Below are 56,343 nucleotides of genomic sequence, written 5' to 3'. Positions count from 1 at the left end.
GTGGTCGGCGATCCACGCCTTGTCGTGGGTGCGGAAGCCGGTGCCTGTGACGATATAGAATTTTTCCTCGCCAAGCCGCGCAACGGTGAGGTCGGCCTCGATGCCGCCGCGCGTGTTGAGAAGCTGGGTATAGGTCAGGCGGCCGACGGGCTTGTTGACGTCGTTGGCGCAGATCCAATCAAGCGCCTTCAGCGCATCCGGTCCCGACAGCTCGTATTTGGAGAAGGACGACTGGTCGAAGACGCCGACCTTCTCGCGCACGTGCCGGTGCTCCTCGCCGACCGGGCCGAACCAGTTCTGGCGGCCCATCGAATAGACGTCCTGCGGCTCCATGCCGGCCGGCGCGAACCAGTTCGGCCGCTCCCAGCCAAGCTTGGAGCCGAACACGCCGCGATGCTTTTTCAGCCGCTTGTAGAGCGGCGAGACGATGCGCGGCCGGCCGGAGGTATATTCCTCATGTGGAAAGCCGACCGTGTAGTGCTTGCCATAGGCCTCCAGCGTGCGGTCGCAGACCCATTTGCGGTCACGATGCATGTCGGAGAAGCGGCGGATATCGACCACCCACAGGTCGAGCGGCGCTTCCCCGTCCACTACCCACTGCGCCAGCACCCAGCCGGCGCCACCGCCGGACGCGATGCCGAAGGCATTGAAGCCGGCGCCGACGAACATGTTGGCGCATTCCGGCGCCGAGCCGAGGATGAAATTGCCGTCCGGGGTAAAGCTTTCAGGCCCGTTGATCATCTGCTTGACGCCGACATTGGCCAGCGCCGGCACGCGCTCGACAGCCTGCATCATGTGCTGTTCGAAATGATCGTAGTCGTCGTCGAACAGGCGGAACTCCCATTCGTCCGGGACGTCGCCGCCCGGCAGGCCCGTCTCCCACGCCTGCGGGTTCGGCTCGTAGCCGCCCATCACCAGCCCGCCGACCTCTTCCTTGAAATAGGTGCAGCGGTCGGGGTCGCGGATCGTCGGTGCATCGTTAGCGAGGCCGTCGATCTTCTCGGTGATGATGTACTGGTGCTTGACCGGCTGCAGCGGCACCTCGATACCGGCCATCGCCCCCACCTGCCGCGCCCATTGGCCGGCGCAGTTCACCACCTTCTCGCAGCGAACCGTGCCCTGGTCGGTGCGCACGGCGACGATGCGGCCGTCTTTCATGTCGAAGCCGGTGACGCGCACCTTCTCGAACAGCTTGGCGCCGTGCATGCGCGCGCCCTTGGCGAGCGACTGGGTGATGTCGGACGGGCTTGCCTGCCCGTCCGTCGGCAGCCAGGAGGCGCCGACGAGGTCGCCGGTTTCCATCAGCGGCCACATCTTCTTCACTTCGGCCGGCGACAGCAGGCCCATGTCCATGCCGAAGCTCTTTGCCGTCGTCGCGAGCCGCTTGAACTCGGTCCAGCGGTCCTCGTTGGTGGCGAGCCTGAGGCACCCGGTCATCTTCCAGCCGGTGGCAAGTCCGGTCTCAGCCTCCAGCCCCTTGTAGAGGTCGACGGAATATTTGAGCACGCGGGTGATCGAGGCCGACGAGCGCAACTGGCCGACCAGGCCCGCCGCGTGCCAGGTCGAGCCGGAGGTGATGCTGCCCTGTTCCAGCAGCACCACGTCGGCCTTGTGGTCGCGCGCCAGGTGGTAAGCGGTCGAGCAACCGATGATGCCGCCGCCGATGACGACGATCGCGGCGTGGGTAGGCAGTGTCATGATCGACGCATCCCATATTGAGTTCTGTAGCGGTCGAGAGCGGCTTCGAGCCGCTCCAGATTGTCGTGCGTGTAAGCCACGTAATCGGCGCCCGGTGCGTCGAGATAAAGCTCGGAGATCATGCTCCAGGTGGCTTCGCGCAGCAGCGAGGCGCATTGCATGGCGGCATGCGCCCGGCGGATCGCCGCAACCGGCTCATGACCGAAATAGGCGGCCAGCAACTGCCCCGCCTGTCCGTCGGACATGCCGGAATTGGAGGAAAGCCCGGCAAGGTCGAACATCGCCGTGTTGAAGCCGGCATATTCGAAATCGATCAGCCACAGCCTGTCGCCATCGTCGATGATATTGGCGGGCAGAAGGTCGTTGTGGCCGAAGACGATCGGCAGCGGCGCCTGCGCCGCCTCCAGTTCGTCGGCCAGCGCGAGGTAGCGCGGCAATTCGGCTCTCATGCGGCTGCCGCCCGCTTCGAGCAGGCGTGCATAGTCGCGAATGACGTGGAAGACCCAGAACATGAAGCCCGCGCCGGAAACATGGTGCGGCATCTCGCGATGGAAAGTGCGGATTAGCGCGGCGATGCGTTCGGCATTGGCGCGCACGTCGTCGCCGGTGAACGTCCTGCCGTCGATGTGCTGGAAAACCATCGCGCCGTTTCCGGCATATTCGACCGCCGGCGCGAAGCCGCAGGCGTGTGCCGCCCGTGCGCTCATCAGTTCGCGGTCGCGAAAGACGTGGTGGAAGGGAAAGTCGCGGCCAAGCCGCACCACGTGCTTGCCATTGGCGTCGCGCACCAGGAAATTGGCGTTGCTGAGGCCGCCGCCCAAGGGCTCGATCTCGACGCCGCCGTTCCAGCAAGGCAGCGCGCGCACCCTTTCCTCGATCGGCGGAACCGAGGCCTCCATCACGCGATCCCCAGCCGGACCTTGGCGCGGGCGGCACCGGCGGCGATCAGCCGGTCGGCGATGATGGCGATGAAGGCGACAGCGAGGCCCGCGACGAGGCCGCGTCCGGTGTCGGCCTTGGTCAGCGCGATGTAGACTTCCTGGCCGAGGTCGCGCGTGCCGACCAGCGCGGTGATGACCAGCATCGACAGCGCGAACATGATGGTCTGGTTGAGGCCGAGCATGATTTCCGGCAGCGCCAGCTTCAGCTTCACCTTGGTGAGAAGCTGCCAGCGCGTGCAGCCCATGGCGCGGCTGGCCTCGATCAGCCGGGGATCGACCTTGTGCAGGCCAAGTACGGTGTAGCGGATGGCCGGCGCCACCGCATAGGCGACGATGGCGATGAGCGCGGTGAAGTCGCCGACGCGAAACAGCATCACCACCGGCATCAGGTAGACGAAGGAGGGCAGCGTCTGCAGCGTGTCGATGACGACCTGCACCCAGCGCCACAGTTTTTCGCGCTCGGCTGCGAGGATGCCGACGGGGATGCCGATCAGCGAGGCGATCACCACCGAGATGCCGCACAGGTAGACGGTGATCATCGCCTTTTCCCACTGCCCGGTGGCGGCGACGAGGAAGGCGAGGGCTGCGACGGTGAAGGCCAGCCGCCAGCCGGCCAGCCGCCAGCCGGCAAAGGCCAGCAACGCGATCACCCCGAGCCATGGGAAGCTGCCCAGCAGCCGCTTGAACGGCACCAGCACGTTGAGGAGCAGCGCGTTCTTCACGGTTTCCAGAACGTCGAAGAAATTGACGTTGATCCAGCGCACCAGTTCGGAAAAAAAGCCGCCCGTCGAAATCTGCAGAGCCTCGGGATATCGCTGGAGGGCGGGCGAGACCAGGCCTAAAACGCCGGTGACGAGAACGATGGCGAGCGCCGCCAGCGAATAGGGATGGCGCTGGACGAAGCCGGTTCCCGGCCGCGCCGTTTCCGTCTTGCCGGCCTTGACCGCGTAGGCCTGCGAGAGGCGGTCGAGGGCGACGGCCAGCGCGACGATGGCGATGCCGGCCTCGAGGCCCGCGCCGATGTCGAGCCGCCGCAGGGCCGCGAGCACGTCGAAGCCGAGGCCGCCGGCACCGATCATCGAGGCAATGATGACCATGTTGAGCGACAGCATGATGACCTGGTTGACGCCCACCATCAGGCTGTCCTTGGCGGCGGGTACCAGCACGCGCCAGGTGAGTTGCCTGCGGGTGCAGCCGATCATCTTGCCGAGGTCGAGATATTCGGAGGGCACGGAGCGCAGCGCCAGCGTGGTGACGCGCGTCATCGGCGGCATGGCGTAGATCAGCGTCGCCACCACCGCCGCCGTCGGCCCGAAGCCGAACAGGAACAGGATCGGCACCAGGTAGGCGAAGACGGGGATCGTCTGCATCAGGTCGAGCACCGGCGTCAGCGTCCGCTCGAAGGCCGGCGAGCGATAGGCGGCGATGCCGAGCAGGACGCCGCCGACCACGCCGACCGGTGCGGCGATGAGGATCGAGGCCAGCGTCACCATGGAACTGGTCCACTGGCCGAAGACGGCGAGGAAGCCGAAGCAGGCGACCACGATGAGGGCAAGCTTGCGCCCGCCGGCGTGGTAGCCCATCAGTCCGACGATCGCGATCACGGCCAGCCAGGACAGCGGCGGCAGGATTTCCACCGCGGTCGAGCCCTGGCCCGACAGGAAGCCGGTGGAAAGCAGGCTGAGCGCCAGCTCGTAGGGCTTGTTGAGCACCCAGGCGATGAAGCGCGTCATGTCGGTGAAGGTGAAGAGTCCGAAGCTGGCGCTGTTGACCAGCCATTTCATGGCGTTGCCGATCCAGCGCTGGGCCGGAATCTGCCACGCCTTCGGGTAATCGAACGCCCATTTGAACTGGTCGCCGAACTGCCAAAACAGCACGAAGGCGACGATGGCCAGTGCCCACAGCACCTTGCCACGGTTCGACGCCGCCTGCTCCCGGTGCCTCGCCGGAACGTTGACCTCGAAGGGCGGCGCCTGCGTGCTCATTTCAGCCGCGCATCATCAGTTCGACCACGTCGGCGCGGTGCAGCACGCCGATGGTCCTGTCTTCGGCATCGACGACGCGAAGTTTTTCCTTGGCCTCGCCGAAGAGAGCGGCCGAGCCGGCGACCGTCGTGCGCGCCGGCACCGCGATCTCGCCGCCGATCGACGAGGCGTCGCCATCGACCGGCCGCATGACCGACGCGACCCGGATCACCTTGGCCTTGGAGACGTTGCGCGTGAATTCCGTCACGTAATCGGTGGCCGGGTTGAGCACGATGTCTTCCGGCGTCCCCGCCTGCACGACCTCGCCGTCCTTCATGATGGCGATGCGGTCGGCCAGCCGGATCGCCTCGTCGAAATCGTGCGTGATGAAGATGATGGTCTTTTGCAGTACCGATTGCAGGCGCATGAACTCGTCCTGCATCTCCCGCCGGATCAGCGGGTCAAGCGCCGAGAACGGCTCGTCGAGGAACCACAATTCCGGCTCGCCGGCGAGCGAACGGGCGATGCCGACGCGCTGCTGCTGGCCGCCGGACAGTTCGCGCGGGAAGAAGCGCTCCTTGTCGGAAAGGCCGACCAGCTCGATCATCTTGCGGGCGCGGGCCTCGCGCGTCGCCCGGTCGATGCCCTGGATCTCCAGTGGAAAGGCGACGTTGGCCAGCACCGTCATGTGCGGCAGCAGCGCGAAATGCTGGAACACCATACCCATCCGATGCCGCCGCAGTTCGATCATGCGCGCATCGTCGGCCGTCAGCAGGTTTTCGCCGTTGAACAGGATTTCGCCCGCAGTCGGCTCGACCAGCCGCGACAGGCAGCGCACCAGCGTCGACTTGCCCGACCCCGAAAGCCCCATGATGACGAAGATCTCGCCGGTGCGAACTTCCAGGTTGACCGCGCGCACGGCCCCGACGAGACCGTTGCGGGACAGTTCCTCGCTGCTGGCGACCGCTCCCGCCTTGTCGAGGAATTCCTTCGCTCCCGCGCCGAAGACCTTCCAGACATTGCGGCAAACGAGTTTCGGTTGCAGTTCGGCCATTGTCGCCCGCGCATCATCGTCCAGCGACCTCGCGGCCGCCGGCTTTCAGGAAAAACTGAGGAGGGCGGAGGCGACGGAGCGCCGCGGCCCGTCCCGGATTACTTCTTGATCCACTCAGACCAGCGCGCCTCGTTGGCGCCGATCCATTCGGCCACGACGTCGTCCAGCTTCTGCCCGTCGACGTCGACCTTGGAGATCATCTGGCCCATCTCCTCATTGTCGATGGTGAAGGCCTTGATGGCCTTGTAGGCATCGGGCCACTTGTCCTTCACGCCGGCCCAGCCGACCTTCCAGATATTGCCGTAGGGCTTGCCGCAGTCATAGGCGGCATCGGTGTTGATGCCCCAGCTCGGGTCTTCGTAGCATTCCTTGGTGTATTCGGGGAACTGGACCCATTCGCCCTTGTACTTGATCGGCGCCCAGTGCGGCGCATAGACCCACATGATGATCGGCGCCTTGCGCTGATAGGCGCTTTCCAGCTCGGCGAAGAGCGCGGCGTCGGTGCCGGCGTGAATGACTTCGAACGGCAGGTCGAGCGCTTCCACGCGCTCCTCGTCGAAGCCGCCCCAGGTCACGGCGCCGCCGAGATAGCGGCCCTTCGGCGCGGTTTCGGGCGTCGAGAACGCTTCCGCACAAGCTGGGTCCTTCAGCGCTTCCCAGTTCGGCAGGCCGGGACACTTTTCCTTCATGTATTCAGGGAACCACCATTCTTCCTTGGCCTGCAGGCCGCTCGGCCCGAAATTCTCGACCTTGCCGGTGGCGGTGGCCGCATCCATGGCCTCGCGCCCGGTGGTTTCCCACATCTCCATCGCCACATCGAGGTCGCCGGTTTCGAGGCCCGCGAACTGCGCCAGATAGTCGGCCTGCACATATTCCACGTTGTTGCCGGCCTTCTTCAGGATCTCGCCCATGAGATGGGTGGTGATGAGCTGGCCGGTCCAGTCATGTAGGGTGAGCTTGATCGGGTCGCTGGAATCCTCCGCCGAGGCGGGGGACAGCATAAGGGCGGTGCTCAGGGCCAATGCCCCAAGCGCGGCCTTGGTCACGTGGTTGCGCGAAAACATCTCTGGAGCCTCCCTGCTCGCTTACTGGCGTATCGGGGCCGTGCTGTCTTGCGCAGCATCGACCTCACCATCACCAGGCAGTGTCACCTTGGTTTCGTCGGCTGTCAACGCAATCCTGTGGTTTTTTTTGGGATTTTGACCGACCCACGCGAACAACCTTGCATCAGCGGGCAAATTCGCCCTAGAAACGGTCATGAACGCTCGTCGCCACAAGGCATGAAGCCGATGATCCACTCCAAGAGACACGGTGAAATCCTGCGGCTCCTGGGGGAGCAGGGTACCGTCACCATCACCGAACTGGCCGACCGGCTCGGCGTGTCGCCGGAAACGGTGCGCCGGGACGTCAAGCCGCTTACCGACGACGGCGTCGTGGTGAAGATGCATGGCGCCATCGGCCTGCCTTCGATGACCGGCGAAGCGCCGTTCGAGCGGCGCATGCGCGAAAATGCCGAAGCCAAGAAGGCGATCGCGCACATGGTGGCCGCGACCATCCGCGACGGCGAATCGATCATGCTCGACACCGGGACCACCACGAGTTTCCTCGCGCGCGAACTGCTCGGCCACCGGCGGCTCACCGTGGTCACCAACTCGTCGGATGTCGCCCGTACGCTGGCGACGGTCAACGACAACAAGGTCTACATGGCCGGCGGGGAGCTACGCAGCGATTCCGGGGCGGCCTTCGGCATTTCGGCCATCGAGTTCGTCAGCAATTTCAGCGTCACGCACGCGATCATCTCCACCGGCGGCGTCGACGCCAGTGTCGGGGTCATGGATCACGACCTCGCCGAAGCGGAATTCGCCCGCATGGTGCTGTCGCGCGGGCAGCGCTCCGTGGTCGTCACCGACCACACCAAGTTCGGCCGCCTCGGGCTGGTGCGGGTATGCGGCCTCGACGGCATTTCCGAACTGGCCACCGACCGGCCGCCGCCGGCCGACATCGTCGAAGCCCTCGCCGTCAGCGGCACGCGGCTGGCCGTCGCCGACCTGCCGGCATCGCCGGCCTCCAGCTAGGCCGGCGTTTCAGGCGGAGCGGATGGCGTTTCCGTCTGCCGCGAACCGGTAGATCTTATCTTCCTGCGGGGTGGCGTAGACGGCCTGGTCGGCAGCCAGATCATCGGCGGCCCCGACCTTGAGCGTTACCGTCTCCTCCGTATCGAGGATGACGTAGACGACCGCTTCGGCGCCGAGATGTTCGACCCGCTCGATCTTGCCCTGCCACTTGCCGGCGCTGTGCGAAAGGGCGACGGTCTCCGGCCGGATGCCGATCGTATGCGCCCCGTATTCGCCGGCCTTGACCCCCTTGATGAAATTCATCTTCGGCGAGCCGATGAAACCGGCCACGAACAGGTTCGCGGGGTTCCTGTAGAGCTCGAGCGGCGTATCGAACTGCTCGACACGGCCCGCGTTCATCACCGCGATGCGGTCGGCCATCGTCATGGCCTCGACTTGGTCGTGGGTGACATAGATCATGGTGCTGCGCAGACGGCCGTGCAGGTCCAGTATCTCCTTGCGCATGCTTACCCTGAGCGCGGCGTCCAGGTTGGACAGCGGCTCGTCGAACAGGAAACCCGTCGGCTGGCGGATGATTGCCCGGCCGATGGCTACCCGCTGGCGCTGGCCGCCCGAAAGGGCGCGTGGCCGCCGTTCCAGGTAGGGCAGGAGATCGAGGCTCTTGGCCACTTCATGCACGCGCGTCTTGATCAGGTCGGCCGAAGCACCCGCCATCTTGAGCGGAAAGGCGATGTTCTGCTGGACGGTCATATGCGGATAGAGCGCATAGGACTGGAACACCATCGCCAGCTTGCGCCGGGCCGGAGCGGCGTGGGTGACGTCCTGCCCGTCGATCAGGATCCGCCCTGCCGTCGGCTCCTCCAGGCCCGCGACCACGCGAAGCAGCGTGGACTTGCCGCAGCCCGAAGGGCCGACGAAGACTACGAACTCGCCGTTCTCGATCTCGAGGTCGGCGCCGGGAATGACGACCTGGTTGCCAAACGATTTCTTCAGGCCTTCGATCTTGATCGAACCCATGACAATGTCTCCTACTTCACGGCGCCGAAGGTCAGGCCGCGAACAAGCTGCTTCTGGCTGATCCAGCCGATAATGAGGATGGGGGCGATGGCCAGCGTCGAGGCGGCGGAAAGCTTGGCCCAGAAAAGCCCCTGCGGACTGGAATAGGAAGCGATGAAGGCCGTCAGCGGGGCAGCCTTCACGGCGGTCAGGCTCAGCGTCCAGAACGCCTCGTTCCATGCCAGGATGATGTTGAGCAGCATCGTCGAGGCGACGCCGGGCAGGCTCATCGGCAACAAGACGTAGACCAGTTCACCCAAGGTCGTCGCCCCGTCGATCCTGGCGGCCTCAAGGATATCGGAGGGAATCTCCTTGAAGTAGGTGTAGAGCATCCACACCATGATCGGCAGGTTGGCGGTAAGGATGACGAGCGTGATCCCCGGCAGCGTGTCCAGGAGCCCGACGCTCTTGAAGATGAGGAAGATCGGCACCAGCGCGCCGACCGCCGGCATCATCTTGGTGGAAAGCATCCACATCAGGATATGGCGGGTCCAGCTCGTCGGCTGGAACGCCATCGACCACGCCGCCGGAATGGCCAGCACCATGCCGATCACCGTCGAGCCCAGCGAGATGACGACCGAGTTCAGAAAGTGGGAAAAATACTCGGAACGCGCATGCACCTCGAAATAATTCTCGAGCGTCCACTGCGCGGGCAGGAAGACCGGCGGGAAGGCGATGGCCTCGACCTCGGTCTTGAAGCTGGTCAGCACGGTCCACAGGATCGGGAAGAACATCAGCATCGCCACCGTCCATCCGAGACAGGTGATGGCGGCCTTGAAGAGAATGGGGCGTAGCGATCTCATCGCGGGTTCCTCACGCTGTCAGGTTCTTGCCAGCAAGGCGGATGGCGAAAACGGCGACGATATTGGCCAGGATCACGGCGATGATCGCCCCGGCGGAGGCGGCGCCGACATCGAACTGCATCAGCGCCTGCACGTAGATCAGATACGGCAGGTTGGTCGAGGCGTAGCCCGGGCCGCCGCTGGTGGTCACGAAAATCTCGGCGAAGATGGCAAGGATGAAGATCGTCTCCATCAGGATCACCACGGCGATGGCGCGGCCGAGATGGGGCAGGATGAGATAGATGAAACGATCGATCGGCCCGGCGCCGTCCATCCGCGCCGCCTCCTGCTGCTCGTTGTCGAGCGACTGGAGCGCGGTGAGGAAGATCAGCGTGGCGAACGGAAGCCACTGCCAGGAAACGATGATGACGATGGAAAGCAGCGGATAGTTGCTCAGCCATTCCACCTGCGGGAGGCCGAGCTTCATCGAGATCCATGCGAATATCCCGTAGGCGGGATGCATGAACATGTTTTTCCAGACCAGCGCGGACACGGTCGGCATCACGAAGAAGGGCGCGATCACCAGCAGGCGGGTGAAGCCTCGCCCCCACATCGGCTGGTCGAATAGCAGGCCGAACAGGATACCGCCGACGACCGTGATCGCCAGCACGCCCCCCACCATCAGCAACGTGTTGACGATCGCCGGGAGGAAGGCCGGGTCCGTCAGGAAGAAGGCGTAGTTGCTCCAGCCGGCAAAGCCGTCGAGAGCCGGATTCATCAGGTTGTAGAGGCGGAAGGAAAGCCACAGCGTCGTCGCCAGGGGAACGATCATGCCGATGACGAGCAGCAACACTGACGGCGCGAGCGCGAGCCGATTCACTGTTTTCATCCGATGGCCAGACATTGCTTGTCCCGTCCTGTGTTCCTGTCCCCGCGGTTCCGGGAGGCCTTGCGGCCGCGAGCCATGGCTGGCTTGCGGCCGCAATTCCCGAACCCGTCGTTACTTCTTGTAGTAACCCGCGCGCTCCATAGTACGCTCGACATAGGTTTGCGACTCTTCGAGCGCCTGGTCCCCGGTCTTGGCTCCGGTCAGGGCGGCGGCGATGTTCTGGCCTACCGTCGTGCCGAGCGCCTGGAACTCGGGAATGTCGATGAAGCCGGCGCCCGTGTAGGGCACTTCATTGACGGTCGGCTTGGTCGGGTTGACCGCCGAGATCGCGGCAAGGACCTTGTCCGCGAACGGCTTTGCGACTTCCTGGTATTCCGGCAGCGCGTAGGTGGACTTACGCGTTCCCGGAGGGGCCAAGAGCCAGCCCTCGCTTTCGCCGACGAGGCGCGCATATTCCTTCGAGGTCGCCCATTCGACGAACTTCTTGGCAGCCGGCGCGTTGCTGGTGACGCTTGCCGGGATGGCGAGCGCCCAGGCGCCGCTCCAGCCGGCCGCCTGCGGGTTCTTGTCGGTGATCGGGAACGGCGCGAAGCCGGTGGTGTCGGAAACCTTCGATTCCTTCGGGTCGAGCAGGTAGCCGGCGGTGACCGTCGCGTCGATCCACATGCCGCACTTGCCGCTGCTGAACAGGACGCGGTTCTCGTTGTAGCCGTTGGTGGACGCACCCGCCGGGCCCGCCTTCTTCATCACGTCGAGGTACCAGTTCAGGCCCTGGCGCCACGGCTCGCTGGTCAGGCGCGGCTTCCACTCCATGTCGAACCATTCGCCGCCCAGCGCCGCCACGACGGTGGTGATCAGCGGCGTGTTCTCGCCCCAGCCCGGCTTGCCGCGCAGGCAGATGCCGCTGATGCCGTTTTCCCTGTCGGTGATCTTCTCGGCGAAGCTGGCGATATCGTCGAGCGTGGGCTTCTCCGGCATCTCGATGCCGGCCTTCTCGAACAGGTCCTTGCGGTAGAAGGTGATCAGGCTTTCGCCGTAGAACGGCGCGCCGTACATGACGCCGTCGACGCTGAGGCTCTGGCGTGTCGCCGGGATGAAGTCGTCATAATCGTAGCTGGTGCTGAAATCGTCGAGCTTGGTCAGCCAGCCCATCTTGGCCCAGAGCTGCGTCTGGTAGGAGTTGACCGAGATCACGTCGAACTGGCCGGCCTTGGTGGCGATGTCGGCCGCCAGGCGCTCGCGCAGCACGTTCTCTTCGAGCACGACCCAGCGCAATTTGATGCCGGTCTTGTCCTCGAATTCCTTCGACAGCTTCTGCATGATGATCATGTCGCCGTTGTTGACGGTCGCAATGACGATCTCTTCGGCGGAAGCCATCGATACGGCACTTCCCAAAGCCAGCGCGGTACCGAGCGCCGTCAGGATCTTACGCATTCCATTCCCTCCTCATTGTCCGGCCCTTCGAGCCGGTTCCGGTGAACGATGCCGCCGGTACAGCACCGGTGGCTTCTGAAAGCGGCCCACTTCGGTCCGCAACTCGGGTGGCCTTCTCAGCGATCGTCACCGATCGCCGAGAAAACCGGGTCCATGGGTTTCAACAGGCCGACACGCCTTTCGATCGCTTCGGCCGCGACAAGCAGGCGCTCTTCCTCGAACTGCGAAGCCATGAGCTGGACGCCCATCGGCACGCCGGCGACCGGGCCCGTCGGGACGGCCATCGACGGCAGGCCGAGCAGCGGCGGCACATGCAGCGGCGAAAGCTCCAGCACCATGGCCTCGGTCAGGGCGACAGGATCACGGTAGAAGTCGACCGGCTGCGGCTTGCGCCAGGCCGTGGGCGTCAGCACGAGCGGATAGTCGCGCATGAACAGGAGCCATTCGCGGATGATGGTCGTGCGTCGCGCCAGGCCTTCCCGGAACTGGTCGAAGTCCACCGGCGGCACCGCCCCGAGCAGGGCGCGGGCCTCGTTGATCTCTTCGGGCGGCGCATGCGCCTCGATCATTTCCAGCATGCCCTGCCGGATTTCGTGGATCAGCAGGCGATCGCGCAGGGCCGACGCCTCGGCAAAGCGCGGCGGCGTCACTTCCTCGACCTGGTAGCCGGCATCCGCCAGCCATGCGGCGGCCTGGCGAACGGCGGCGACCGTCTCAGGGTCCCGTTCCACGCCGGGCAGGTCCGCCAGCATGGCGACCTTGCTCGGACCCGGAGCCGGACCCCGCACCACCGGCTCGTGCACGGACCACGGATCGCGCGGGTCGTGCCCAGCCATGGCCCAAAGCGCCAGGCGCAGGTCGGCGACTGAGCGCGCGAACGGGCCGTTGACCACGGCAAGCTGCGACATGATCGGCAGGTCGGCCGGGGAGGTGCCGCTGTAATGGGCGACGCGCCCGAAGGTGGGGCGGATGCCGAATATGCCGCAGCAATAGGCCGGGTAGCGGATGGAGCCGCCGCTGTCGTTGCCGTGGGCGAGCGGAACCATGCCGGTGGCGACCGACACCGCCGCGCCGCCGCTCGACCCGCCGGGGGAAAGCTCGGCGTTCCACGGGTTCAGCGTGCGTCCGTAAAGGTTGTTGTTGGTGAACAGGCCGAACGACATCGCCGGTGTGTTGGTCCTGCCGACGACGATGGCGCCGGCGTCGCGCCACTTGCCCACCAGCGGCGAATCCTCCGTCGCGATACGGTCGGAGAAGGCGGCCACGCCATTGGTCGTCGCCCGGCCGGCGACGTCGATATTCACCTTGATGGTGACCGGCACTCCATGCAGCGGCCCAACGTCTTCTTGGCGCGCGAGGGCGGCGTCGGCTTCCAGCGCCGCTGCCCTGCCCTCGGCCTCCATCGTATCGACGATGGCGTTGACCGCCGGATTGACCTGCGAAACCCGCCGCTGGCAGCTTTCGAAAACCTCGAGGCAGGAAACGTCCTTCTTGCGAATGGCGGAGGCGATCTCCCCCGCGCCCCAGCGCCAGATTTCTTCACTCATGGAGGTCACCCCTCGCCATGCCCGATTCGCCGCGCGCACCGACGCCGCCATGGCCGGCATTGAGCAGCCGCAAGGCCTTCGACAGCACGCCGGCCTCGCTGTCGTCGATCGACAGGCTGCCGCCCTCCTCGTCCGCGCCGGGCGGCTGCAGGATAGCCAACTGGCTGCCGAGCAGTTCGATCGGCATGAAATGGCCGCGCCTGCCTTCCAGCCTGGCCCGGATGGTTTCCACCGAACCGGACAGGTGGACGATCGACAGCGGCCCCAGCGCTTGGCGCAGGACATCGCGGTAGCTTCGCTTCAGCGCGGAACAGGCGATGACGACGGGCCGGCCGTGCCGCTGCCTTTCGCGGCGCGCCGCTTCTGCAACCGTTTGCAGCCATGGCCACCGATGCGTGTCGCTCAAAGGCTCGCCGTTCGACATCAGGCGAATGTTTTCTGCCGGGTGATAATCGTCGGCCTCGATGAAGCCGGCCCCAATCCTGCCGGCCAAAGCCTTGCCGATCGTGGATTTTCCGGCTCCGCTTACGCCCATGACCAGTACATAGCTCGCCTTTTCGGCGGCATCGGCGGCGTTCGGCGTACCCTCTCCCACTCGGCTCTTCTCCTTCAAGTCAGGAAGCTTTACTGGATGAAAGCGCTTGCAGAGTCAATATCACTTTTCAAAATCCAAAATGAATGCGACAAGCGGTCGAGGTGGAGCGGAATGATCGAGGGACGGGTCAGGCTTTCGGATGTGGCGAGGATAGCCGGCGTCAGCGCGGCCACGGTGTCACGCGTGCTGCACCGGCCCGACATGGTGTCGGCGGACGTCTGCGAACGCGTCAACAAGATCGTCGAGGAACTGGGCTACATCGCCAATCCCGCCGCGCAGGCGCTGGCCTCGGCGCGAACGAACGTCATCGGCATCCTCGTTCCGTCGCTGACCAACAACGTCTTCGCCGACGTGCTGCGCGGCATCTACACGATCGCACAGGACAGCCCCTACGATGTCCAGTTCGGCAATACGCGTTACTCCAACCTGGAGGAGGAAAACCTTCTCCGCATCTTCCTGAACCAGAAGCCGGCCGGACTCATCATCGCCGGCACCGACCAGTCCGCCGCTTCCCGCGCCATGCTCGCCCAGGCGACCTGCCCGATCGTCCAGATCATGGAAATCGGCGAAGACCCCATAGACATGATGGTGGGTTTTTCCCATGTGGACGGCGCCTATGTGGCGACCGCCCACCTGGTCGAGCGCGGCTATAGGCGCATCGCATTCCTCGGCGCCCGCATGGACCCGCGAACGCAGCGCCGCCTGCAGGGCTACACCGCGGCCCTGGAACGGGCCGGCGTGTTCGACGAGCGGCTCATCGTCACCACGCCGCGCGCCTCGACTGTCACACTCGGCTGCGAGCTCCTTTGCCTGCTCCTGGAGAAGGACCTCGCTGCCGACGCGGTCTTCTGCAACAATGACGACCTCGCGCTGGGCGTCCTGTTCGAATGCCAGCGGCGCCGCATTCCGGTGCCCTCCAGGATGGGCATCTGCGGCTTCAACGACCTCGAGATGATGGCGGTCGCCAATCCGTCCGTGACCAGCGTCAAGACCTTCCGCCTCGAGATGGGAGAGGAAGCGATCCGCATCCTGATCGACAAGATCGAGGGGCGGCCGGTGCCCGAAGGCCCGATCGACCTGGGCTTCAAGCTGGTCGCCCGCCAAAGCACGCAGGGGCTGGCCCGCTAGGCCGGCATCGCCTTATCTTCGGGATCGTGGCGCAAATATCGATCAATGCAAATACGCTTTTCCATTGCCTCGATACATACCGAAATTACCTGGAAATATTTATTAATAAATTCCTAAATATCGATTTTTATATAACACATTTTCAGATGAACTGAACTTATCTAAAACACATCTAGATATTTCTGCGTTTCCATACTCCTGGCATCAATATCCGTACCTTTCTGGCTCCCCGCATTACAGCGGACGCTACTCGACTCTGATATCCCCCATGTTATGGTGGTCCATTGACTGCCAAAGGGAGGATACCAACATGGCGTTTCTACGCAGGAGTGTGCTTTCCATTGTAAGTGGGCTGGCATTGGCCGGCTTGGCGCACACAGCCAGTCTGGCGGATGTCAGCAGTGACGCCCTGCTCAAGGCGCAAGACAACGGTGGCGAGTGGCTGATGTACGGCCGCAATTACCTGAACCAGCGCTACAGTACCCTCGACAAGATCACCAAGGAAAACGTCTCGCAGTTGAAGCCGGTCTTCGGCTATTCCACCGGCGGCAAGTTCGCCGGGCTCGAGGCGACGCCGCTCTTCCATAACGGCACACTCTATTTCACCGCGGACTATGCACGCGTGTTCGCGCTCGATGCGCGCACCGGCACCGTGAAGTGGTACTGGGAGCCCGAATACGAGGACGGGCTTGAAGCGGTGCTGTGCTGCGGGCCGGTCAATCGCGGCCTCGCGATCTCCGGCGACAAGGTCTATGTCGGCACCCTCGATGCGCGTCTGGTCGCCCTCAACATCAAGGACGGCAGCGTCGCCTGGGAAAAGAAGATCGACGAGTGGCAGAACGCCTACGCCTCGACCGGCGCTCCGCTGGTGGTCAAGGGCAAGGTCATCGTCGGCATCGCCGGCGCCGAATACGGCGTGCGCGGTTACGTCCGGGCCTATGACGCGGAGACGGGCAAGGAGCTCTGGACCCGCCATACGATCCCGGGGCCGGGCGAACCCGAGCACGACACCTGGCCAGGGGAAACCTGGAAGACCGGCGGCGCCAGCACCTGGCAGACCGGCGCCTACGACCCCGAGACGAACCTGCTCTATTGGGGCACCGGCAATCCCGGCCCGTGGAACTCGGACCTGCGCAAGGGCGACAACAAATGGAGTTGCTCGCTGCTGGCGATCGATGTCGATACCGGCGAGATCAAATGGGGCTACCAGTATACGCCCAACGACGCCTGGGACTATGACGGCAACAACGCGCCGGTGCTGATGGACGTCACCATCGACGGCAAGCCGCGCAAGGTGGCGGTCCAGGCCAACCGGAACGGCTTCCTCTATGTGCTCGACCGCGTGACCGGCGAGTTCATCTATGCGTCGGCCACCGTCGAGGGCATCAACTGGACGAGCGGCCTCGACCCGAAGACGGGCCGTCCGACGGTCAACGAAGACAAGAGGCCCAAGAGCGGCGGCGACAAGGTGGAGCCCATCATTCCCGGCCTGGAGGGCGGCACCAACTGGTTCCCGATCGCTTCCAACCCGGACAAGGGCATCGTCTATCTCAATACCAACGACTGGGTCATGTCGCTCAAGGCCTGGAAGCCGGAAGACGTGGTCTACAAGGCCGGCTCCCTCTACATGGGCGTCGACTACCAGATGTACCGGCACAAGGATAAGACGGGCTACCTCAAAGCCTTCGACGTGGCGAACAAGAAGTGGCTGTGGGAACTGCCGAGCGCGCTTCCGATGTTCGCCGGCGTGCTGGCGACGAAGAACGGCCTGTTGTTCACCGGCGACCAGCTCGGCAACTTCATGGCTGTCGACGCCGACAGCGGCAAGCAGTTGTGGCGCTTCCAGACCGGCTCGGGCATCAACGCCTCGCCGATCACCTACGAGCTCGACGGCAAGCAGTATGTGGCGATCCTGTCCGGCCTCGGCGGCGATCCCAGCTTCTACTTCTCCGGGCCGAAGGGCGGCATGCTGTGGGTCTTCGCCGTCGACGGCGAGGTGAAGGACACCACGAGCTTCAACCCGCAACTCATCGAAACCGCGTTGCCCGTCTATGGCAAGCAATAGCAGGACGTGGCTTGCGGTGACTGGTGCCGGGTTAGCGGCTGCCGCCCTTGCGGCGGCGGTCGCTTCCCTCTCCTTCGACACCGCCGTTGCCGATGACGCCATCGTCAACCCCGTGCTCGGCCAGCCGGACGCGATCGCGGAAGGCCGGGTGATCTACCGGTCGCGCTGTTATATCTGCCACCTCGGCAAGGGCGGGCGCGGCCCCAACCTCTTCGCCTCGAAACTGAGCGACGAGCAGTTTCTGGAAACCGCCATCAACGGGCGCCGGACGATGCCGGCTCTCGGAACGCTGATGACCCCTGACGAGGTGTGGGCCGTCCACGCCTATGTGAAGTCGACGGATCACTACGAATGAAAGCACGCGCGGCCTTGGCTATCCTCCTGCTGGCAGGCTTCACGCTGCCTGCCAGCGCCGACGAACCGGCATCCGGCACGGCCACCATGCGCGACGCGGTTACGGTCGCGATGGGCGGCGCGCGTTACCGGCTGCAAGGCATCGATCCGCCGAAAGACGGCGTCGCCTGCGGCGAGCGGCCCTGCCTCGATGCGGCAATGGACGAGCTGACGCGGGTCATTTCCGGCCAGCGGATTACCTGCACCAAGCGCCAGCGGCTGGGGCACGGCTTCTTCCTCTCGACCTGCAAACTCGCCGACGGCACGGACGTGGGCAAGCACCTGCTCGAACAAGGCCTGGCCACGGTGGAAACCGATGCCAGCGCGGCCTATCGCACGGCGGCCGAGGAGGCGCAGGCGGCCTCGAAGGGGCTATGGGCGAAAGCCACCAATTAAGGCTTCCTGCCTCCGGCTCGAAACCCCAGCTGGGGTTTCAAGGCGAGGGTCCCTCCCGGTTACGCTCTTATTTCTGTAGCGAGAGCAGCCTCAACCGGGCGGCGTGAGGCGCGACGGCGCTGCGGTATCGCGCGCCCTGCTCGCGGATGGCGTCGAAATTGCCCATCTCCGCCCGCAGCATTTCTCGCGCCGCCTGCTTCTGCTGCGGTGTCATCTTGCCGAGTTCGCCGAGCTTGTCCGCGAATTCCTCCATCATCTGCTCCAGTTCGGCTTGTGGGATGGATGCGATGAAGCCCATCATCGTGTGGTCGAAGGCGGCCTTCCAGGTATCGTCGCTGAAACCCGCGGCCGGAATGAGTTGGGAGGATTCGTCATCGATCTCGAACCATTCCTGTGCGGCCTCCTCGTCGTAGAAAACGGTCTTCCCCGTTTCCGCCGACAGCTTTTCCAGGATAGTGACCACGGCCCCCGCCTCGCGCGCGTCCAGCGCCGCGGCGTCGGTGACGGCAAGGCCGAGGACGAACGCAGCCGCGACGGCCGCCTTTGAAAGCAGTTTCCGCATCATTGATAGCAATCCCGCATCATGGCGGCGCGCGCGCTGTTGGCCTGGCTGTTGGCGATCAGGCTGCCGCCGGTCGCAGCCACCTGGCCCGCGATCGCGCCTCCGTTGCCGGCAAAACCGCCAAGGCCGCCGGCCATGCCGAGCACGCTGCCCAGCATCGCGGCATTGGTCTGCGCCTGCATCGCTTGCTCGCAGGAGCCCTGTTTCGGGGCCGGTGTTTTCTGCGCCGCCCGCGCCGGTGATTTTGCACCGGCAGGCGTCGCGATCGCCGAACCGCTACTCGTCTGGCTGCAGCCGGCAAGTGCAAGGGCAAGGAAGCCCACTATTGCAGTGCGTCTCATGATCTTTCCCTGATTTATTGGAACGGGAGCCGCCCCGGCGTTTGCTCCGGGCGCCCCTTTCGTCGTCGGATTGGCTTGCCGGAGCGCCCTTAGGCCGAAAAATCACGGGCGGCCCCCTTCGTTCACAGGGGGCGGAAGAATTTTCGAAGACTAGAACGCCGAAACTGCTACCTGTTCAGGACTGCAGCTTTTTGACGGGAGGGTGGAAATTGCTTAACCGGTTCCTGGCCTTTCATGTGCAACGGGGCGCTTATCGTACGCTTCGGAACTTCATCGCACTGGGAATGCTGCTTACGGCTGGCGTCGCTCAATCATATGACTTCCCCCGGCCAACGGGACCGGTGCTGCTTACGGTCACCGGGATGCCCGGCGAGACCAACCCCGAGGGTGGCGTGGCCTTCGACGCCGCGATGCTCGCCGCCCTGCCCCAGCACCGGATCGAGACGTCGACGCCGTGGACGGACGGCAGGAATCTGTTCGAGGGCGTCCTCCTTGCGGACGTCATCGATTTCGTCGGCGCCGGCGACGCGCGATCGTTTCGCGCGCTCGCCCTCAACGACTACGAGATCGTCACGCCGGTTTCCGAGGCGATCGAAAACGGCGCTTTGCTCGCGATGCGCATGGACGGCAAGCCGCTGACCCGCCGCGACAAGGGACCGATCTGGATCGTCTATCCGCGCGACGACAACCCGGACATCCAGGACAAGCGCCATGACGCCAGGTGGGTCTGGCAACTCACCAGAATAGAGATCCGATGAGCCTCGCAACGAAGAAATGGACCTTGTCGGGCGTCACCATCGGGGCGGTGGTCGCCTGCGCCCTGCTGCTCGGCTTCGCGCTGCAACGGCTTATACAGACCGAAGCCGAACTCGCGAGCGGCTCCGGCGAAAGCCTCATCTACGCGCTGTTTCAGGCCCATGACGAGGAACAGCGCCTGATCCTCGACGCCTATGACTGGAACGGCGGCAGGCGGTCGGCAGACGACGCCGAGCGGCTTCGCCTGCAGATGGATCTGGCGGTCAGCCGCCTGGATGTCGTTTCGCACGGAACGCTCGGGCGTGCGCTGGCGGATGCGGGCGAGGACGCCACCATCGGTTCCGCGCACGGCAACCTCATGGCCTTCGACGAAACCCTTCAGGCTGCGCTCGGGCAGGCAGGCGCGATAGCGCCGGCGGCGCTGGAAGGGCTGCGAACCGATGTCGGCAAGCTGAAGGCAGCGACCACCCGGGTTTTCCTCGCGGAGCGGGAAAATATCGGCCGGCAGCGGGATCGATATTCATCGGTGCTATGGCAGGCCATCGTCGCCATCCTGCTCATCTTCGCTTGCGGCGTCTTCATTGTCGCCCGGTTGCTGGCCAGCTTGCGCAGCGCCGCACGCGCCGAGGAAGCGCTGCGCCGGGACAGGGATTTCTCGAACCTGCTGCTGGAATCGAGCGGAGACGGCGTGATCGCCTTCGATGCGGATGGCCGGTGCACGCACTGGAATTCGGTGATGGGCGAAATGTTTCCCGCGCCCTGTGGTTCCGACGTCGTCGGCCGCCTGATCAGCGAGACCTACCGGTTGCCGCGGGGGCATGTGATCCTGAACATGATGCGCGATACGCTGGCCGGGCAAAGCATTCACATGCCGGCCCATCCGACCCCGGACGGCGGCCGCTATATCGAAAAATTCACCTATCCGGTCAGGTCCGGCTCGGCGATCGTCGGCGGCGTCCTCATCATTCGCGACGTGACCGATGCGCACCTCGCCCGCATACAACTGGTCGAGCATCGCGACCGGCTGGAGACCACCGTCAAGGAACGCACCCGGGACCTCGAGGAGTCGCTGGAACGCGAGATGAGGCTGCGCGAGCTTTACAAGGGCTTCGTCTCCATGGTTTCGCACCAGTTCAGGACGCCGCTCTCCATCGTCGATTCCAGCGCCCAGCGCATGATCCGCCGGGGCAGGAAAATGAGCGAAGAAGAGATACGCGAACGCGCCGGGAAGATCAGGATGGCGATCCTGCGCCTGACGCGGCTGGTTTCCGGCACGCTCAACGCCACCAAGCTGGATGCGGGCGAAATCGACTTCGCCCCTCGCCGGTGCGACCTCGGCAAGCTCATCGTCGAAGCCTGCGAGCGGCAAAAGGAGACGACGCCCGACCGTCGCTTCGACATCGAACTGGACCGGCTCGCCGGCTGGGTATCGTGCGATCCGCTTCTGATCGACCAGGGTCTCGCCAATCTCATTTCCAATGCGGTCAAATATTCATCGCCGCCGGACCCGATCGAGATCGCCGCCGATGTCGACGAGCGCTGGGTCCATGTCACGGTCAGCGACCGTGGCGTCGGCATCCCCGACGACGAGCGCGACAAGCTGTTCGAGCGATTCTTTCGCGCCAGCAATACCGTCGGCATCGAGGGAACCGGCATCGGGCTGCATGTCGTGCGCGCCATTGCCCAGATGCACGGCGGTGACGTGAACGCCCTTCCGCGAGAGGGCGGCGGCTCGACCTTTGTTCTCAGGATTCCGAAAGAGGACGCGTTGGCAGCATGACTACGGCCCCTTCCCTTGAACCGGACATCGCTTCCGACCGGAGGAAAACCATTCTCTGCGTCGAGGACGAGGCCGACCTGCGCTCCGACATCGTCGAGGAACTCGTTTCGGCCGGCTACCATGTGGTCGAGGCGGGCAACGGCCGTGAAGCCCTGCTTGAACTGGAAGCGGTTCGCCCCGACCTCATCCTGTGCGACATCACCATGCCCGAGCTCGGAGGATATGAGCTGATGGCGCAGTTGCGGGCCAACCGGCCCGACCTCGCCGAGGTTCCCTTCATTTTCCTGACGGCGCTTGGCGACCGGGCCGACGTGCTGAACGGCAAGAGGGCCGGCGCAGACGACTATCTGGTGAAGCCCGTCGACTACGACGACCTGCTGGCGACCATCCGGTCGCGATTGCGACTGGTCGAACGCGTTCGCCAATCGCTGCTCGCCGATCTTTACGCCAGACAGCAACAGATGATCGAACAGGCCGTCCGGGACGGGGAGATCACGCTGGCGGCGCTGGCGGCGGCGCTGGATCGGCTCTCGATCGGAATATTCGTGCTGGAGGAGAGCGGCGAAGTGCGCATGATCAACGAGGCCGGCCGCCAGTTGGTCCGGCAGGCGGACGGACTTTCCCTGACATCGGCGGGCCTGCTTGCGCGGCTGGCGCGACCGCCACACTCCTTGAAGAACGCGCTCGCCGTCCTGCAGGCCGGCAGCGCCAGCCAGACCCTGGCCGTCGAACGGGAGGAAGGCCGCCCCCTGATCCTCCATCTTTCGTCGCTTGCCCTGCCGGGCAGCAACGGCCGGCACGCCATGGCGCTCGTGGTCGATCCCGACAGAGAGGCGGAAATCTCCGCCGAGGTGCTGGCGTCCCTGTTCGGCTGTACGGCGGCGGAGTCCCGGCTGGCAGCAGCCCTGGTGGCCGGAAAGCGGCTCGAAGAGATCGGGGAGGAATTCGGCGTCAAGCAGACGACCATTACCTTCCATCTGAAGAACCTGCTCCAGAAAACGCACACCCATCGCCAGGCCGATCTGGTCGCCCTGCTGATCCGGGCAACGCTTCCCTTGTCGATGAGCAGTGATTGACCCGTGCCCCCCTCTATTCGGAGGGGGCATCCTTCGATGAGCAGTGATAGCTCCGCCTGAAAATGGAGGCGGTGCGACCCATGCAATCGAAGATGCCCGGTTTCGTCGCAGGCGACGCCGCGACACGCAAGGCAACCGGCCGAGCATCGGGGGCTACGAAACCGATCGTCGCGCTCGCGATGCTGGCCGCGCTCGCAGCCTGCCAGGGCACGTCGAAATCGAGTTTCGACAACCCGATGTTTTCCGACGAGACACGCGCCCTGGAAAAGCAGCTCAATGCGGAAGCCGCCGCGGTAGGAACCGCGCAGGCGGTGATGAGCATGCCGGCGGCATGGGACCCGACCGGTGCGGCGAGCCTGGTGACCACGCCTGCCGGGCTCGCCATGCGGGAAGCCCAACGCAAGCGGGCTGACGCCATGATGGACGCCCAGCTCGCCAAAGACCAGGCCGCGTTCTACCGCAAATATGGCCTGAACCCCGACGGCAGCCCGACCGGGCGCAAGGGGCCGTTGTCCGTAGACTGACGAGGGTGTCCTTCAGACTGCCGAGGGCTTATAGGTCCGCACGCACAAAACTTAGCGAACCGGCGAAGTTTTTCCTTGCATGCCATGGCTACGGCATGGTACTTAGCTATATGGCTAAGCATGATCCTGATCTTTCGCTCCTGTTCCATGCGCTGGCGGACCAGACGCGGCGTTCGATCCTCTCCCGCCTGGCCACGGGGCCGGCGCGGGTGACGGATCTGGCCGAACCCACGGGGCTGCGCCTGCCGACGGTAATGCGCCACCTTTCCGTGCTGGAAGAAGCCGGATTGATCGTGACGTCGAAGGACGGACGGGTGCGCACCTGCGCCATCCGGCCCGAAGCCATGGAGCCGGCACGAAGCTGGATGGATGAACAGCGCGCCATATGGGAAGCGCGGCTGGATCGGCTGGATGCCTTTGTGATGGATGTGATGAAGGAGCGTGGAAAATGACGCAGAATCCGAAACAGGCGAGTGCGGCTGTTGCTCCGGCCCATGACGGCAGAAACCGATTTGCCACGCTGGCCTTCGAGCGGGACGTGGCCGCTCCGGCATCGGTGCTGTGGCAGGCATGGACCGCACCGGCTGCTCGCGCGGTATGGGCTGCTCCGACCCCGTCGGTCACGGTGGAATTCCTGGAGGCCGACACCAGGGTCGGCGGCCGCGAGATCTCGCTGTGCAAGGTCGAAGGCCAGCCCGACATCCGCTGCGAATGCGGCTGGCTGGAACTGCAGCCGGCTGAGCGCAGCGTGAACTACGAAGTGATCTCCTCCGAAGGCACGACGCAGTCGGCAGCGCTGGTCACGGCCGACTTCGTGGACCTCGGCGAAAAGAGCCGGCTGGCGGTGACGGTCCAGCTCTCCTCGCTGGCTGAAGACATGGAAGGCGGTTACCGCGAGGGCTTCGGTGCGGGGCTGGACAATCTCGCCAGCGCGGCCGGCCGCACCATGATCTTGCAGAAGCTTATACGAGCGCCGCGGGCCGTGGTCTGGAAAGCCTGGATGAACCCCAAAACCCTGCCGCAATGGTGGGGGCCGGACGGGTTCTCCTGCCGCACCAAGCGGATCGACCTGCGCCAGGGCGGCGAATGGGTCTTCGACATGATCGGACCGGATGGTACGGTCTTTCCGAACCATCATCTCTATGGCGAGGTCAGGACCGAAGAACGGCTCGGCTACGCGCTTCTGTGGCGCGAAAACGGCCCAAAACACGCCGATGCGTGGGCGTCGTTCGAGGACCAGGACGGGTTCACGAAAGTGACGCTGGGAATGGTCTTCAGCACGGCCGCCGAGTTCCAGGAAGCCAAGGGCTTCGGCGCGGTGGAACTGGGCCTGCAGACGCTGGGCAAGCTGGAGCGCTTCGTCACATCGCAGTGAACGTCACCCTTCGGACGAGGCCGATCGGCCGCCTCGCCCGGATCATGCCGGAACATAGGTGAGCCGGATCACGTCCTCGCCGATGCGATCGCTTCCGACGAGGCGCAGCCGAGGGCGCGGGCCGGCAAAGAACGGCTTGCCGCCGCCGAGCACGACGGGATGGATATACAGGCGATATTCGTCGACGAGACCGAGATCGCCCAGGCTAGCCGCCAGTTCCGGGCCGGACACTTCGATCGTGCCCTCGAGCCACGCCTTCAGTCGCGGTATCGCCGTGCCGATATCCCCCTCGACCAGGGTGGCGTTCGGCCCGACCGATTTCAGCGTGCGCGACACCACCCATTTCGGCTGGTTGCGCCACGCCGCCGCGTAGTCGCGCTCCGCCTCGTCCCATTCGGGGTGTTCTTCGTCCCAATACCGCATCACCTCATACATGCGGCGGCCGTAGATGGCGCCGGCCACGCCGCGCACGTCATCGATGAAGTGCCGAAAGAGCACCGGGTTCGGCGCGAATGCCATGTGGTCGACATAGCCGTCGAGCGACATGTTCAACGCAAAGACGAGTTTCGCCATGGGAAACACCTCCTTCCTGCCAAGATAGTCGCGGGATCATCGCCGCTCTCGCTGCGGTTTGCCATCTAAAAAGTCAGTCGGCGCCCTTGCGAGGCACCAGCGATGAAACAAGCTGGTCCGGGCTCAGGAAGATGCGGCCTTCGTTGGGGGATAGCCGGCGCAGCGTTTCAGCCAGGAAATCGCTTCGGGTACACCGCCCAGGCCGTAGGGAGCCAGGGTGTCGCCCTGCGGCCTGACGCGGATGGCGATGCCGCCGTCCTCGTTGATCGCCTGGAACCCGTTTTCGTCCGACGTATCGTCGCCGAGAAAAACCGGCCGCCTGCCGGTGAAGGCCGGGAGTTCCGTGAACCGGCGGATGGCAGCGCCCTTGGCGGCCTCCAGCGGCATCAGTTCCACGCCCGCGTTGCCGGGCAGCACGCGATAGCCAGGCGGAAGACGGTCCAGCGCCTGCTCCACCAGCCGGATCGCTCGCGCCAGCAGCTGTGGCGCGGCTCGCGTATGCAGCGCCAGGATCGGCCCCTTGCGCTCGATATAGACATTCGCCCCGTCGAATTCGGCCGCGATCTCCTCCGCCAGCGCGGCGATGTCGGCCGGCTCCCCTGCCGCCTCGACAGGGCCGTTCGCGCTCAACCGATGCTCGAGCCCGTAAAGGCCGGCGGCCGGCAACCTGAGCGGCGCAAACAGCCGGTCGACGGCAGCGATGGAGCGTCCGGTGACGAAGGCGAGCGCCCCGCCCAGTTGCCGCTCCGCCGCCTGGAGCAGCGCCAGCAGGTCGTCGTCGACCCTAACCGCGTCGGGATGGGCGGCGTGTTCCAGAAGAGTGCCGTCGATGTCGAGGAAAAGCGCGAATTCGTCGGCCTCGAAATTCAGCGGCGGCGGTTGCGGCAATGCCTTCACAATGCCGACACCCGTCGCGCGAACATCGATATGACGTTGGCCTGCGGCGGGATATCGCCGCCGGTGACGCGGTCGAGGTCGCCCCGCTTGCGCAGCCGTGCCGCGTCGAGCAGCATCGAGCCGGCCCAGCGATAGACGTCGTTGTCGCGCACCACCTCGCGCATGCGGCGCATGCGCTCCGTCTGTTCCTGGCCGGGCATGGTCAGCGCCTGCAGCAGGGCCTCGCCCATCATGGCCGCGTCATAGGGATTGACGATCAGCGCCTCCAGAAGCTCCTTCGACGCCCCGGCAAAGGTCGACAGCAAGAGCACGCCCTGCTCGTCGTCCCGGGCCGCGACGAACTCCTTGGCGACCAGGTTCATGCCGTCGTGCAGGCTGGTCACCATGCAGATGTCGGCGGCGCGGTAGATCTCATAGACCTCCGCCTGGGTGTGATGCTGGGCCACCATCTCCACCGGCCTGTAGCCGTCCTTGCCGTAGCGCTGGTTGAGTTCGTCGGCCAGCGCCTCGCATTCGTCATGCAGCGCGCGGTAGGCCGGCAGGCTGCCCCTGCTCGGCGCGGCGATCTGCAGGAACACCAGCTTGCCGATCCATTCGGGATGCTGCGAAAACAGCGCGTCGAGCGCCTGGAAGCGGTCGAGGATGCCCTTGGTGTAGTCGAGCCGCTCGACCCCGACGCAAAGCTTCACGTCGTCGGCCAGCCCGAACCGGCGGCGTACCCGCGCACGGCACTCCTCCACCGGCGGCAGCTTGGCCAGAAGGTCTGGCGGCCATGCGATGGAGATCGGATAGGCATGAACCAGGCTGGTCTCGCCGCCATAGGAAATGGCCGAATCCTCGCGCTCGATCCGGCTTTCGAGGAAGCGGTCGACGCTCTCGACGAAGTTGCTGCAATGGAACCTCGTGTGAAAGCCGATGATGGAACTGCCCAACAACCCGTCGAGGATTTTTTCGCGCCAGGGGCAGATGCTGAACACTTCCGAATTCGGCCACGGAATGTGCCAGAAGGTGATGACGATGGCTTCCGGCAGGCGCTCGCGGATCATGCGCGGCAACAGGGCGAAGTGATAGTCCTGCACCAGCACGATCGGCCGTTCGTTGCGCGCCTCGGCCACCACGGTGTCGGCGAACTTGCGGTTGACGGCTTCATAGGTCTCCCAGTCCGAAGCGCGAAACAGCGGGCGGGTGAAGGCGATGTGGCAGAGCGGCCAAAGCCCTTCATTGGCAAAGCCGAGATAGTAGCCCTGATGCTCCTCCTCGCTCAGCCAGACACGCCGCAACGTATAGGAAGGGTTGTCGGGCGGCACCGCAATGCGGTCGTTCTCGTCGACGGTCAGGCGATCCGCCGTGCCGCCGCCATAGGCGATCCAGGTGCCGGCGCACGCGCGGGTAATCGGCTCCAGCGCCGAAACCAAGCCGCTGGCCGGCACCACCAGTTCGACCCCTTGCGACGACAGGTTGTGGATGTAGGGCTCGCGGTTGGAAACGACGATCACTTGCGCGTCCGGCAATTCGTCGGCGAGGACGGAGCGCAGCATCTGCGGCGACCAGTGGATCAGCGCCGCATCCGCGGAGTGACCGTTCTTCTGCGATTCCCGCATCACGTTGCGGGGTTCGGCGATCGCTTCCCGCATCGGGACGATACGGGCCGGCCGCCTGCGCCGCAAGCGCCGCACCGAAACGGCAACGGCCACTAGCGACAGCAGCAGGCTGGCCCCTGCCAGCATCCAGATGACCGAAAGGGAGTGGAAAATATCCGAACCGCCAACTGTCACCGGACCTGTCATAAGAATTCCAAAAGCCTCTTCCAAATGTTTCGAGCCGGAAGCCGGCCCAGACCATCCTGTTGAAGGAATTGCGTTGCGGTCGCGGACCGGCAACAGCGGGAACCCAACGCGCCACCAGCCGAAACGGTTCCGGTGTTTTCAGGTGGTGACGATCAGCGGCACCAGCCCTTCGTGGCGATCGGCCAGGAAAGCCGCGACCCGGTCGCCTACCCGCTCGAAGGTGAGGTCGACGCGGACCTGGCCGACCTGAAGGTGGCGCACCGTCAGGCTGTCGATGCCGATCGGCAAGCGTGGCCGGTCGACCCGGATTTCGCCCTTCCAGCCGTCGATTTCGATGCCGAGGCAGGCCTGCATCAGCATGAAGGCCGCACCTGCCGACCAGGCTTGTGGAAGGCAGGCGACCGGATAGGCGATCGGCGCCTCGCCCGGCGCGCGGGTAAAGCCGCAATAGAGTTCCGGCAACCGCATGTTGAAATGCACGGCGGCCTCGAAGGTGCCGCTCATCAGCCTCACCACATGGTCGCGAACGCCGTAGCGCGCCATTCCGGCCGTGCACAGGGCGGTGTCGTGCGGCCAGATCGAGCCGTTGTGGTAGGACATCGGGTTGAAGAATATGGCGTCGTCGGCCAGCGTGCGCAGGCCCCAGCCGGAATGGAACGAGGCCGAAAGCAACTGCTCGGCCACTTTCTGCGCCCGCTCCGAGGAGGGCAGGCCCATATACAGGAGATGGCCGGCGTTCGAGGTCCGCACCTTGCACGGCTCGCCATTGCCGTCGAGCGCCAGCGCATAGGTCTCGAGCTCGTCGATCCAGAAGGCGCGCTCGACCGCCTCGCGCATCTCCTCCGCCCGCGCCTCCAATCGGTCGGCGGCCTGCTCGTCGCCGCGCCGCCGGGCAAGCTTGCCGAGGCCCTTCAGCGCGGCAAAGACATAGCCCTGCACCTCTACCAGCGCGATCGGGCCTTTCGGGATACGGCCATCGGCATGGAAGACGGAATCGAAGCTGTCTTTCCAGCCCTGGTTGGCGAGGCCGGATTCGGCGGCACGCTGGTAGGTGAGGAAACCGGAGCGCTGGCTTGCCCTTTGCGTCCACTCCGCGGCCGCGCACAAGGAGGGCCACAGGCCGTCGATAAAGGCCATGTCGCCGGTGCGCTCGGCATAGGCGCAGGCCAGGTAGATGTAGAGCGGCGTGGTATCGACACCGCCGTAATAGCGGCCGAATGGCAATTCGCTCAGCGCCGCCATTTCGCCCTTGCGCGTCTCATGCATGATCTTGCCGGGCTCGGCATCGCTGAAGGGTGAGGTTTCGGTGGCCTGATGGTGCGCCAGGAAGGACAGCACCCCGCGCGCCAGGCCGGGGTTCAGCCACAGCATCTGCAGGGCCGAGATCACGCCGTCCCGGCCGAAAGCGGTGGAGAACCAGGGAATCCCCGCATAGGGATAAGGCCCGGTCGCGAGTTCGGTCGTGAGCAGGGCGACATCGGCACGGGCGCGTTCGACCCAGTCGTTGAAGACGCGGCCGGAACTGTGCAGCGTGGCGCCGTGGCGGCGCTTGGCGCGCATGGCGAAACGGGCGCGCGCCGCGGCGGCGCGAAAGCGCTGGCGGTCGGGCCGGTCCGCCAGTTCGGCGCCGACCTCGATGTAGAAGACCTTGCTGCTGCGCTTGGTCACGGCGATGAAGAAGTCGGCGCGGCCGGCCTCCAGCTGGTCCGGCGCCTGCGAGAACGAGATCACCGAACTGCGCACCAGCTTGTCCAGGCCCTCATAGCGGAGCACGACGGAATTCTCGTCCGTTTCGGCTGTGCGCGCGGTCCCGCGCTTCAGCCGGGTCGAGCCGCGAACCTCGAACATGTCGCGGAAGTCGGCGGCAAAGTGCAGGGAAAGCAGCAGGGTGGAATGCACCTGGCTGTAGTTCGAAAGCGTGATGCGCTCGAACAGGCGGTCTTGCCAGATCAGCCGCACCCGCTCGATATGGATGCCGCCCTGCGGGATGTCGCGGCCGCCGGCGCTGCGGATCGGCAGGTTGGTCAGGTTGGTGGTGAACAGCACGTTGTCCTGGCTGAGCGAAGCGCCCAGCAGCGAGGTCGAGCGCCCGCCTATGGTCAGCCTGAACTCCGACAGAACGCGGGTGTCGTCGCGGAAAAAGCCGTCGCCGACGCCGCGGATGTCGCCATAGGCGTCGGCGACCGCGAAACAGTCGCCATGCTTGAGCGCAAACAGCCGATGCGGCTCGCGCGGCGCGGTCTCGTCGAGCGCCGCCAGCGCAATAGCCGGATCGAGCTTGCGCTCGTCGAGCGGCAGGGCCTCGGTGCTGCCGGTCATGACATCTCCACCTGCGAACTTGCTCCGAGCAGGCGAGTGTAGGCATCAACGTAGTCGCGCACCATTCTTTTTGCCGAAAACCGCCGTTCGAACACCGAGCGCACGGCATGCCGGTCGAGGCGCAGCAGGTCGGGAACGCGGGAGGCCGCTTCCTCCACCGAGCCCACGACGAAGCCGGTCACGCCGTTATCGATGATTTCCGGCATCGCTCCGCAATTCCAGGCGATGATCGGCGTGCCGCAGGCCATCGCCTCGATGGCGGCGAGGCCGAACGGTTCCGGCCAGTCGATCGGAAACAGCAATCCCGCCGCGCCGCCCAGGAACTCGGCCTTTTGAGGCTCCTCGATCTCGCCCACATAGTCGATGCGGTCGCCGTCCAGCAGCGGTTCGACCGTCTCCTGGAAATAGGCGCGGTCGTCCACGCCGATCTTTGCCGCCAGCTTTATCTTCAGGCCGGCGCGCCGGGCGATTTCGATGGCCCGGTCCGGACGCTTGTCGCGCGAGAAGCGGCCGAGGAAGACCAGATAAGGGTCCCCGCGCCGCCGGAAGTCCGGCCGGTAGGCCTCCTCAGGCAGGCCATGATGGATCGTTGCCAGCCAGTTGGCCTCAGGCAGGCCGGCGCGCTGGCTGTGCGAAATGGAAATCAGCGGGAAGCGGGGAAAGCGACGATAGGCCGGCGCGAGATCGACATAGTCGAGCCGGCCATGCGGAGTCGTCACCGTCTTGCCGGCAATGTCGCGGAAGAATGAAAAATGCAGGAAGTGGCTGAGGTGAAAATGGATGACGTCGAATTCGCCGGCCTGCTGCCTGACCTCGTCCAGCATCGCAAGATGCGCGGCGATTTCCGACTTCACCGGGCGCGGATCGAGCCGCAGCGCCTGCTCCCGGCCAACCGCCAGTTTCGCCGACGTCCGGCTGTCGCCGCTGGCGAACAGCGTCACCTCGTGGCCGAGTTCGACCAGTCCTTCCGTGAGGTAGGAAACGATCCGCTCGGTACCGCCGTAAAGCATGGGGGGAACCGCCTCGTAAAGCGGCGCGACATGGGCGATTTTCATCGGCCAGCATTCTCTCGGGTCAAAGCTTGGTACCCTTTGCAAATGCTCCAGCCGCCGGATTGTTCCTGCCGGACCCGTTTCGGCATCCCATTCTGGGGAACTAATCGGGCCCCGCGGGCTTAGACGACCAGGGGCTTGATGCGACCCGACCACCGAGGCTTACCCATGCAAGCTGACAATCCCGCCGAGGCACCCGCCGCCACCGTGGACCCCGACTGGTGGCGCGGCGCCGTCATCTACCAGATCTATCCGCGCAGCTTCCAGGACACCAACGGCGACGGCGTGGGCGACCTCAAGGGCATTATCCGCCGCCTGCCCTACGTCGCGGAACTGGGCGTCGACGCCATCTGGATCTCGCCGTTCTTCAAATCGCCGATGAAGGACTTCGGCTACGACATCACCGATTATTGCGACGTCGATCCGCTGTTCGGCACGCTCGAGGATTTCGACGCGCTGATTGCGCAAGCGCACCGGCTCGGCCTCAAGGTGATGATCGACGAGGTCCTGTCGCACACCGCGGACGCGCATCCGTGGTTTCGCGAAAGCCGCTCCAGCCGCGACAACGCCAAGGCCGACTGGTACGTATGGGCCGACGCGAAGCCCGACGGCACCCCGCCCAACAACTGGCTGGCGATTTTCGGCGGTTCGGCGTGGCAGTGGGACACGAGGCGCGAGCAGTATTACCTGCACAATTTCCTGGCCGAACAGCCGGACCTCAACTTCCACAACCCCGAGGTCCAGGACGCGCTGCTTGCCATCACCCGCTTCTGGCTGGAGCGCGGCGTCGACGGGTTTCGCCTCGACACCATCAATTTCTACTTCCACTCGCAGGGGCTGGAGGACAACCCGGCACTGCCGCCCGAGCAGCGCAACGACCAGACCGCCCCCTCCGTCAATCCCTACAACTACCAGGACCATCTCTACGACAAGAGCCGGCCGGAGAACCTCGCTTTCCTCGAGCGCTTCCGCGCCCTTCTGGACGAGTACCCGGCGGCGGCCGCCATCGGCGAGGTCGGGGATTCGCAACGCGGCCTGGAAATCGTCGCCGCCTACACCGCCGGCGAAAAACGCGTCCACATGTGTTACGCCTTCGACTTCCTCGCGCCCGAAAAGATCAGCGCCGACAACGTGCGCGCCGTGCTGGAGCGCTTCGGCCGTGAGGCAAGCGACGGCTGGGCGTGCTGGGCTTTCTCCAACCACGACGTGATGCGCCACGCTTCGCGCTGGGCGGCCGACCAACAGGATCCGGCGGCCTATCTGAAGGTCATTTCAGCCCTGCTTCTGTCGCTGCGCGGTTCGGCCTGCCTCTACCAGGGCGAGGAACTGGGCCTTGGCGAAGCCGATCTCGCCTATGAGGACCTGCGCGACCCCTACGGCATCCGCTTCTGGCCCGAATTCAAGGGCCGCGACGGCTGCCGCACCCCGATGGTGTGGAACGGCGACACCCCGGCCGGCGGCTTTTCCACGGCCCGGCCATGGCTGCCTGTCCCTGCCGAGCATCTGCCGAAAGCGGTCGACCGGCAGCAAGGCAAGGCGGAGTCGCTGCTGGAGCATTACCGGCGCTTCCTCGCCTTCCGCCGCAGGAACCCGGTGCTCGTCAAGGGCGACATCGAATTCCTGGATGCGCCCGAAGATGTCGTCGCCTTCTCCCGCAGCGCGGGCAACAGCCGGATGCTCTGCGTCTTCAACCTCGGCCATTCGGCAAAGACGGTCAGCCTTGGAGCGGGCGACTGGCAGGCCGTGCCCGGCCACGGCTTTGTCGGTAAGCAGGACGGCGACATAATCGAGCTCGGCGCCTATCAGGCGTGGTTCGGCGCTCCTCCGTAAGAGCACACCCAGTCGGCTCTCACGGGGATAACGGCGGCCGACGAGACGTCAGCGCAGCGAGCTTCCTTGCCCGCGCCGTGATTCCAGCGCCACGGCGATCCCGCCATAGCCCACGGCCAGGGCGAACAGGATGAAGGCCGGCTGGCGCAAATCCGCCAGCGAAGCGCCCATCTGGCCGATCTGCACCAGCCCGTCGATCGCCGACGTGCTGGGCACCAGCCGCGCAAGCCACAGGATCGGAGTCGGCATCGCCTCGGCCGGCCAGGAGAACCCGGAGAGGAAGAACAGCGGCATGCCGATGGCGGCCATGGCGAGTTGCACCGCATAGGAGGTGCGGAAGGTGCCCGCCACCACCAGCCCGAGCGCACCCACCGCCAGCACGAAAAGCACCGCATAGGCGAGCAGCGGGAAAAGCCCGCCGATCCGGGGGATGCCGTAGAGATACGGCACCGCGACCAGGCAGAAAGGCACGACGAAGGCTTCCAGCGCCAGATAGGCGAGAAGCTTGCCGAGCACCCTGGCCAACGGCGTCGCCGGCGGCGGGGGACCGTCGCGCAAAAGCGTGCCGGCGAGCCCGACGCCGATCAGCAGGGTCTGCTGCAGGATGAGGATGAAGGCGGCGGGCAGCAGGTAGCTGGCATAGCCGCCCTGCGGATTGAACAGCGCGATGGCCGTCAGCGGCATCGGGTCGGCGACCCCCGCCGCCACCGCCACATCGGTGCCCTGCGCGACCAGCCGCTTCGCCATCACCTCGGCCCCGAGCGTGCGGGTCACGCCGCTGACGGCAAGCGCCACCTTCTGATAGATGAGGAAATAGCTCGCATCGGCATAGAGCGCGACCGGCGAAGGCCGGCCCGACAGCAGATCCCGCTCGAAGCCTTGCGGGATGACGACGATGCCGGATGCATCGCGCGCGAAGACCTGGCGCTGCGCTGCCGGATAGTCCGGCAGGACGGAGACCACGGCGACATCCGGGCTCGCGTCGATGCGGCGGGAAAGATCGCGGCTCGACACCGTCTGGTCCTGGTCGACCACCACCACCGCCACGTCGCGCAGCGCTTCGTTGAGATAGGGCTGCGGGTAGAACACCGAATAGAAGGCCACCGCCGCCACCAGCACCGAGAAAACCGGCCAGTTGGCGAAGATGCGCCGAAGTTCGTCGCGAAAAGTTGCCGCAAGCCCGCTCATGCCGCGCCTTCCCCGGCGACGGCCGCCCGCATGGCGCCCTCCTGCCGGGCGATGCGGCGGCGCATCAGGTCGAGGTAGAACACCGTCAGGGCGCCCAACACCAGCGCGAAGATCGCAAGGATGAGGACGGGCTTCAACGACAGGTCGAGCGGCGCGCCGCGCACCGTCTGGTCGATCCGCGCAGTCAGGAACCACGTGCCCGGCATCAGCGCGCCCCAGCCTTGCGAAAAGGCGTTCATGCCGAAGCGCGGAAAGCCGATGCCCATGAAGCCGAAGGCCGAAGCCGTCAACAGGGTCGCCAGGCTGACGGCGCTTGCCGTGTTCTTCAACAGGAGCGCCAGCAGCGCGCCGATGAACTGGCAAGTCAGGATGAAAAGGACGGCCGCGAGCACCAGCATCCAGCGGCTGCCCTGCAGCGGCATCCCGAACCAGCCGAACAACACCGCGTCCGCGAGCCCGAGCAGCAGCAGGAACAGCACGGTATAGGGCAGCAGCTTGCCCGCCAGCGCCGGAAACAGCCCGCCGCCGAGCCGCCCCAGCACGCGCAGCCGGTAGGGCGTTTCGACGTCAAGGCCGACCGAATAGGCGAGCGTCGTGGTCACGACGATCTGCAGGATGGCCGGCAGCAGCGCCGCCAGCAGGAAGAAGACATAGCTCAGCGTCGGATTGAACAGCGGGCTTATCTGCAACGGCACGGGCTGCAAGGCCGACTGCGCGCTCGCGGCCGGGATGCCCTGTGCAGTGAAGACGGAAAGCGTTATGCCGCTTGCGACGGTTGGGATCGCCGCGTTCACGCCCTTCAGCACGACGTTGCCCGCGGTCAGCATCTGGCTGTTGTAGAAGAACACCACTTCCGGGCGCCGGGCGCCGAGAACGTCGCGCTCCAGGTTCTTCGGCAGCATCAGCAGGCCGTAGACGCGGCCCGCCTCGATCAGGCGGCGGCCCTCCGCGAGGTCGGCGACGTGGCGCGCCACGCGCACGTCCGGCGTGGCATCCACCGTGCGCACGATCTGGCGCGACAGCTCCGAACCGTCGAGATCGAGGACGCCGACCGGCAGTTTCGTCGCCAGCCCCGCGCCGAACACCATCATCAGCAAGGCCATGATGGCGGCGGGAACGATCGTCGTCATGGCCAGGAGCAACGGCCGCCGCTTCAGCCAGCGCAGTTCGCGCCAGAACACCAGTTCGAAGCCGAAACTGATGTCGTCGCGCCGGCGCATGTCAGTTGCCCTGACGGGGCCATTCCGCCACGACGCTCATGCCCGGCCGCAATCCGTCGAGCTTTTCCTCGGGCGTCGCCCGCACCTCGAAGGTCCGCAGGTCGAAACCGCCGGTCGCCCGCGTCGCCCGCCAGGTGGCATACTGGCCCTGAACGTTGATCATCGTCACGCGCACCTTGACGTCGTCGCGCTTCAGCGCCGGCACGCTCACGGTTAAGCTGTCGCCCACCTTGAGGCCGCCGAGCAGGTCTTCACGCAGGTTGAAGGTGAACCAGAGATTGGTCATGTCGACCAGCGAGAACAGCGGCGAGCCCGCGCCGTAGTTCTCGCCCATCTCGGCAACCCGCGTGGTCACCTGCGCGGCAACAGGCGAGCGCACCGTGAGCTGGCCGATATCGGCCTGGCGCTGGCCGAGCGCGGCCTCCGCCTGCTTCACCTGCGCCGCCGCCAGCGCCCGCTCCTGCGGGCTGGCGCCCGCCTGCGCCAGCGCCAGCTGGGCCTGCGACGCTTCACGCTTGCGCAGCGCCGCCTCCAGGTTGCGCGCGGCCTGGTCCACCTGCGCCTGCGGCGTGGAACCACTGCGCACAAGCTGCGCCTGCCGGTTGTAGGCTTCCTGGTAGAGCTGCACGTCCGCCTCGGCCGCCGCGACCTCCGCCTTCTGCGCGGCGATGGTTTCCGGCCGCGTGCTTTCCACCCTGGCCAGGTCGGCGCGTGCCACGGCAACGGAAGCCTCGGCGGCGGCGAGCGCCGCCTTCAGTTCCGGGCTTTCGAGTTCCACCAGAACGGCATCCGCCTCGACATCGTCGCCGACATCGGCGGACAACCTGGCGACCTTCCCCGCCGCTCGCGCGCTGACATCGATGCGGTTCGCGGCAACCTCGCCCTGGACGACCAGCGGCGGCGGACGCGTCGCAAACCACAGCAATACGCCCAACGCGGCAATCACGAGAATGGCGAGCAACCAGCCCAGGCGACGCATAGACCCTCTCCCGATCCGTAAGAGGCCAGAACGGATACAACTATTTGGGCTAAACGGGATCAACGCAACCGAATTTTCGCGGCAGCGCCGACGGCCGGCGCTGCCTCAGTTCGACGCTCCCGTCTCCACGGCGAAGGCATGGAGGGAGCGCTTGACCAGTTCGGGGTCGAGGCCATCGACGATGAAGACGACGTGGGAGCGGCGGTCCTCGGAAGGCCAGTTTTCGAGATGCTGGGGCATATGCACCAAGCGCTGCACGCTGTGGATGGCGACCGGGCGCGCTTCGCCGGCGATACCGAGGATACCCTTGACCCTCAGCACCCGCTCGCCATGCCGGTTGAGCAGCATGGTCAGCCAGACGCCGAACGCGGTCCAGTCGATCGGCTTGTCGACCGTTATGGAGAAGGACGATATGCCGGCGGAATGCCGGCCGGCGCTCCGTTCGGGCAGGCCGGGCGGCTCCTCGCAGAAAAAGCCGCTCTGCGACAACGCCGTTCCGGCCCGCGTCGCCGAATTGTCGGCGACCAGTTGGGCGACGTCGAGGCGCTCGTCGGCGATGCTCAGCACGGCGTCCGGATTGAGCCTGCGCAGGCGCTGCGTCAGGCGCGCGACACCGCCCTCGCCGGCCAGGTCGACCTTGGTGACGACCAGATGGTCGGCGACCGCCACCTGGCGGTTGGACTCGACATAGTCGTCGAGTTCGGCGCCGGCGTTGATCGCATCCACCGTGGTGATTACCGTGCCTGGCACGAAGTGGTGCCGCAGCAGGGGGTCGGCCTTGATGGTGGACAGCACCGGAAACGGATCGGCCAGCCCGGTGCTCTCGACGATCACCCGGCGAAAGGGCGGCACCAGCCCGCGCTCGCGCCTGGAATGCAGGTCGCGGACGGCCTCCGCCAGTTCGCTGCGCACGGCGCAGCACAGGCACCCGGACGGCAGCAGCACCATCGTCTCGTCGATGCGTTCGACGAGGTGGTGATCGAGCCCGACCTCGCCGAATTCGTTGATGAGCACGGCGGCGTCGGCGAGCGCCGGCGCCGCGAGCATGCGCTTCAGCAAGGTCGTCTTGCCGGAGCCGAGGAAGCCGGTCAGCAGGTTGACGGGCGTGAACGCGGGAACCTCAGCCATCGGCAGCCGCTTCCATCCGGCCGATCAGGTCGGGGTCGAGCGGATCGCAGGCGCGGCCGGACAGGCGTTCGGCCGCCGCCCACAGGTGCCCGAGATCCTCGATGATCTCGCTTTTGCCCGTGAAGGTGGAGACGACGAAGGACGTGCCCTGCCAGTCGGCGAGCCGCATGTTGAAGGGCGCGAGAACGACGTTGGCCAGTTGCACGCGCCGCGCGCGCTCGCGGCGGCGCTCGATGCTTCCGGCATTGCGGGTATAGACGCCCGGACGCGCGACCGCGTCGGCCCAATGCTCGTTGACACCGAGGATACCGCAGAGCGAACACATCGGCCTGTTCCTAGAAATCTACCATGCGGCACGCGCACCGTGTCGGCCAGCCTTTAGACGGACTGGCCGAAGCCGCCGGCCGATCGCTGGCCACGGCTGGCGCAAAATCAGGACTTCGGGCGAGCGCTGCCCGAACGCGGGTAGCGCTTGGCGAAATCGGCCGCGATCTCTTCCATGGGCACGAACTTCACGCCGTCGAACTTCTTCATGTGGTTGAACACGCGTTCGTGCATCTTCAGCACATGCGGCTTTCCCGACACGTCGGGGTGGATCGTCAACGGGAACACCGCATAGTCGTAGTTCTCATAGACCCAGTCGAACTGGTCGCACCACATCTGCTCGATGTCGCGCGGGTTGACGAAGCCGTGGCTGTTCGGCGAGGCCTTGATGAACATCATCGGCGGCAGGTCGTCCAGGTACCAGGAGGCGGGGATTTCAATGAGGTCGGTCTCCTCGCCCCGCGTATAGGGCTTCATCCAGGTCGACGGATGCTTGGAATAGTCGATCTTGGTCCACTGGTCGCCGACCGTGACATAGTAGGGATGGTGGTCGTTGTGCATCAGCGAGTGGTCGTAGAGCAGGCCCTTCTGCTTCAGCAGCTCGTTGGTCTTGGAGCCGAATTCCCACCACGGGGCGACATAGCCACGCGGCGGCTTTCCGGAAAGCTTGGTGATCAGGTCGACGCATTTGTCGAAGATGGCTTCTTCCTGCTCCGGCGACATGGCGATCGGGTTCTCGTGGCTGTAGCCGTGCATGCCGATCTCATGGCCGGCATCGGCCACTTCCTTCATCTCGTCCCAAAAACTCTCGATGGAATGGCCGGGAACGAACCAGGTGGTCTTGATGCCCCATTTCTCGAACATCCGCAGCAGGCGCCGGCTGCCGACGTTGCCGGCGAAGGCGCCGCGGGAAATGTCGCAGGGGCTGTCCTCGCCGCCATAGGAGCCAAGCCAGCCGGCGACCGCGTCAACGTCCACTCCGTAGGACATGAAGATTTCCTTGGGCATATCTGTTCCTTTCCTGTTCGATCTTTACGGCCGGGGCGCGCCTAGGGCAGTTCGGAAGGCGGCAGGCCGGCCCGGCTGCCGGCCATGTTGATGTGCTTGCGCATGTAGTAGTTGGCGCCGTCGGGATCGCCCATGGCGATCGCCTCCAGGATGCGGTCGTGCTCCTGCACCGCGATCATCAGGCTGCCCCGCCTTTCGGTCGGCAGGCGCTGGCTTTCCAGGAGGATGCTCGAGAAGGTCCGGTGCATGTCCACCAGAAGCTTGTTGCGCGATATCCGCATGATGAGGTGGTGGAAGTCGAAATCGGCCTGCGCATAGGCGGCAAGGTCGCTGGCGCGCGCCGCCTTGCGGAAGGCGGCGATGGCCTGCCCGAGTTCGGCCACTTCCCCGTCGGTATGGCTGAGCGCTGCCAGCGCCGCGGCATGGCTCTCGACGATGTAGCGGAACTGATAGACCTCGCTCAGCGAGTAGCGCGCGGCAAAGCGCCAGGACGGCGTGGAGGAAGCGCCGGCAGGGTCGGCGCACAGGAAACCCTTGCCGCTGTCGCGCGCCACGATCTGGCCGATGGTGGCCAGGATGGACAGCGCCTCGCGCAGGGTCGCGCGGCTGACATTCAGGTCGCGCGCAAGGTCGCGCTGCGGAGGAAGGATATCGCCCGGCCGGAGCCGGCCGTCGCGGATCATCGTTTGCAGCGCGGCCACCGTGGCCTGGGCCACGCCGGCGTTCCTGCCGCGCTCGCGCGCCATCGCGGGTGGCGCGGCCGACGGCGTCTCCTCTATCGCCATACCGTTTTTCATCACGGTTTCATTCCAGTTTGCGCGAACCGTTATGGACAGACCATCATGCGGCCGAGCCGATTAATGCGCAGATTGGCCTGACCGTCAACGCCGCCTAACACCAAAAACCCGTTGATTATTGCATTTAAGATGAAATGATTGGATTTCTTGGCCTGACCAAAATATTCAACTCGAGAGCTGCCGGGAGATGAGCGGAATGCGCAGGATTTGTCTGATAACGACCGGGGGGACGATCGCGTCCAGGCGGGAATCGAAGAGCGGACATGTGGTCGCCAGCCTGAGCGGGCCGGACCTGCGCTCGATGTTGCACGATCCGCTCGAAGGCATCGAACTGACCGTGGACGAGTTCTGCAACATAGGCAGCTACGCCATCGACCTGCCGCTGTGCTTCAGGCTGGCGAAGCACATCCAGCGCAAGCTGGAAGAAGGTTTTGACGGCGTGGTGGTGACGCACGGCACCGACACCATGGAGGAAAGCGCCTACATGGCCGACCTGGTGGTCGAGGCGGGCAAGCCCGTCGTCTTTACCGGCGCACAGCGCGCCGCCGACGAGCCCGACCCGGACGGCCCCCGCAACCTGACGGATGCGATCAGGCTGGCCGCGTCCGATGAAGCCCATGGCCTCGGCGCCCTGATCTGCTTCGAGCAGGAATTCCACGCCGCGCGCGATGTCACCAAGTCCCATGCCTCGCGGGTAGACGCTTTCATCTCGCAGGAGCATGGCAAGCTCGGCGAGGTCGACGGCGATCGGATCGTCGTCCACCGCAGACCGGTCCTGCGCCGGACCTACCGGGCAAAAGACGTCGTGCCGCAGGTCGAACTGATCCGGATCGCACTCGGCATGGACGGCCGTTATCTGCGCTTTTGCGCCGGCAACGGCGCCACTGCGATCGTGCTGGAGGGGTTCGGCCGCGGCAACGCCCCGCCTGCACTGGGCGCGGCCGCGACCGAACTGGCCGGGCAAGGCCTTCCCGTCGTCATGACCAGCCGGTGCCAGCGCGGCCGCGTGAAGCCGGTCTACGGCAATGGCGGCGGCAAGACGCTCGCCGAAGGCGGCGTGATCTTCGCCGGCGACCTCAGCGGCCACAAGGCGCGCATCCTGGTCTCGGTGCTGCTCGGCGCTGGCTACGAAGGCCAGCGCCTGCGCGCGGAGATCGAATATCTCGGCGGCTGAAAAAGACTGCGCGGGGCCGGTCCGTCGGATTTGCCGCTCATCCCCCTGCCGGGACCTTGCCGGCCGGGTGCCCGCTGCTTGCGCAGCGACCCGGCGTTCGCTGACCTTTCATCGTGCGATCGGCACGATGAATTCGCTTCGCGAACCGGCTGCTCACCCCCGTAAACGGAGGGAAGGAGGCTGTCTGCAACACCCACGCCCCCTCTCCCCGCTTGCGGGGAGAGGGTAAGGGTGAGGGGTCAGAACACCTTGGTCCTCGGCAGCGTCCTCTTCAGTTGCTTGCCGCTTTTGCGTTTCTGCACGACGCCGTCCTCCATGACGGTGCGGCCCTTCATGATCGTGCGGACCGGCCACCCGGTCACCTCGATGCCTTCATAAGGGGTGTAGTCGCAGCCGTCCTGCAACAGTTTGTGCGTAATGGTGACCTTCTTCTTGTCGTCCCACAGCACGAGGTCCGCGTCGCTTCCGACCGCGATCGTTCCCTTGCGGGGATAGAGCCCGTAGCGCTTGGCATGATTGGTCGAGGTCAGGGCGACGAAGCGGTTCAGGCTGATGCGGCCCCTGCCCACCCCTTCCGAGAACAGGATCGGCATGCGTGTCGCGATCCCCGGTATGCCGTTGGGTACGTAGCGGAAGCTCGTCTTGCCCTTCGTGTTGGTCTTGCCGGCTTCGTCCTCGTAGCGATACGGGCAGTGGTCGGACGAGAAGACCTCGAACACGCCCTGCTGCAAGCCTTCCCAGCAGGCAAGCTGGCTGTCGGTGTCGCGCGGCGGCGGGCTGCAGACATATTTCGAGCCTTCCATGCCGGTGCGGTCCATGTCCTTCTCGGTGAGCACCAGATACTGGGGACACGTCTCGCCATAGATGGCTAGCCCGCGCTGCTGCGCCCGGCGGATTTCCTCCATCGCCTGCCGGTTGGAGACGTGGACGACCATGATGTCGGTGCCGACGATCTCGGCCAGGCTGATGGCGCGGTGCGTCGCCTCGCGCTCCACCGCCACGGGGCGCGAGGGGCCATGGAAGAACGGCGCCGTCTTTCCCTCCCGCTCCAGCTGGTCCGTCAGGAAGCGGATCGTGTCGTAACCCTCGGCGTGCACCATGACGAGTGCCCCGTGCCGGCGCGCGACGTCGAGCACTTCGAGGATTTCGCGGTCGCGCAGCACCAGGTCGTCATAGGTCATGAATATCTTGATCGAGGTGTATCCTTCCTCGATCAGCGCCGGCAGTTCCTGGCCCAGCACCTGCGGCGTCGGATCGCTGATGATGAGGTGGAAGGCCACGTCGACATAGCAGTTGCCCTCGGCTTTCCGCTCGTATTCGGTGATCGCCTCGCGCAGGGTCTGCCCCTTGGCCTGCAGGCAGAAGGGAAGGACGGTGGTGTTTCCGCCAATGGCGGCCGAACGCGTGCCGGTCTCGAAATTGTCCGCCATGACGATGCCGGGGCTGCCCGGCTGGTCGAGATGGACGTGGCTGTCGATGCCGCCCGGCATCACCAGCAGGCCGGCGGCATCGATGATCTCCGGCGCGTCTTCCAGGTTCCTGGCAAGGACGGCGATGCGGCCGCCCTCTATCCCGATATCGGCCTCGAAGCGATCCGTCGCCGTGACGATGGTGCCGCCTTTGATGATCGTGTCCAACTGCATCTCAAGAAGTCCCATTAAGGCGTTTCCGGCACGCCGCGCAGCGATCCGCCGCCGGAATACGTAGGTAAACAAACGAACGAGCGGCCCCGCCGGCCGTGTGGCGCGGGACCGCTCCGCGATCGGCTACAGGGAGAACTCGATGTCCTGCGCACCGTGCCAGAGAACCTTCTTGCCGAGCTCGGCAAGGTTTTCCTGGCCTTCGATGACCGTCAGGAAATGGTTGCCGGCAAGCTGTCCCATCTTGCTGGCGAAATTCACGCCGCCATAGGCCAGCAGGACTTCGGTCTCGCTGAACCCGCCCGGATAAAGGATGAACTGGCCGGGCGCGGGATAGCATGTGGCGTTCTCGAAGCTCACGCCGAAATCGGTCTCGCCCAGGGGAATCCAGCAACCCTCGCCGCTCCAGCGAACGTGGATGATGCGCTCCTTGTACGGCAGGAGAGACAGGAAAAGCGCGCAGGTCTTCGGCGCAAGCTCCTCTTCGAGCCTTGCCCGGAAGGCATATCCGCCCGCCTTGATGTTTATTGTTTTCATTCTCTGTTTCTCCGTACTTTCACGTTTGGAACACATTCAAAACAACGGACGCTGCATCCAGACTCGGCATGCGTATCGACCGTCTATCAGCAACCGGGCACCGGATCCGGCTTCGCCGCAATCCGGTGCCCGGAAGGATCGGTGTGCCTTCTCCGATGCCTCAGTTGGGCACGGGGATCGGCTTTACGAGATTGGGCTCCAGCCAGTCGGCCGGCGCGGTACAGTCGCTGCAGTTGATGCCCGGCAGCGTGTCGGCATATTTGACGGGCGGAAGCGGCTGGATCGTGGCGCCGGGCTTCGGATTGCCCGTCTGCACGGCGTCGATGCTCAGCTCAGGCAGCGTCTTGCCGTCGAGCGCGGTGTCGAGGAACAGCGGCGACACCTTGTCGGCCGGGAAGGTGTTGCAGCCGTCGACGAAGTCCTCGCCGGGGCAGACCTTCACGTCCTGCGGCTCGACCCAGGGCAGCGGGAACTCCACGTTCTGCTGCTCGAGCTTGGTCTTGCCGGTGACCACCTCCATCATCAGCTTGAAGGCATAGCCGCCGACGGAGGGACCGGAGCTGGACGAGACGCCCTTCAGGCCCTTGGCCTGCATCGCCGGGTCGGCAATGGCCAGGCGGTAGCCGTTGTTGGACTGGCCGGCCATGGTCACGAGGCGATCCGGACGGCCGTTGATGACGGCCTGCAGGGAACCGTAGCTGCCGTCTACGCTCCAGATCCCATCGATGTTGGGGTGCGCGGCAAGGATCTTCGCGACTTCCTCCTGCGAGGTCGCATCGTTCCAGTTGCCGTAGAAGTCGCCAACGATCTTGATGCCGGGATACTTCTTGAAGACGCCGTAGGCTTGTTCGTCATAGGTGTTGGTCACGGTCGTTCCGGCAACGCCGTGGTTGAACACGACCTCGCCCTTGCCGCCCATCTGGTTAACCATCCACTGGGCGGTGTTGGCGCCGTAGCGGGCGGTGATGGAGCTGACGTTGTGGGCGCATGCCTGCGTGACGGTGACGTCATAGGTGAAGACGGCGATGCCCTTCTCGCAGGCCTGCTTGACGACGCGGTTGAGGGCGGTCGGGGAAAGCGGATAGAAAAGGATCGCGTCGGCGCCGGCGGCGATCATGCTTTGCAGGTCGGAAATCTGGCGCTGCACGTCCGTGCCCGAGATCACCGTCTTGAACTCGACCATCTTGTCGTAGGGCGGCGTCGCCGCCAGCGCCTTGATGCCGTTGGCGGCCGCGGCCTGCCAGGAGTTGCCGCTGTAGCTCATGTTCAGGAACACCTTGTAGGTGTCCTTGGCCTGGGCCTGGCCCAGGGTAGCCATGCACAGGGCGGAAGCCAACACGGCTGCCGCCGCCTTGCCGATCCCCTTGCGTCCTCTCGTCCCTTCCATTTGCTCTTCCTCCGTTTTTGATTGTCGTTATCCGGTCAGCGCCTGGGCGCGGATCGATTGCTCTGGAGCAGCAGCGCTCCGATGATGATGCCGCCCTGGATGACGCTCCGCAGGCCCTGCGACAGGCTCAGGATCGTGATCACCGTCGAAAGCGTGCTCAGGAACAGGGCGCCGGCGAGCGTGCCGAGATAGATGCCGGCACCGCCGGTCACCCGCGCGCCGCCGATCACCACGGCCGCGATGGTCGGCATCAGCAAGGCGTTGCCCATGTCCAAGGTCGCGCTCGACGAGTAGCCGGCAAGCAGGATGCCCGCCATGCCGGCGCACAGCCCGCTGGCGCCGTAGACGACGATCGTCAGCAACGTGGTCGGCAGGCCGAGGACCCGCGCGGCGCCCGGGCTGCTGCCCATGGCGTAGAGCTTGCGCCCTCCGGCCGTGCCGTTCTGCAGCAAGGTGGCGAGCACCGCGAAGACGACCAGGAACCAGACCGGCAGGGGAATGCCGAGCCAGCTTCCGCTCATGAAATGTTGCAGGGCGGGCGCGACCGGCTGCTGCGAACTGCCTGCCGTCAGCGCCAGGCCGACGCCGAAGAAGGTGGTTCCCGAGGACAGCGTCATGATGAAGGGCGGCAGCTTGGCCACGGCGACGCCGATGCCGTTGATGACGCCGATCGCCGTGCAGCACAGCAGCGCCGTCGGCAACGCGTAGACAAGCATGTCGTCGCTGCCCCGCGTCATGCCCGCGATGATCATGCCGCCGATACCCATGACGACGCCGATCGACAGGTCGATGCCGCCGGTGAGGATGACGAGCCCCTGGCCGAACGAAGCGACCACGAGGAAGATCGAGGTGATCAGGATCGCGGCAAGCTGGGTCATCGACCCGAACGCCGGGTTGACGAGCTTCATGCTGACGATCAGCGCCAGGGTGGCGGCAAGCACGAGCGCGGCCGGCTTGGCGTCGGGGCGCAGCCACTGGCGGCCACGGACCTTCTCGGGCCCGGCCGCAGCACTTGCGGTGGTGGTCCTGTTGTCCTGCATCAGGCGGGCCTCCGGTGCGCGATCCTGGCGACGAGCGGCGAAAGCTGGCCGAAGAAGATCGCAGCGATCATGATCAACCCGTTGAAGATGTTGGTGTAATACTCGGCGACGCCAATGGCGAAGAGCATCTTCTGCATCACCGTCAGGATGCCGACGCCGACGAGCGTACCCAGGACGCCGCCGCGCCCTCCCATCAGGGAGGTTCCGCCGATGGCGACGGCCGCGAACATGTAGAGCAGGAAGGAGTCGCTGATGCGCGGATCGCCAGAGCCGATCTCGGCGCTGTAGACGAAGCCGGCCGCGCCGTAGCAGAGCCCGGCAAGGACCAGCGCCAGGAACTTGGTGGTGGGAACGTCGAGGCCGGACAGGCGCGAGGCGACGGGGTCCGCGCCCACGGCATAGACGGAGATGCCCCACCGCGTGTTCTTCAGGAAGGTCCAGCCCAGCGCGATGGCCACCATCATGATGCCGGCATACGGAATGCCGAATATGTCGCCCGTGACGCCGTCGATCGCCTCGGCGACTTCGCCGCCCGGCGCCGGCAGGATGATCAGCGCGATCCCCTGGCACACGATCAGCGAGCCGATGGTGACCGCCAGCGACTGCAGGCCGAGGATCGCGATGAGATAGGCGTTGACGAGACCGACCGCCAATCCGACCAGGAGCACGAAACCGAGGGTTCCCATGCTGCCGAGGCTGCCCATGCTCAAGGTCGCGGCAAGCACGTTGCAGATGGCGACGACGCCCGCGCCGGAAAGGTCGAACTCGCCCGTCAGCACCACGATGGTGAGGCCGGTGGCGGCGAGCGCCAGCACGATGGCGTTGTTGAGGAGGTTGCCGATGCCGAAGCTCGTCAGCGCGGACGGCTCATAGACCGCATAGACGGCAAGCATCAGTACAAGGAGCAGGATCGCCGGCAAGGCGCCGCCGCCCAGTCGTCGGTACCATGGCGAAGGCTGGGCCATCATTGGACATCCCCTACCCTGGAGGCCGGCATCGTGGCCGATCCCGGCCGGAAACCAGACGCGATGGACAGCAGCCGGTCCTGCGAAAGCTCCTCGCGCGGCACGTCGCCGGCGATGGCGTTCCGGTACATGACGAGGCAGCGGTCGCACAGGTGAACCAGCTCATCGAGTTCCGTCGAACAGAACAGCACGGAACCGCCGTCGCGCACGAAAGCCGTCATCATGGCGTAGATGTTCTGCTTGGCGCCGACATCGACGCCGCGCGTGGGATCGAACAGCAGCAGGCATTTGGCGCCGCTGATCAGCGCCCGCGCCAGGATCGCCTTCTGCTGGTTGCCGCCGGACAAGGCGCCGATGCCGTAGGAAAGGAAGCGGTCCGACAGGTTGACGGAAGGTGTCACCGCCGTCACCGCGCGGCGCTCCGCATTGCGGTCCACCAGGCCGAAGCGCGTCACGCTGTCGACGACCGGCATGGAGATGTTGGCCATGGTGGAGAGGTCGCTGAAAATGCCCTCGGATTTTCTTTCCTCCGGCACCAGCGTCACGCCGTGCTTCAGCGCCTCCCGGGGCGAATGAAGCGACACCTCGGTCCCGTCCACCAGGATCGTTCCCTCGGTGACCGGCGACAGGCCGACAAGCGCCTTGAACAGGTTGGACTGGCCATGCCCTTCCAGCCCCGCCACGCCGAGGCACTCGCCGGGCGCGAGCTTGAAGCTGACCTTCTCCAGGCCCGGCCCCTTCATCCCGCGAACCTCGAGCCGCGGCTTGGCGTCGACCCGGATCACCGACGCGCGGCTGGTAAAGGTTTCGACCGCCGAGCGACCGGCCATGTTGGTGAAAATCTGGTCGTCGGTCATGGACTTGACCTCGCTGTCCATGACCTTGTGCCCGTTGCGCAGGATGACGCAGCGGCTGCATAGCCGGCGTATCTCGTCCAGCTTGTGGCTGATGTAGAGGATCGATGTCCCCTCCGCGACGACCTTGTCGATGAGGCCGAACAGCCATTCGCGATCGGACAGCGCCGCCGTCGGCTCGTCCAGCAGCAGCACCGAGGGCTTGCGCATCATCGCGCGCACGATCTCGATGCGCTGGCGCACGCCGAGCGGCAGGTCGCCGATCAACGCCGACGGCCTGATCTCGCGAACGCCGTACTCCTCAAGTATTCCGGCAGCCTGCTGCTCGAGCTTGCGGGCCGGCACCAGGCCCAGCTTGTTGCGTTCGGGGTGGGGCAGGAACAGGTTGAGCGCGACCGACAGCGTCGGCACCAGGCTGAGTTCCTGGAATGCCGTCGACACGCCGCGCTGATTGCCCTCGACGATAGACTTCGGGCTGTAGGGTTCCCCGTTCAGCAGGATCTGGCCGCTATCGGGCCGGATGACGCCGCTGATCGACTTCACCAGCGTCGACTTGCCGGCCCCGTTTTCACCGAGCAGCCCGCAGACCTGGCCCCGCTCCAGTTGAAACGAAACGTCCTGAAGCGCGGCGGTCGCGCCGTAGCTCTTGCTGATGGCATTTACCTGGAGGGCTACGGGCAAGGTCAAACTCCGGCCCCGCAGCGGCTATCGAACACAGGATGCGAACCGTCCATCCGGAAGCCGCCGCCATCCAGCGACCCAACTTCCACGCAGGCAGCATCCATCAGCATGGCGCGACGCGTCGCGCTCATCCGCAAGCCAGTCATTATGTACATCCTCCACAATCTCAGACGGGCCGGTTTTCCCGGTTCGCCTGCAAGCGGCTAGCTCGCCCAGACCGCGAACTGCCTCTCCTCCCTCACGCTTCCGCGCTTATTGTGTCCTGTATTGTGTACAATGGATTTTTGCATTAGTTTGATTTTTATGTCAACTCATAATGAGGCTTCCATCGATATTTGTCGCAAACGGATTCGCAGATGACCGGGCTCGGAACAGTGCGAACTTTGAGTGCGCGAGTGCATGCCTGCAGAAAGCTGTGAAAGACTGGAACAAGCGAAGTCCTGCAAGAAAGACTACGATGTAATTTCTCGATAGTTCTTTTCGGGAAGCCCTTCTAAGAACACGAAAGAAAAGAATTCGAGGTCAAGCTCGGTGGAACGCCCCCCTCTTCGATTTGAAAAATCGCGCGGAAGGACCGAGGTCGAGATTCGCCGGCGCATACTTCAGGCGATATTCGAGCAGCGACTTCCACCGGGCGAGAAGATAACCGAAGAGCAGCTTGCGACCACCTTCGACGTCAGCCGCACGGTCGTGCGCCAGGCGATGGCCCGCCTCGCCCAGGACGGGATCCTCGTGAAGTCGCCCAATATCGGCTCGGCCATCGCGGCGCCCAGCAGGAAGGAAGCCCGCGACATCCTCGCCGTTCGCCGCATGGTCGAACCCGACATCGTGCGCATCCTTGCCAACGCTCCCGCCCGGGAGGAGGTCATCGCCCGCCTTAACCGGCATCTGGCGCTGGAGGACGAAGCCAGGAATTCCAGGAACCGGGGGCTGCAGGTCAGGCTTTCGGGCGAGTTCCACCTGCTCCTGGCGGAACTGGCGGGCAACCGCATCCTGGTGCGCCTGATGAACCAGCTCCAGGCCCTGACCTGCCTTGCCATCCTTCTCTATGCCGGCGGCGACGAAGCCTGCCTGCCCGACGAGCACAGCCGCATCGCGAGCGCCATCGCCGCAGGCGACCGCGCGGCCGCCGAGAAAGAGATGCTCCACCATCTGCATCACGTGGAAAAGGACATGAACCTAGACCGGGGGCCGGATACGGCCGGCTTCACGGAAGCGATCGAATGGCTGAGGGGTCATAGCGGGCACGGCGTGGAAGGCTAGGTCGTCCCCGGTCGCCCGACCGGGATTTCCCGAAAGCCGACGCTCCATGGCGGCAACCGGATGCGCGGGGCCGGGCGAAGCCGTCCGATCCCGCGACGCCGATCACACACCGATCGGCATATGCTCCGGCGAACGGTTGACGGCACGCGGCGCGGTGAGTTCCTTCCATGCCGTGAGCGCCTTGGCGAAGGCCGGGAAGGCCGGACGCTTGACGTGCTTGCCGCGGCCTGGCCGGGGTTCGTTGGCGCCTGCGCCCCACACCACCTCGCCGCGCGACAGCGTATAGCGTGGCAGGCCGTGGACCTGCTGGCACTCGAAGACGTTGTAGTCGATGATCGACTTCTGGTTCGCTGCCTTGATCGTCTTGGAGGCCTTCGGGTCCCACACCACGAGATCGGCGTCGGAGCCGGGCAGGATCGCCCCCTTTTGCGGATAGATGTTGAGGATTCGGGCGATGTTCGTGGACGTCACCGCCACGAATTCGTTGGGGGTCAGCCTGCCGGTCTCGACGCCGCGCGTCCACAGCATCGACAGCCGGTCCTCCAGGCCGCCGGTGCCGTTCGGGATCTTGGTGAAGTCCTTGAGGCCGAAACGCTTCTGCTCGGAGGTGAAGGCACAATGGTCGGTCGCCACGACCTGGAGCGAGCCGGACTGGAGGCCGGCCCAGAGCGAGTCCTGGTGCGCCTTGTCGCGGAAGGGCGGCGACATGACACGCCGCGCGGCATGGTCCCATTCCTGGTTGAAATACTCGCTTTCGTCGAGCGTGAGATGCTGGATCAGCGGCTCGCCGAACACGCGCATCCCCTTCTGGCGGGCGCGGCGGATCGCTTCATGCGCCTGCTCGCAGGAAACATGCACGATATAGACCGGGACGCCGGCGGCGTCGGCGATGGTGATGGCGCGGTTGGTCGCCTCGCCCTCCACCTCGGGCGGGCGCGAATAGGCGTGCGCCTCGGGGCCGGAAATGCCGGACGACATGAACTTCTGCTGCAGCGCGGCGACGAGGTCGCCGTTCTCGGCATGGACGAGCGGCAAGGCCCCGAGCGCCGCGCAGCGCTGGAACGAGGCGTACATCTCGTCGTCGTTCACCATCAGGGCGCCCTTATAGGCCATGAAGTGCTTGAACGTGTTGACGCCGCGGCTGACCGACGTGGCCATGTCCTCGAAAATCTGCTTCGACCAGCCGGTGATGGACATATGGAAGGAATAGTCGCTGCAGGCCTGGCGGGCGGCGCGCTCCTCCCACAGGTCGAGCGCTTTCATCATGCCGTCCTCGCCGGGAATGACGAAATCCACCACCAGGGTGGTACCGCCCGAAAGCGCGGCATAGGTGCCGCTCTCCCAGGTCTCGGCGGTGGTCGTGCCCATGAAGGGCATTTCGAGATGGGTGTGCGGATCGATGCCGCCCGGTATGATCAGCGCGCCTTCGGCATCGATCACCGTTTCGGCCGTCAGGCCCGCTCCGATGGCGGCGATCTTGTCGCCTTCGATGAGGATGTCGGCTTCGTAGCTGCGATCCGCCGCGACGATGGTGCCGCCTTTAATTACCTTGGACATGCTGTCAACCTCTGCTGTGAACTACCGTGGAACCCCGCCCTGTGCGCTCAATTCTCCGGCGGCGCGATCGCCCCCTTGCGCTCGACGATCAGCCGGTATGCCTCGGGCTCGCGATGCCGCGCGAAATCGAAGATCGTCTGGCGATAGCGCTTGCCTATGTCGAGGTCGCAATTGGCGGTGATGACCTCGTCCTCGAGCGTCGCCGCCATGGCCACGATCTCGCCGGACGGCGCGACGATGACGCTCTGCCCGACCATGCTCGACCCTTCCTCCTTGCCGCATTTGGCCGTGCCGATGACCCAGGTGGAATTCTGGTAGGCGCCCGCCTGCATGGACAGGTGGTTATGGAAGCTGGTCAGCCCATCGATATCGGCGTGGCCGGTGTGGTCGAAGGGGGTGTTGTAGCCGAGCATGATCATCTCGACGCCCTGCAGGCCCATGACCCGATAGGTTTCCGGCCAGCGCCTGTCGTTGCAGATGCACATGCCCATGACGCCGCCGAAAGCCCGCCATACACCGAAGCCGAGATTGCCCGGCTCGAAATAGCGCTTCTCCAGATGCTGGTGAACGCGCCCCGGCTGCGGCTCGGAATGGCCGGGCAGGTGCACCTTGCGGTACTTTCCGACGATCTCGCCATTGCGGTCGACGATGATGGAGGTGTTGAAGCGGCGGCGGCGGCCGCCCTCGTTCACCAGTTCGGCGTAGCTGACATAGAAGCCGACGCCGAGCTTCTTGGACTCCTCGAAGAGCGGCGCCGTTTCCGGGCCCGGCATCTCCGTCTCGTAATAGCTCTCGAGCTCGGCTTCGTCCTCGATCATCCAGCGCGGGAAGAAGGTGGTGAAGGCAAGCTCGGGAAAGACCACCAGTTCGGCGCCCCTGCCCTTGGCCTCGCGCATCATGGCCACCAGCCGGCTCACCGCTTGCTTGCGCGATTGCGACTTGGGGATCGGCCCCATCTGCGCCGATGCGGCTTTAACGATACGCGACATGTCCAGTCCTCCTCCGGGAAACGGTTACTCTCGGCCAGCAGGCCCGAAGCCGGGCAGGACGACAACGGCCGTCCCGCCCGGAAGATCATCAGCGCGCGGCGGCAGCCTCGATGGAGCGGATGTCGCCCTTGCTGAACTGCCAGTAGATGATCGCGCTGACGGCGACGCCGATCGGCCAGGCGAAGGGTGCGAATACGCCCAGCGACGGCGTGACGGACAGGCCGATGGTGAGGACGCCGGACACGATCAGCGCGGAAACCGCCTTCATGTTGTAGCCGCCGCTGTAATAGTACTTGCCCGAGGTCGAGTCGTCGAACAGCGCGTTGGTGTCGATGGCGCCGCGCCTGACCAGGTAGTAGTCGGTCATGATGATGCCGTAGAGCGGCCCCATCAGGGCGCCGACGCCGCCGATGAAGTGGTTCACGATCACCGGGTTGGAGAACAGGTTCCAAGGGGTGATCACGATCGACAGCGCGGCAACCAGGACGCCCGCCTTGCGGAAGGTGAAGTGGCGCGGCCACACATTGATGATGTCGTAGACCGGCGCCACGAAGTTCAGGATGATGTTGATGCCGGCGGTCGCGGTCCCGATGGCAATGATCGCCACCAGCAGGATCGCGATGCTGTCGATATCCTTGAGCAGCACGATCGGGTCGTGGATGGCCTCGCCATACACCTTCACCGACGCCAGCGCGATGACGATGGAGATCGCGCCGAAGGCGGTCGCGTTGAGCAGCAGGCCCCACGCATTGCCGCGGCGCACCATCTGCTCGTTGGGCGCATTGCGGGTGAAGTCCGCGAAGTTCAGCGTCGGGCCGGCGAAGTAGGAAACGGTGATGAACATCGCCGACAGCATGGCGATGACGCCGCTGTTTCCTTCCACCGTCCGGTAGGTGAAATCGATCGACCAGCCGGCGCGCGACAGGATCCAGATCGCCAGCGCGATCATGGCCACCCAGATGGCGGGGCCGGCGAAGTCGGAAAGCCGGCGGACCGCCTCCATGCCGCGGGAAAGCACGAGAAGCTGGGCGAACGACAGCACCAGGAAGCAGATCCAGCCGAGCGTCGACAGGCCGACGACGGAATTCTGCGTCAGGGCGCTCGAAGACGGGATGAGCTTGATGACGAGCAGCATGACCGCGGCCGAGGCCAGGTAGGTCTGGATGCCGTACCAGGCGACGGCGACGATGGCGCGCAGGATCGCCGGGATGTTGGCGCCGTTGACGCCGAAACTGGCGCGCGCAAAAACCGGGAAGGGAACCTTCGCCCGCTGCCCGGCGACGCCGCTGAGGTTGTTGGTGAAATAAAGCACAACGATGCCGAGCGCGAAGGCGACGATCATCTGCCAGCCGGCGAGACCGAGCGCAAACAGGCCGATGGCCATCGTATAGCCGCCCAGGCTGTGCCAGCCGGACATCCACCAGGCGAGCAGATTCCAGGTCTTCCATGTACCGGTCGCGCTTTCCGGCGAAAGCTCGACATTGAAGAGTCGAGAACCTTCATTCTTGTAGCTTGGCATTCCTGTCTCCTCCAAGGCCGCCGTTACGAAGAATTACCCTTCGTAAATTTCAGATAGTTTTAGAGCAGTGCATGTTCCGCGCGATCATCGTCAGTAATGGCGAGAGATATTCTTTGGTATCGACAGAGACCGACGAGGCGACAAGGCGGGTCACCCGGCACGGCCATCCTGATCGACGCTATTCCTCACTTCGACAAATCAACGCCCAACGCTCCTCGCCAGCGTCACCATGCTCCCTGCCCGGGCGATGCGCCTGCCTTCGCCCGCGCATCTGGAAGCCCGACCATGAATTTAGCCAAAGCCGTTGTCAAGTATCTTTCCTCACGAACATACACGGTTATCGTTTTGACGGGCGGTCGATGCGAACTCTCATATCATGCTGATAATAAAGGGGTATTTATGCGGCTCGCTATTTCGGCATCTAGGAATATACCTTGACTAAAAGGAATTTCCTTCCTATCCATTCGTCCGTGCCGCCTGTCGCTCGATGAAGGAAAAAGGCCGGAATGTTTGTCGGAATGAGGCCGGACGAGGCTCCGGTCACGACATATCCCCAGCGATCGAATCCTGTCCGCAGCCCTCGCGGAATCGGGGCGTTAGTCTCAACTGCAGCCAACAAGCGGCAAAGCTTCCCTTTGAACGAATACTTGGAAACGAGAGCAATCTCGCAAGCCTCGGCCGTGCGAGCCCGGCCCTTCCCCCTCCCTCATGAACCCGCGAGCGCGCAAAGCACATGAACAAGCCCCTGACGAGCGGTAGCCGGCTTTGGTCGACCTTGATGGAGATGGCAACCATCGGCGCCATCCCGGAAAACGGATCCTGCCGCCTTTCGCTGACGGACGAAGACCGGCAGGCGCGCGACCTCTTCGCCCGCTGGTGCCGCGAGGCCGGCTGCACCCTGCGCGTCGACCGTTACGGCAACATGTTCGCCGTCCGGCCAGGCTCGAAGGCCGGCGCACCGGCGGTCCTGGTCGGCAGCCATCTCGACACGCAGCCCCATGGCGGCCGCTTCGACGGCGTGCTGGGCGTCCTGGCCGGACTGGAAATCCTGCGCGCGCTGAACGACGCCGGCGTCGAGACGGAACACCCGGTCGCCGTCGTCAATTGGACGAACGAGGAAGGCGTGCGCTTCAAGCCCGGACTGACCGGGTCGAAAGGCTTTGTCGGGCTGCTCGACGAGGCGACCGTCGAAGGCGAGGGGGGCGCTGACTATTTTTCCGAACTGAGCCGGATCGGCTATGCCGGGCACCCGATGACGGATTTCGAGGTCCTCGCCTATTACGAACTGCACATCGAGCAAGGCCCCGTGCTCGAGGCGGCAAAGGCTCCCGTCGGCATCGTCGAAGGCATCCAGGGCGTCCGCTGGCTCGAGGTCGAGCTTCGCGGGCACGACGCCCATGTCGGCACGACGCCCATGGACAACAGGAGCGACAGCTTCATGGCGGCGGCAGCGCTTGCGTCCCGGCTGCGCGAGCGCGCCATTTCACTGGACAAGCATATCCGCTTCACGGTCGGGCGCATCGAGGTCAGCCCGAATTCGCAGAATACCGTGCCGGGCCTGACCACCCTGCATATCGACCTGCGCCACGGCTCCACGGCCGTGCTCGACGCGTTCGAGAAGGTCATGGCCGAAACGATCCCCGAGGTGGAAACGCAGGAACGGGTCCGGGTGAACGCCCGCCAGACCATGCGCGTGGAACCGGTCACGTTCGACGAGACGTGCCGGCGGCACCTGCTCGCCAGCGCCCGCGCCTTCGGGCTCGATCCCGTTTCGCTGCCGAGCGGGGCGATGCATGATGCGAGCAGCCTGGCCACGAAGGTGCCGGCGGCCATGCTTTTCGCGCAGTCGCGCGACGGCATCAGCCACAACCCTTTGGAGTGGTCGGAACCCGAACATGTCGCGAGCGCTTGCGAGATCCTCGCGCAAGCTGTTCTTGTACATGCAGGGACGAAGGGCAGATGGGGAGACGAGAGCCGTGACACATGAATGGGTCAGCGACGAGCCGCTGAGGATCGGGGCGAAACTGCGACACGCCCGGCTGATGCTCGGCCTCAGCCTTTGCGAAGTCGGCGAGAGGATCGGGGTCACGGAAGGCTATCTGTCGAAGCTCGAGAACAACCGCTCGCAGGCTTCCATGGCCACGCTGCACCGGCTGGTCGGGGCGCTCGGCATGAACATGAGCGAACTCTTCGCCACCTCGTCGGACGACGGCCTGCCGATAACCGTGGTGCGGGCCGGAAGCCGGCCCAAGCTGGTGACGGGCCATCGCCGCGCCGGAAATCAGGTCACCCTGGAACGGCTCGTGCCCGGATCGCCGGGCCAGCTGCTGCAGATCAACATCCATGTCATCGCGCCCGGCGGCGGCAGCCTCGAGCCAATCAGCCATGACGGCCAGGAGTTCGGCTTCGCCCTCGCGGGACTGGTCGAGATCACCGTGGACAACCATGCCATACAGATCGGCGAGGGCGACAGCTTCTATTTCGATTCCTCGCTGGCCCATAGCTATCGCAACATAGGCAACACCGAAGCCCGCATCCTGTGGGTCAACACGCCACCGACCTTCTGAGCCTTTGCCGGCGCGGGAAGGCATGTCGTCGCCAGCTTCGATCAGCGACTTTTCGCTGCGGATTCGCAGACGGCCGTGGAGCCAAGACGCAGCCCGTGGCACCGGCAAACAGAATATCGAAACGCGCGCCGTTCAATGTCGAGGCGCCTTAGTGAGTCGTCAGTTTCCATCAGGATAAGTCGCTTTCCCTCGTTCTGTAGTGATGCGAGCCAAGATGCTTAAACTGGCTTGGCGTCGCTGAAAATCGCCCAGATGGGGACCGCCGCCGTTCATCTTCTTCGAATCCCCGTCCCATCCATCGCTGCCGCGAAAATACTCGTAATCACGCACGTCCGACGTCTCGTGAGTAGAACGTTGCAGTTTTCCTTTACGAGGAGAACGGCTACTCGGGATGCGTATGCACGTACTATTCGAGAGGGGAGCATCGTCGATAATCCCCGCCACCTCGTCATTCACCAGCGCTCGCCCCGCTCCATCAGTCCCGGTGTAGTTTCTGAAACGTGACCTCTCGCGTCCGGAAACCGTCTCTAGGACGTACCACCCGCCACCCCAGTTGCGGCCACATCCCGTCTCACTAGGCGGTGTGGACGAATTGACTCAGGTATAAATTTGAGGGTTCCGCGAAAGAATCCGGTCT

51 protein-coding genes (1 of these 51 only partly in view) are annotated in these 56,343 nt (G+C 65.0%); 16 read left to right on the top strand and 35 right to left on the bottom strand.

The annotated features are described in order from the left end of the window. The 5 genes from ACFOHJ_RS23870 to ACFOHJ_RS23850 all read right to left on the bottom strand — a co-directional run. Window positions 1–1,698, bottom strand: the 5' portion of a protein-coding gene (locus ACFOHJ_RS23870) for a GcvT family protein (RefSeq protein WP_378225497.1). The gene continues 756 nt to the left of window position 1, outside the view; the window shows 1,698 of its 2,454 coding nt (coding positions 1–1,698); the start codon lies at window positions 1,696–1,698; its stop codon lies off the left edge, out of view. Continuing rightward, complete coding sequence (locus ACFOHJ_RS23865; protein ID WP_378225495.1) at window positions 1,695–2,597, bottom strand: phosphotransferase; 903 nt, start codon at window positions 2,595–2,597, stop codon at window positions 1,695–1,697. Before ACFOHJ_RS23865 ends, ACFOHJ_RS23870 begins: the two co-directional genes overlap by 4 nt. Then, complete coding sequence (locus ACFOHJ_RS23860; protein ID WP_378225494.1) at window positions 2,597–4,624, bottom strand: ABC transporter permease; 2,028 nt, start codon at window positions 4,622–4,624, stop codon at window positions 2,597–2,599. The genes ACFOHJ_RS23865 and ACFOHJ_RS23860 overlap by 1 nt, the downstream gene beginning before the upstream one ends. A 1-nt stretch (window position 4,625) precedes the next feature. Continuing rightward, the gene (locus ACFOHJ_RS23855) at window positions 4,626–5,657 is read right to left on the bottom strand and encodes a quaternary amine ABC transporter ATP-binding protein (RefSeq protein WP_378225492.1); all 1,032 of its coding nucleotides are present in this window, start codon (window positions 5,655–5,657) and stop codon (window positions 4,626–4,628) included. Between the two features lie 98 nt (window positions 5,658–5,755). Next, on the bottom strand, window positions 5,756–6,721 hold the full coding sequence (locus ACFOHJ_RS23850) for an ABC transporter substrate-binding protein (RefSeq protein ID WP_378225491.1): 966 nt from the start codon (window positions 6,719–6,721) through the stop codon (window positions 5,756–5,758). A 225-nt stretch (window positions 6,722–6,946) separates the two neighbouring features. Here ACFOHJ_RS23850 and ACFOHJ_RS23845 point away from each other — a divergent pair, with 225 nt between their 5' ends. Then, window positions 6,947–7,732, top strand: coding sequence for a DeoR/GlpR family DNA-binding transcription regulator (locus ACFOHJ_RS23845; RefSeq protein WP_378225489.1), 786 nt, complete (start codon window positions 6,947–6,949; stop codon window positions 7,730–7,732). A gap of 9 nt (window positions 7,733–7,741) precedes the next feature. Here ACFOHJ_RS23845 and ACFOHJ_RS23840 read toward each other — a convergent pair whose 3' ends face one another. The 6 genes from ACFOHJ_RS23840 to ACFOHJ_RS23815 all read right to left on the bottom strand — a co-directional run bounded on the left by ACFOHJ_RS23840 (window position 7,742) and on the right by ACFOHJ_RS23815 (window position 14,035). Next, the gene (locus tag ACFOHJ_RS23840) at window positions 7,742–8,749 is read right to left on the bottom strand and encodes an ABC transporter ATP-binding protein (RefSeq protein WP_378225487.1); all 1,008 of its coding nucleotides are present in this window, start codon (window positions 8,747–8,749) and stop codon (window positions 7,742–7,744) included. An 11-nt stretch (window positions 8,750–8,760) separates the two neighbouring features. Beyond that, a complete protein-coding gene (locus ACFOHJ_RS23835) occupies window positions 8,761–9,591 on the bottom strand; it encodes a carbohydrate ABC transporter permease (protein WP_378225485.1) in 831 nt (276 codons plus the stop codon). A 10-nt stretch (window positions 9,592–9,601) separates the two neighbouring features. Continuing rightward, on the bottom strand, window positions 9,602–10,459 hold the full coding sequence (locus tag ACFOHJ_RS23830; protein ID WP_378225483.1) for a carbohydrate ABC transporter permease: 858 nt from the start codon (window positions 10,457–10,459) through the stop codon (window positions 9,602–9,604). Window positions 10,460–10,570: 111 nt separating this feature from the next. Continuing rightward, window positions 10,571–11,893 (bottom strand): ABC transporter substrate-binding protein, encoded by a 1,323-nt coding sequence (locus ACFOHJ_RS23825; protein ID WP_378225481.1) that lies wholly within the window; start codon window positions 11,891–11,893, stop codon window positions 10,571–10,573. A gap of 116 nt (window positions 11,894–12,009) precedes the next feature. Further along, the gene (locus ACFOHJ_RS23820) at window positions 12,010–13,440 is read right to left on the bottom strand and encodes an amidase (protein WP_378225479.1); all 1,431 of its coding nucleotides are present in this window, start codon (window positions 13,438–13,440) and stop codon (window positions 12,010–12,012) included. Then, window positions 13,433–14,035: a gluconokinase gene (locus ACFOHJ_RS23815; protein WP_378225478.1), complete on the bottom strand. Its 603-nt coding sequence runs from the start codon at window positions 14,033–14,035 to the stop codon at window positions 13,433–13,435. Before ACFOHJ_RS23815 ends, ACFOHJ_RS23820 begins: the two co-directional genes overlap by 8 nt. A 111-nt stretch (window positions 14,036–14,146) precedes the next feature. Between ACFOHJ_RS23815 and ACFOHJ_RS23810 the strand changes: the two genes are divergently transcribed. From ACFOHJ_RS23810 to ACFOHJ_RS23795, 4 genes are all read left to right on the top strand, one after another. Next, complete coding sequence (locus ACFOHJ_RS23810) at window positions 14,147–15,163, top strand: HTH-type transcriptional regulator GntR (RefSeq protein ID WP_378225476.1); 1,017 nt, start codon at window positions 14,147–14,149, stop codon at window positions 15,161–15,163. Between the two features lie 310 nt (window positions 15,164–15,473). Then, window positions 15,474–17,228, top strand: coding sequence for a PQQ-dependent dehydrogenase, methanol/ethanol family (locus tag ACFOHJ_RS23805; RefSeq protein WP_378225474.1), 1,755 nt, complete (start codon window positions 15,474–15,476; stop codon window positions 17,226–17,228). A 16-nt stretch (window positions 17,229–17,244) separates the two neighbouring features. Further along, a complete protein-coding gene (locus tag ACFOHJ_RS23800; protein ID WP_378225472.1) occupies window positions 17,245–17,583 on the top strand; it encodes a c-type cytochrome in 339 nt (112 codons plus the stop codon). Beyond that, a complete protein-coding gene (locus tag ACFOHJ_RS23795; RefSeq protein ID WP_378225470.1) occupies window positions 17,580–18,017 on the top strand; it encodes a thermonuclease family protein in 438 nt (145 codons plus the stop codon). Before ACFOHJ_RS23800 ends, ACFOHJ_RS23795 begins: the two co-directional genes overlap by 4 nt. 67 nt (window positions 18,018–18,084) lie before the next feature. On the opposite strand, the gene ACFOHJ_RS23790 is transcribed toward ACFOHJ_RS23795, so the two are convergent. Together ACFOHJ_RS23790 and ACFOHJ_RS23785 are read right to left on the bottom strand one after the other, a co-directional pair. Beyond that, window positions 18,085–18,582 carry a hypothetical protein gene (locus tag ACFOHJ_RS23790; RefSeq protein WP_378225469.1) on the bottom strand — a complete coding sequence of 166 codons (498 nt, stop codon included), beginning with the start codon at window positions 18,580–18,582 and terminating at the stop codon, window positions 18,085–18,087. Next, complete coding sequence (locus ACFOHJ_RS23785; protein ID WP_378225468.1) at window positions 18,579–18,920, bottom strand: hypothetical protein; 342 nt, start codon at window positions 18,918–18,920, stop codon at window positions 18,579–18,581. Before ACFOHJ_RS23785 ends, ACFOHJ_RS23790 begins: the two co-directional genes overlap by 4 nt. A 341-nt stretch (window positions 18,921–19,261) precedes the next feature. Between ACFOHJ_RS23785 and ACFOHJ_RS23780 the strand changes: the two genes are divergently transcribed. The 6 genes from ACFOHJ_RS23780 to ACFOHJ_RS23755 all read left to right on the top strand — a co-directional run bounded on the left by ACFOHJ_RS23780 (window position 19,262) and on the right by ACFOHJ_RS23755 (window position 24,431). Then, window positions 19,262–19,678, top strand: a complete 417-nt coding sequence (locus ACFOHJ_RS23780; protein ID WP_378225466.1) for a molybdopterin-dependent oxidoreductase — start codon at window positions 19,262–19,264, stop codon at window positions 19,676–19,678. After that, window positions 19,675–21,456, top strand: coding sequence for a sensor histidine kinase (locus ACFOHJ_RS23775; RefSeq protein WP_378225465.1), 1,782 nt, complete (start codon window positions 19,675–19,677; stop codon window positions 21,454–21,456). The genes ACFOHJ_RS23780 and ACFOHJ_RS23775 overlap by 4 nt, the downstream gene beginning before the upstream one ends. After that, window positions 21,453–22,532: a response regulator gene (locus ACFOHJ_RS23770; RefSeq protein WP_378225463.1), complete on the top strand. Its 1,080-nt coding sequence runs from the start codon at window positions 21,453–21,455 to the stop codon at window positions 22,530–22,532. Before ACFOHJ_RS23775 ends, ACFOHJ_RS23770 begins: the two co-directional genes overlap by 4 nt. 80 nt (window positions 22,533–22,612) lie before the next feature. Then, entirely contained in the window at window positions 22,613–23,056 is a 444-nt protein-coding gene (locus ACFOHJ_RS23765) for a hypothetical protein (protein WP_378225462.1), read from the top strand. 110 nt (window positions 23,057–23,166) lie between these two features. After that, window positions 23,167–23,508: an ArsR/SmtB family transcription factor gene (locus ACFOHJ_RS23760; RefSeq protein ID WP_378225460.1), complete on the top strand. Its 342-nt coding sequence runs from the start codon at window positions 23,167–23,169 to the stop codon at window positions 23,506–23,508. Then, entirely contained in the window at window positions 23,505–24,431 is a 927-nt protein-coding gene (locus tag ACFOHJ_RS23755; protein ID WP_378225459.1) for an SRPBCC family protein, read from the top strand. Before ACFOHJ_RS23760 ends, ACFOHJ_RS23755 begins: the two co-directional genes overlap by 4 nt. Before the next feature lie 42 nt (window positions 24,432–24,473). Here ACFOHJ_RS23755 and ACFOHJ_RS23750 read toward each other — a convergent pair whose 3' ends face one another. The 5 genes from ACFOHJ_RS23750 to ACFOHJ_RS23730 all read right to left on the bottom strand — a co-directional run bounded on the left by ACFOHJ_RS23750 (window position 24,474) and on the right by ACFOHJ_RS23730 (window position 31,062). Continuing rightward, window positions 24,474–25,004 carry a dihydrofolate reductase family protein gene (locus tag ACFOHJ_RS23750; RefSeq protein ID WP_378225457.1) on the bottom strand — a complete coding sequence of 177 codons (531 nt, stop codon included), beginning with the start codon at window positions 25,002–25,004 and terminating at the stop codon, window positions 24,474–24,476. 123 nt (window positions 25,005–25,127) lie between these two features. Then, window positions 25,128–25,901, bottom strand: a complete 774-nt coding sequence (gene otsB / locus ACFOHJ_RS23745) for a trehalose-phosphatase (protein WP_378225456.1) — start codon at window positions 25,899–25,901, stop codon at window positions 25,128–25,130. Continuing rightward, window positions 25,898–27,628 (bottom strand): alpha,alpha-trehalose-phosphate synthase (UDP-forming), encoded by a 1,731-nt coding sequence (locus ACFOHJ_RS23740; protein WP_378225633.1) that lies wholly within the window; start codon window positions 27,626–27,628, stop codon window positions 25,898–25,900. Before ACFOHJ_RS23740 ends, otsB begins: the two co-directional genes overlap by 4 nt. 198 nt (window positions 27,629–27,826) lie before the next feature. Beyond that, window positions 27,827–30,007, bottom strand: coding sequence for an amylo-alpha-1,6-glucosidase (locus tag ACFOHJ_RS23735; protein WP_378225455.1), 2,181 nt, complete (start codon window positions 30,005–30,007; stop codon window positions 27,827–27,829). After that, window positions 30,004–31,062, bottom strand: coding sequence for a glycosyltransferase family 4 protein (locus tag ACFOHJ_RS23730; RefSeq protein ID WP_378225453.1), 1,059 nt, complete (start codon window positions 31,060–31,062; stop codon window positions 30,004–30,006). Before ACFOHJ_RS23730 ends, ACFOHJ_RS23735 begins: the two co-directional genes overlap by 4 nt. A gap of 165 nt (window positions 31,063–31,227) precedes the next feature. On the opposite strand from ACFOHJ_RS23730, the gene bglA reads away from it, so the two are divergent. Further along, window positions 31,228–32,889 (top strand): beta-galactosidase BglA, encoded by a 1,662-nt coding sequence (bglA, locus tag ACFOHJ_RS23725; protein ID WP_378225451.1) that lies wholly within the window; start codon window positions 31,228–31,230, stop codon window positions 32,887–32,889. Window positions 32,890–32,937: 48 nt separating this feature from the next. On the opposite strand, the gene ACFOHJ_RS23720 is transcribed toward bglA, so the two are convergent. From ACFOHJ_RS23720 to ACFOHJ_RS23690, 7 genes are all read right to left on the bottom strand, one after another. Further along, on the bottom strand, window positions 32,938–34,077 hold the full coding sequence (locus tag ACFOHJ_RS23720) for an ABC transporter permease (RefSeq protein WP_378225449.1): 1,140 nt from the start codon (window positions 34,075–34,077) through the stop codon (window positions 32,938–32,940). Continuing rightward, a complete protein-coding gene (locus ACFOHJ_RS23715) occupies window positions 34,074–35,297 on the bottom strand; it encodes an ABC transporter permease (RefSeq protein WP_378225447.1) in 1,224 nt (407 codons plus the stop codon). Before ACFOHJ_RS23715 ends, ACFOHJ_RS23720 begins: the two co-directional genes overlap by 4 nt. Window position 35,298: 1 nt before the next feature. Then, window positions 35,299–36,276, bottom strand: a complete 978-nt coding sequence (locus tag ACFOHJ_RS23710) for an HlyD family secretion protein (RefSeq protein ID WP_378225445.1) — start codon at window positions 36,274–36,276, stop codon at window positions 35,299–35,301. A gap of 105 nt (window positions 36,277–36,381) precedes the next feature. Continuing rightward, a complete protein-coding gene (locus ACFOHJ_RS23705; protein WP_378225443.1) occupies window positions 36,382–37,404 on the bottom strand; it encodes a CobW family GTP-binding protein in 1,023 nt (340 codons plus the stop codon). Next, window positions 37,397–37,729 carry a hypothetical protein gene (locus tag ACFOHJ_RS23700; RefSeq protein WP_378225441.1) on the bottom strand — a complete coding sequence of 111 codons (333 nt, stop codon included), beginning with the start codon at window positions 37,727–37,729 and terminating at the stop codon, window positions 37,397–37,399. Before ACFOHJ_RS23700 ends, ACFOHJ_RS23705 begins: the two co-directional genes overlap by 8 nt. A gap of 107 nt (window positions 37,730–37,836) precedes the next feature. Beyond that, a complete protein-coding gene (locus ACFOHJ_RS23695) occupies window positions 37,837–38,736 on the bottom strand; it encodes a polysaccharide deacetylase family protein (RefSeq protein WP_378225439.1) in 900 nt (299 codons plus the stop codon). 41 nt (window positions 38,737–38,777) lie between these two features. After that, the gene (locus ACFOHJ_RS23690; protein ID WP_378225438.1) at window positions 38,778–39,533 is read right to left on the bottom strand and encodes a FadR/GntR family transcriptional regulator; all 756 of its coding nucleotides are present in this window, start codon (window positions 39,531–39,533) and stop codon (window positions 38,778–38,780) included. 187 nt (window positions 39,534–39,720) lie between these two features. Here ACFOHJ_RS23690 and ACFOHJ_RS23685 point away from each other — a divergent pair, with 187 nt between their 5' ends. After that, complete coding sequence (locus tag ACFOHJ_RS23685; protein WP_378225436.1) at window positions 39,721–40,707, top strand: asparaginase; 987 nt, start codon at window positions 39,721–39,723, stop codon at window positions 40,705–40,707. Between the two features lie 239 nt (window positions 40,708–40,946). Here ACFOHJ_RS23685 and hydA (ACFOHJ_RS23680) read toward each other — a convergent pair whose 3' ends face one another. From hydA (ACFOHJ_RS23680) to ACFOHJ_RS23655, 6 genes are all read right to left on the bottom strand, one after another. Beyond that, window positions 40,947–42,350 (bottom strand): dihydropyrimidinase, encoded by a 1,404-nt coding sequence (gene hydA / locus ACFOHJ_RS23680; RefSeq protein WP_378225631.1) that lies wholly within the window; start codon window positions 42,348–42,350, stop codon window positions 40,947–40,949. A gap of 123 nt (window positions 42,351–42,473) precedes the next feature. Beyond that, entirely contained in the window at window positions 42,474–42,884 is a 411-nt protein-coding gene (locus tag ACFOHJ_RS23675) for a DUF3830 family protein (protein WP_378225434.1), read from the bottom strand. A gap of 160 nt (window positions 42,885–43,044) precedes the next feature. Further along, a complete protein-coding gene (locus ACFOHJ_RS23670) occupies window positions 43,045–44,271 on the bottom strand; it encodes a sugar ABC transporter substrate-binding protein (protein ID WP_378225432.1) in 1,227 nt (408 codons plus the stop codon). 35 nt (window positions 44,272–44,306) lie between these two features. Continuing rightward, a complete protein-coding gene (locus tag ACFOHJ_RS23665; protein WP_378225430.1) occupies window positions 44,307–45,311 on the bottom strand; it encodes an ABC transporter permease in 1,005 nt (334 codons plus the stop codon). Then, window positions 45,311–46,279 (bottom strand): ABC transporter permease, encoded by a 969-nt coding sequence (locus ACFOHJ_RS23660; RefSeq protein WP_378225428.1) that lies wholly within the window; start codon window positions 46,277–46,279, stop codon window positions 45,311–45,313. The genes ACFOHJ_RS23665 and ACFOHJ_RS23660 overlap by 1 nt, the downstream gene beginning before the upstream one ends. After that, window positions 46,276–47,811, bottom strand: coding sequence for a sugar ABC transporter ATP-binding protein (locus ACFOHJ_RS23655; protein WP_378225426.1), 1,536 nt, complete (start codon window positions 47,809–47,811; stop codon window positions 46,276–46,278). Before ACFOHJ_RS23655 ends, ACFOHJ_RS23660 begins: the two co-directional genes overlap by 4 nt. Window positions 47,812–48,342: 531 nt before the next feature. Here ACFOHJ_RS23655 and ACFOHJ_RS23650 point away from each other — a divergent pair. Beyond that, window positions 48,343–49,074 carry a GntR family transcriptional regulator gene (locus ACFOHJ_RS23650; RefSeq protein ID WP_378225425.1) on the top strand — a complete coding sequence of 244 codons (732 nt, stop codon included), beginning with the start codon at window positions 48,343–48,345 and terminating at the stop codon, window positions 49,072–49,074. A gap of 102 nt (window positions 49,075–49,176) precedes the next feature. Here the strand turns inward: ACFOHJ_RS23650 and hydA (ACFOHJ_RS23645) are convergent, their stop codons facing one another. The 3 genes from hydA (ACFOHJ_RS23645) to ACFOHJ_RS23635 all read right to left on the bottom strand — a co-directional run bounded on the left by hydA (ACFOHJ_RS23645) (window position 49,177) and on the right by ACFOHJ_RS23635 (window position 53,139). Continuing rightward, window positions 49,177–50,631 (bottom strand): dihydropyrimidinase, encoded by a 1,455-nt coding sequence (gene hydA / locus ACFOHJ_RS23645; protein ID WP_378225423.1) that lies wholly within the window; start codon window positions 50,629–50,631, stop codon window positions 49,177–49,179. Between the two features lie 47 nt (window positions 50,632–50,678). After that, complete coding sequence (locus tag ACFOHJ_RS23640) at window positions 50,679–51,620, bottom strand: N-carbamoyl-D-amino-acid hydrolase (RefSeq protein ID WP_378225421.1); 942 nt, start codon at window positions 51,618–51,620, stop codon at window positions 50,679–50,681. 88 nt (window positions 51,621–51,708) lie between these two features. Next, window positions 51,709–53,139, bottom strand: a complete 1,431-nt coding sequence (locus tag ACFOHJ_RS23635) for an NCS1 family nucleobase:cation symporter-1 (RefSeq protein ID WP_378225419.1) — start codon at window positions 53,137–53,139, stop codon at window positions 51,709–51,711. A gap of 733 nt (window positions 53,140–53,872) precedes the next feature. On the opposite strand from ACFOHJ_RS23635, the gene ACFOHJ_RS23630 reads away from it, so the two are divergent. Continuing rightward, entirely contained in the window at window positions 53,873–55,126 is a 1,254-nt protein-coding gene (locus ACFOHJ_RS23630) for a M20 family metallo-hydrolase (RefSeq protein ID WP_378225418.1), read from the top strand. Continuing rightward, entirely contained in the window at window positions 55,116–55,706 is a 591-nt protein-coding gene (locus ACFOHJ_RS23625; RefSeq protein WP_378225416.1) for a cupin domain-containing protein, read from the top strand. Before ACFOHJ_RS23630 ends, ACFOHJ_RS23625 begins: the two co-directional genes overlap by 11 nt. Before the next feature lie 159 nt (window positions 55,707–55,865). Here ACFOHJ_RS23625 and ACFOHJ_RS23620 read toward each other — a convergent pair whose 3' ends face one another. Beyond that, window positions 55,866–56,162, bottom strand: a complete 297-nt coding sequence (locus ACFOHJ_RS23620) for a hypothetical protein (RefSeq protein WP_378225414.1) — start codon at window positions 56,160–56,162, stop codon at window positions 55,866–55,868. Window positions 56,163–56,343 lie beyond the last annotated feature (181 nt).

This window comes from Aquamicrobium soli (assembly GCF_042646345.1).
In the GTDB taxonomy this organism is placed as follows: Bacteria; Pseudomonadota; Alphaproteobacteria; order Rhizobiales; family Rhizobiaceae; genus Mesorhizobium; species Mesorhizobium soli_A.
The sequence above is the reverse complement of the archived record's forward strand: the minus strand, read 5'-3'. Positions and strand labels throughout refer to the sequence as shown.

Bases quoted from the DNA above. Each gene is read 5' to 3' on its own strand.
- ACFOHJ_RS23695 (WP_378225439.1), bottom strand. From the start codon at position 38,736: ATGCCCAAGGAAATCTTCATGTCCTACGGAGTGGACGTTGACGCGGTC.
- ACFOHJ_RS23825 (WP_378225481.1), bottom strand. From the start codon at position 11,893: ATGCGTAAGATCCTGACGGCGCTCGGTACCGCGCTGGCTTTGGGAAGT.
- ACFOHJ_RS23705 (WP_378225443.1), bottom strand. From the start codon at position 37,404: ATGGCTGAGGTTCCCGCGTTCACGCCCGTCAACCTGCTGACCGGCTTC.
- ACFOHJ_RS23710 (WP_378225445.1), bottom strand. From the start codon at position 36,276: ATGCGTCGCCTGGGCTGGTTGCTCGCCATTCTCGTGATTGCCGCGTTG.
- ACFOHJ_RS23630 (WP_378225418.1), top strand. From the start codon at position 53,873: ATGAACAAGCCCCTGACGAGCGGTAGCCGGCTTTGGTCGACCTTGATG.
- ACFOHJ_RS23795 (WP_378225470.1), top strand. From the start codon at position 17,580: ATGAAAGCACGCGCGGCCTTGGCTATCCTCCTGCTGGCAGGCTTCACG.
- ACFOHJ_RS23810 (WP_378225476.1), top strand. From the start codon at position 14,147: ATGATCGAGGGACGGGTCAGGCTTTCGGATGTGGCGAGGATAGCCGGC.
- ACFOHJ_RS23835 (WP_378225485.1), bottom strand. From the start codon at position 9,591: ATGAGATCGCTACGCCCCATTCTCTTCAAGGCCGCCATCACCTGTCTC.
- hydA (WP_378225631.1), bottom strand. From the start codon at position 42,350: ATGCAGTTGGACACGATCATCAAAGGCGGCACCATCGTCACGGCGACG.
- hydA (WP_378225423.1), bottom strand. From the start codon at position 50,631: ATGTCCAAGGTAATTAAAGGCGGCACCATCGTCGCGGCGGATCGCAGC.
- ACFOHJ_RS23840 (WP_378225487.1), bottom strand. From the start codon at position 8,749: ATGGGTTCGATCAAGATCGAAGGCCTGAAGAAATCGTTTGGCAACCAG.
- ACFOHJ_RS23755 (WP_378225459.1), top strand. From the start codon at position 23,505: ATGACGCAGAATCCGAAACAGGCGAGTGCGGCTGTTGCTCCGGCCCAT.
- bglA (WP_378225451.1), top strand. From the start codon at position 31,228: ATGCAAGCTGACAATCCCGCCGAGGCACCCGCCGCCACCGTGGACCCC.
- ACFOHJ_RS23635 (WP_378225419.1), bottom strand. From the start codon at position 53,139: ATGCCAAGCTACAAGAATGAAGGTTCTCGACTCTTCAATGTCGAGCTT.
- ACFOHJ_RS23790 (WP_378225469.1), bottom strand. From the start codon at position 18,582: ATGATGCGGAAACTGCTTTCAAAGGCGGCCGTCGCGGCTGCGTTCGTC.
- ACFOHJ_RS23855 (WP_378225492.1), bottom strand. From the start codon at position 5,657: ATGGCCGAACTGCAACCGAAACTCGTTTGCCGCAATGTCTGGAAGGTC.
- ACFOHJ_RS23670 (WP_378225432.1), bottom strand. From the start codon at position 44,271: ATGGAAGGGACGAGAGGACGCAAGGGGATCGGCAAGGCGGCGGCAGCC.
- ACFOHJ_RS23820 (WP_378225479.1), bottom strand. From the start codon at position 13,440: ATGAGTGAAGAAATCTGGCGCTGGGGCGCGGGGGAGATCGCCTCCGCC.
- ACFOHJ_RS23850 (WP_378225491.1), bottom strand. From the start codon at position 6,721: ATGTTTTCGCGCAACCACGTGACCAAGGCCGCGCTTGGGGCATTGGCC.
- ACFOHJ_RS23660 (WP_378225428.1), bottom strand. From the start codon at position 46,279: ATGATGGCCCAGCCTTCGCCATGGTACCGACGACTGGGCGGCGGCGCC.
- ACFOHJ_RS23860 (WP_378225494.1), bottom strand. From the start codon at position 4,624: ATGAGCACGCAGGCGCCGCCCTTCGAGGTCAACGTTCCGGCGAGGCAC.
- ACFOHJ_RS23665 (WP_378225430.1), bottom strand. From the start codon at position 45,311: ATGCAGGACAACAGGACCACCACCGCAAGTGCTGCGGCCGGGCCCGAG.
- ACFOHJ_RS23700 (WP_378225441.1), bottom strand. From the start codon at position 37,729: ATGTGTTCGCTCTGCGGTATCCTCGGTGTCAACGAGCATTGGGCCGAC.
- ACFOHJ_RS23770 (WP_378225463.1), top strand. From the start codon at position 21,453: ATGACTACGGCCCCTTCCCTTGAACCGGACATCGCTTCCGACCGGAGG.
- ACFOHJ_RS23640 (WP_378225421.1), bottom strand. From the start codon at position 51,620: ATGTCGCGTATCGTTAAAGCCGCATCGGCGCAGATGGGGCCGATCCCC.
- ACFOHJ_RS23720 (WP_378225449.1), bottom strand. From the start codon at position 34,077: ATGAGCGGGCTTGCGGCAACTTTTCGCGACGAACTTCGGCGCATCTTC.
- ACFOHJ_RS23765 (WP_378225462.1), top strand. From the start codon at position 22,613: ATGCAATCGAAGATGCCCGGTTTCGTCGCAGGCGACGCCGCGACACGC.
- ACFOHJ_RS23675 (WP_378225434.1), bottom strand. From the start codon at position 42,884: ATGAAAACAATAAACATCAAGGCGGGCGGATATGCCTTCCGGGCAAGG.
- ACFOHJ_RS23715 (WP_378225447.1), bottom strand. From the start codon at position 35,297: ATGCGCCGGCGCGACGACATCAGTTTCGGCTTCGAACTGGTGTTCTGG.
- ACFOHJ_RS23830 (WP_378225483.1), bottom strand. From the start codon at position 10,459: ATGAAAACAGTGAATCGGCTCGCGCTCGCGCCGTCAGTGTTGCTGCTC.
- ACFOHJ_RS23735 (WP_378225455.1), bottom strand. From the start codon at position 30,007: ATGACCGGCAGCACCGAGGCCCTGCCGCTCGACGAGCGCAAGCTCGAT.
- ACFOHJ_RS23740 (WP_378225633.1), bottom strand. From the start codon at position 27,628: ATGCTGGCAGGGGCCAGCCTGCTGCTGTCGCTAGTGGCCGTTGCCGTT.
- ACFOHJ_RS23805 (WP_378225474.1), top strand. From the start codon at position 15,474: ATGGCGTTTCTACGCAGGAGTGTGCTTTCCATTGTAAGTGGGCTGGCA.
- ACFOHJ_RS23775 (WP_378225465.1), top strand. From the start codon at position 19,675: ATGAGCCTCGCAACGAAGAAATGGACCTTGTCGGGCGTCACCATCGGG.
- ACFOHJ_RS23690 (WP_378225438.1), bottom strand. From the start codon at position 39,533: ATGAAAAACGGTATGGCGATAGAGGAGACGCCGTCGGCCGCGCCACCC.
- ACFOHJ_RS23750 (WP_378225457.1), bottom strand. From the start codon at position 25,004: ATGGCGAAACTCGTCTTTGCGTTGAACATGTCGCTCGACGGCTATGTC.
- ACFOHJ_RS23865 (WP_378225495.1), bottom strand. From the start codon at position 2,597: ATGGAGGCCTCGGTTCCGCCGATCGAGGAAAGGGTGCGCGCGCTGCCT.
- ACFOHJ_RS23685 (WP_378225436.1), top strand. From the start codon at position 39,721: ATGAGCGGAATGCGCAGGATTTGTCTGATAACGACCGGGGGGACGATC.
- ACFOHJ_RS23760 (WP_378225460.1), top strand. From the start codon at position 23,167: ATGGCTAAGCATGATCCTGATCTTTCGCTCCTGTTCCATGCGCTGGCG.
- ACFOHJ_RS23845 (WP_378225489.1), top strand. From the start codon at position 6,947: ATGATCCACTCCAAGAGACACGGTGAAATCCTGCGGCTCCTGGGGGAG.
- ACFOHJ_RS23785 (WP_378225468.1), bottom strand. From the start codon at position 18,920: ATGAGACGCACTGCAATAGTGGGCTTCCTTGCCCTTGCACTTGCCGGC.
- ACFOHJ_RS23730 (WP_378225453.1), bottom strand. From the start codon at position 31,062: ATGAAAATCGCCCATGTCGCGCCGCTTTACGAGGCGGTTCCCCCCATG.